This window comes from Ruegeria sp. K5, from assembly GCF_056531805.1.
Window position 1 is genome coordinate 1 of record NZ_JBQFML010000002.1, and the last position, 56989, is coordinate 56989.

Consider the following 56989-nt stretch of genomic DNA (forward strand, 5'->3'; position numbering starts at 1 on the left):
AATCACTCAGCGCTACCGCCCAATCAAAAACCTCCGAATGCCCACCGTCTCTCCGATGCGTCTCCGCCGCTCCCGCCGCGTCCCGAGCGCCTCAGCAGCGCCGGTGAAGGGGTATTTACGGATTGGGCCCGGGACCTGCAACCCCCATTTTGAAAAAACTTCACATTTCTCGGCAGAAACTTACCAATCTTAATGAAAACAACATGTTAGCTTAAAAAATCCCGTCAACAACGGTCTTCTCCATTCCTGGAAACACGGCAAGGAATGGCCATTCAGCGGAATCGTACCCAATGCTTGGTATGCGCCCGAGAGTCGGGCCAACAAAAACGCCGCCCGAGTCTCCTCGGGCGGCGCTATTCCTGCGATCAACGCGGAATTACTTCAGGTCGAAGCGGTCCGCATTCATCACCTTGTTCCAGGCCGAGACAAAGTCGCAGACGAATTTGCCCTCGGCACCGGCCTGACCATAGACCTCGGCCAGCGCCCTCAGTTGCGAGTTCGAGCCGAAGACCAGATCAACGCGGGTGCCGGTCCACTTGACCTCACCGCTGGCACGGTCGCGGCCTTCATAGACGCCTTTGCCCGACGGCTTCCATTCCGTGCTCATATCCAGAATGTTGGTGAAGAAGTCATTGCTGAGCGTTCCCACGCGAGCGGTGAACACACCATGCTTGCTGTCGCCGAAATTGGCACCCAGCACACGCAGCCCCCCGACAAGCACCGTCATCTCGGGCGCGGACAGGTTCAGCAATTGCGCGCGGTCGACCAGCAGTTCTTCGGGCGAGACGGTGTAGTCGGCCTTCTGGTAGTTGCGGAACCCGTCTGCGATGGGCTCCATCACTGAGAAGCTGTCCACATCCGTCTGTTCCTGCGTCGCGTCGGTGCGGCCCGGGGCGAACGGAACCTCGACATCCTGACCGCCAGCTTTTGCCGCCTGTTCGACACCAACAGCACCGGCCAGAACGATGATATCCGCCAGCGAAACTTTCTTGCCACCGGATTGCGCACCGTTGAACGCCGCCTGAACGCCTTCCAGCGCCTCCAGCGCCTTGGACAGTTTCATCGGCTCATTGACGTCCCAGTCTTTCTGCGGCGCAAGGCGGATACGGGCCCCATTGGCACCGCCGCGCTTGTCCGACCCACGGAAGGTCGAGGCCGAGGCCCATGCGGTCGAGACCAGTTCGGACACCGACAGACCAGTTGCCGCAATCTTGGCTTTCAGGTCGGCCACATCCGCATCGTCAATCAGGTCGTGATCCACAGCGGGAACGTTGTCCTGCCACAACAGCTCTTCGGTCGGGGCTTCCGGGCCGATATAGGCAGACCGCGGACCCATATCGCGGTGGGTCAGCTTGAACCAGGCGCGGGCGAAGGCATCGGCGAACTGGTCGGGGTTTTCATGGAAGCGTTTCGAGATCGGGCCATAGATCGGGTCCATGCGCATCGCCATGTCGGCGGTGGTCATCATGGTCTTGACCTTTTTCGACGGATCATGCGCCGCCGGGGCCATGTCTTCCTCTTTCACGCCAACCGGTTCCCAGATCCACGCGCCCGAGGGGCTTTTGGTCAGGTTCCAGTCATAGCCGAACAGCAGGTCGAAATAGCCATTGTCCCATTTGATCGGGTTCGCGGTCCACGCGCCCTCGATACCGCTGGTGGTGGTGTCGTCACCCTTGCCTGAACCGAACTTGTTGATCCAGCCAAAGCCCATGTCCTCGATCGGGGCGGCTTCGGGATCTGGGCCAACCAGATCGGGGTCACCCGCGCCATGCGCCTTACCAAAGGTATGACCACCCGCGACCAGAGCGACGGTTTCCTCGTCATTCATCGCCATCCGGCCAAAGGTGTCGCGGATATCGCGGCCTGATGCCAGAATGTTCGGCTCGCCATCCGGGCCTTCGGGGTTCACGTAGATCAGGCCCATCTGCACAGCGGCCAGCGGGTTTTCCAGATCACGTTCGCCCGAATAACGGCTGTTGGGGTTGTCGGTCGGGGCGAGCCATTCGGTCTCGGACCCCCAATAGATGTCTTCCTCGGGCGCCCAAATGTCTTCGCGGCCACCGGCGAAACCAAAAGTCTTGCCGCCCATCGATTCAATGGCGCAGTTGCCCGCCAGAATCATCAGGTCGGCCCAGGAGATCTGGTTGCCGTATTTCTGCTTGATCGGCCACAGCAGACGGCGCGCCTTGTCCAGGTTGCCGTTATCCGGCCAGCTGTTCAGCGGCGCAAAGCGCTGGTTCCCGGTCGAGGCCCCGCCACGGCCATCCGCCGTGCGGTACGTCCCGGCGCTGTGCCACGCCATACGGATGAACAGACCACCGTAATGGCCATAATCCGCAGGCCACCAATCCTGCGAATCTGTCATCAGCGCATAGAGGTCTTCTTTCAACGCCTTCATATCCAGCTTCTGGAACTCTTCGGCATAGTTGAAATCCGCACCCAACGGGTTTGACGCGGGCGCGTGCTGATGCAGGATCGACAGGTTCAACTGGTTTGGCCACCAGTCCCGGTTCGACCGGGTCCCCGCGCCATGCATCACAGGGCATCCACCTGTTTTGGGGTTATCACTTCCGTCCATATCGATCTCCAATCCTGGCTCAGGTCTTGCGGCTTAGCGCGGTCAAAATTTACGCGACAAGATCACAGTAAGATGTCGCCGATGTCGTTTTCAATTTCCTGTCTTGGAAAACAGAACCTTGCGACACCGTGCACCTCAATCTCTGCCATCTCGCGTCGCGCCCGGTATAGCAAAACCGCGCCATGAGAATAAGTTTTGTTTTTGGATTGTTGTGATAGCTTTTTCCTATGGTGAGCCGCAGCTCGCCAGGGTTCCAACTTGACCTGGTTGTGAGCCAGCCACAGTTACCTAGTGTCAATAGTTGAAATGCTGATTGAATTTTCCCGTAAGTCGGGCACAGTCGGACCCATTCCCTTGCGTCGTTTGCCCGGACCTTCTGGTCCATTTGGCGCAATCAATTGATAAAGGCACATAAATGGAATTTGACTACGTCATTGTAGGCGGCGGATCCGCAGGCTCGGTCTTGGCCAATCGCCTCAGCGAGGATCCCGACACAACGGTCTGCCTGCTTGAGGCCGGGGGAAAAGGGGACCATATCGGCATCCGTATGCCCGCCGCAATTGTCGCGTCTTTGCCGGGGCGTCCAAAGATCAGCAACTGGGCGTTTGAAACAGTTCCGCAACCCGGTCTGAATGGCCGCAAAGGGTACCAGCCGCGCGGCAAGGCCCTGGGCGGATCCAGCGCAATTAACGCGATGCTTTATATCCGGGGCCAAAAGCAGGATTATGACGGCTGGGCCGCGCAAGGCTGCACCGGCTGGGATTGGGACAGCGTCCTGCCCTATTTCAAGCGGGCCGAGAACAACGAACAGGGCGCGGATGAGATGCACGGGGACAGCGGCCCGCTGCAGGTATCACATCAGAAAGAGCCGCGCCCCGTCACACATGCCTTTTTGGAAGCCGCCGAACAACTGCAACATCGACGCATTCAGGACTTCAACCGCGGCGACAATGAAGGCGTCGGACTGTATCAGGTGACGCAGTTTCACGACCCCGCCAGGAATGGCGAGAGGTGTTCCGCCGCAGCCGCCTATGTCCATCCTGTCATGGACCGCGCGAATCTGACCGTGATCACTCACGCTCATGCCAAAGAACTGACCTTACAGAACAAACGCGCGACCGGAGTGATCTACAAGAAAAAAGCCAAGGGCGCTGACCACTCGGTCTCGGCCAAACGCGAGGTCATTCTGTGCGCCGGTGCACTGCAGTCGCCACAGCTGTTGCAACTGTCCGGCATCGGTGCGGCGGACGAGCTGCGCCAGCACGGGATACCTGTCCGGCACGACCTGCCAGGTGTCGGCAAGAACCTGCAGGACCATCTGGATTTCATCCTGACCTATCGCAGCAAGGACACCGACAATTTCGGCATCGGCCTGATCGGCGCCGCCCGCCTTCTGGGTCACATATGGCGCTGGCGCAAAACCGGAGTGTCCATGGCTGCTACCCCTTTTGCCGAAGGCGCGGGTTTCCTGAAAACCTCAGCCGATCTGGACCGCCCCGATATCCAATTGCATTTCGCCATCGCCATGGTCGACGATCACGCCAGAAAGCTGCATTACGGCTATGGCTACAGCTGCCATGTCTGCAAACTGCGCCCCGAAAGCCGCGGCACTGTCGGCCTGCACAGCGCCGAACCCTTTGCCGCCCCCGCCATCGACCCAAACTTTTTGTCTGACGATCGCGATCTTGAGACGCTGATCAAGGGTGCTCGCATGATGCGTCAGATCATGGACGCCCCCGCACTGGCCAAATTCCGGCACTCCGAAATGTTCGGAACCGAAACAGCCAAAACGGATGCGGATTGGGAACGCCATATTCGCGACCGCGCCGATACGATCTACCACCCGGTCGGCACTTGCAAAATGGGCGTGGACGATATGGCCGTGGTCGACCCCCAACTGCGTGTGCACGGGGTTCAAGGGTTGCGCGTTGTCGATGCCTCGATCATGCCGACGCTGGTATCCGGCAACACCAATGCGCCAACCATTATGATTGCCGAAAAAGCGGCCGACATGATCAAGGCCGCTCAGTAAGCGTTCATCAGCGCCTCTAGCCCGACCCGGTAATTGGGGTACAGCAACCGCACCCCAAGTTCATCCTTGATGCGATTGTTCCGCACGCGCTTGTTTTCATTGTAGAAACTGCGGGCCATCGGGGTCAGGTCCGCCTCTTCGTACGGAACCGCAGGCGGCAGGGGCAGACCCTGAAGCTCGGCGGCATAGCCGATCACGTCCTGAGGGGGCACCGGCTCGTCATCGCAGACATTGTAGACCGCGCCGGGATTGGGCGCGGCGATCGACGCCGCCAGAACCTGCGCGATGTCATCCACATGGATCCGCGAAAACACCTGCCCCGGTTTGATGATCCGCCGCAACCCGCCGCGTTTGAGCTTGGAAAACGGTCCGCGTCCGGGGCCGTAGATTCCGGCCAGGCGAAAGATGTGAACGGGCATGCCGGGAATGGCCGACCACTGCTGCTCAGCCTGCAATCGCCACCGGCCCCGTTTTGCAGTTGGGGCAGGCGGCGTGGCTTCGTCCACCCAATCGCCCTGATGATCCCCATAGATTGCGGTGGTCGACAGATAACCGACCCATTCGAACTGTCCCGCCCGCGCTGCGATCTCGTCGCCCAGCGCCTGCAGAACCGGATCGCCCTCCTCGCTTGGCGCGGTCGAGATCAACATATGCGTGACCCCATCCAGATCCGGCACCTCACCGGGCCAGACCATCGGTTCTGCGCCCGACGCCCGAATTGCATCGGCACCGGCCTCATCCCGTGTCGTGCCGATCACGCGCCACCCGTCCGCCGCCAGCCTGCGCGACAGCGCCTGCGCCGAATACCCATGTCCAAAGGAAAAAAGCGTCTGTGTCATACCCCCTAGATGATCCGAGCCGGTCCGGGATGCAAGCGCCGCATAGACGCACTTGATTCGAATCCCCTCATGCGCCTTTCTTTTGGGTATGAGCCAGAAAACACCCGACCTGCACACCGCCTATGCGCTGACCTCGCCCGAGGACAACAAGCGCCTTTATGCCGAATGGGCGGGCGATTATGATGATAGCTTCGCCGCGCGTGAGGATTATCAACTTCACATCCACACCGCCCGCGCTTTTGTCAGTGCCTTCGGACAAGGCCCGGTGCTGGATGTGGGCGCAGGAACAGGCCTCTGCGGTGCGATTCTGGCCGGGTTGGGCGTCGGCCCCATCGATGCCACGGATATCAGCGCCGAAATGCTGGACCAGGCCATGCGTAAGGACATTTATCGCGACGCCATCGAAGCCGACCTGAACCACGGTATCCCGGTGCCGCGCCACAGCTATTCCGGCATCGTATCCTCAGGCACCTTCACCCACGGCCACCTTGGCCCCGAGGTACTGCCCGCCCTATTGCGCGTCGCCCGCCCGGGTGCCCAGTTTGCGCTCTCGATCAATGCCAGACATTTCGAAAAACTGGGGTTCGCCGACGCGCTGCACCAGCTCGCACACGACCGCATCCGCAACCTGACCCTGCCCGAGGTCCGCATCTACGGCGACCTCGCCGCCGGCCCCAACAAAGACGACACCGCGTTCATCGCGTTGTTCGAGCGCAGCTGATCCGCCCTTCATCTGGCCAAAAATATCCCGGGGGAGTCGCGGCGTGCCGCGACGGGGGCAGAGCCCCCTATCGCCCTTTCCAAACCGGATCGCGCTTTTCGGCAAAGGCGCGCGCGCCTTCCAGATTGTCCTCGGATCCATACAGCACATCCACGCTGGCCAATTGCCGCCTGGTGATCCGATTCATCACGTCCTGAAACTTGGCATCCTCGGCTTCGCGCACAATCTCCTTGATCGCCGCATAAACAAGGGGTGGGCCGCTGGCCAGCAACCGGGCAAGTTCCCACGCGCGGTCCATCAACTGATCTGCGGGCACGACCTCATTGACCAGCCCCCAACGATGGGCCTCTTCCGGGTCGAACCAACGCCCTGTCAGCAGCAGTTCCATCGCGATGTGATAGGGAATGCGTTTGGGCAGCTTGACACTGGCCGCATCAGCCACAGTGCCCGAGCGGATCTCGGGCAGGGCAAAGCTGGCGTTTTCCGAGGCGATGATCATGTCGGCGCTCAGCGCCAGTTCCAGACCGCCGCCGCAGGCAATGCCATTGACTGCCGCAATCACCGGCTTGTTCATATCGCGCAGTTCCTGCAACCCGCCGAAACCGCCAACGCCGTAATCGCCATCCACCGCATCACCGTCGGCTGCGGCCTTCAGATCCCAGCCAGGGCAAAAGAACTTCTCGCCGCCCCCGGTCAGGATCGCAACACGCAGTTCCGGATCGTCCCGAAAGTCGCGAAACACCTCGCCCATGATGCGGCTGGTGGCCAGATCGATCGCGTTGGCCTTGGGCCGGTCCAGAATGACTTCGAGAATGGCACCGTCGCGACGGGTTTTGATCGGACTCATGAACTTGCCTTTCGGATCAGCGCATCGACTGCAACCGCGCCCTCGGCGGTGCAGATCAGCGGGTTAATCTCAACTTCTTCAACTGTCGCGGCATTGGCAATGACATAGTTCTGAACGGCCTCGACCGCGTCCAGAATCGCGTCCATATTGGCAGGCGGTTTGCCCCGGTACCCGGCCAGCAGCGGCGCGCAGGCCAGTTTGCCCAGCGCCTGCTCAACCGTCGCGCGCGGGGACGGGATCAAAACCGAAACCGTATCGCGCAGAATCTCGGTCAGCACCCCTCCGGCTCCCATGGTCAGCACATAGCCATGCGCCGGGTCTCGTGTGACCCCGATCAATAGCTCGGCTACCCCGCCTGTCGCCATTTCCTCGATCAACACCGTCTGGGTGCCAATCGACTTCGCGGTCTTGGCTAGATCGCAGGACAAAACCCCAAGACGCACCGCGTCATGTTCCGACTTATGCGCCAGCCCGACGCCCTTCACTGCAAAGGGGCCAACCAGTTCACCGGCCACGCACCCCACGTCCTCAACTGCAACCACCCGGTTGCGAGGGATGGGCAAGCCAAACGCGGCCAAAGCCGACTTGGCCTCAGCCTCGGTCAGCACATAATCAGCAGCTGCATCCGCAGGCAACAGCACCGGCTCTGACAGTTCCGGCAACGGTCGCGCCGCCGCTTCGACAGAGGACAGCGCCTCATGAAGGCCCGAGAACGGAACAACCCCACCTTCCAACAGACGCTGCGCAACATGTTCGGGCATCAACTCGGGCAGGGTCGCGGTCACTGCAAAAGGTCGCCCGGTCTGCGCCACACAGTTCAGCGCTGCCTGTGTCGCGCACGCCCAATCCGTCGGATCCGTATGCGGATAATCGACAATCGCCATGGTCAGCGCCTTATCCGGCCCGGTCATCCCGGACCACGCACGCGTCATCGCATCCGTGTCCCGCCAGATATAAGTGTGGTAATCCAACGGGTTGGCCAGCGCCACCATCGGGCCAAGTGCGGCGCGCAGATCCGTGCGCTGCTGGTCCGTCAACGGTGGGAAATGCAGGTCACGCCCTTCGGCCATATCTGCCGCCAAACTCGCCTCGCCGCCTGAACAACTGATCGAGGCCAGCCCGTTGCCGTCCAAACGCCCGGTAACATGCAGCAGTTTGAGGCATTCCAGAAAGCTCGGGATATCGTCCAGCCGGGCAATCCCCAGACGATCCAGGAAAGCCTGCGCCCCGGCATCCCCACCCGCCAGCGACGCCGTATGCGAAATCGTGGCCGCCTGCGCGTGGTCCGAGCGGCCCATTTTCAGCGCGACAACAGGAACATCCCGGTCGCGCGCTTTTCGCGCCAAGGCTTCCCATTTCCGCAAATCGCCGAAGCCCTCGATATGAACGCCAATCGCGGTGATCCGGTCATCGTCCAAAAGGGCCGAGGCCACATCCGCCTGATGCGTCTGCGCCTGATTCCCGCAGGTCAGCATGAACGCCAAAGGCAGGGCCCGGCGCTGCATCGTCATGTTGATCGAAATGTTCGAGCTTTGGGTCAGGATCGCCACCCCACGATCCACAGGGCGCATTCCGTGCTGATCCGGCCAGACTGCCGCGCGCTCCAACCCGTTGACGAACCCATAGCAGTTGGGTCCGAGGATCGGCATGTCCCCCGCTGCCGCAACCAGCTGCGCCTGCAAATCAGCGCCCTGATCATCCTCGGCCCGCGCCTCGGTAAAGCCGGACGCAAAGCACACAGCGCCACCTGCCCCCGCCGAGGACAAAGCCGCAACGGCCGAAATCGTCGCGTGCCGGTTGATACCGATAAAGGCCACATCCGGCGAGTTGGGCAGGTCTTCGATGGTGGCAAAGGCGGGCAAACCCGCCACTTGCTGCGCCTTGGGGTGAACCGGCCAGATATCCCCTGAGAACCCGAACTTTCGGGCCTGATTGATCACTTCCGCGCACCAGGCCCCGCCGCCGATCACGGCCATGGATGAGGGGTTTAAGACACGCCCGAGTGGCCTCATGCGCCCAGCGCCCTCAGCAGGTCCCGGCTGATGATATGGCGCTGGATCTCGCTGGTGCCGTCCCAGATGCGCTCGACCCGTGCATCGCGCCAGAACCGTTCCAGCGGATAGTCATCCATCAGACCCATACCGCCGTGTACCTGTATTGCGGCGTCCGTTACCCGCGCCAGCATCTCGGATGCGTAAAGCTTGGCCGACGCAATCTCGCGATTCGCGGGCAGCCCTTTATCCAGCCGATCCGCCGCCGCCAGCGTCAGCAGGTCCGCCGCATCGATTTCGGTGATCATGTCGGCGATCTGGAAGGACACGCCCTGAAACTTGCCGATCTTCTGGCCGAACTGTTCGCGCGTCGCCGCGTAATCCAGCGCATAGTCAAAGGCCCGGCGCGCGCGTCCAACGGACATGGCGGCCACGGTAATGCGCGTGGCGTAGAGCCAGGTGTTCATCACCTCGAACCCGCCATCGACCTCGCCCAGAACCTGTGCGTCGGGCAGACGGCAATCGTCGAAATCCAGAACCATGTTCTTGTAGCCGCGATGGCTGACCGACTTGTATCCATCCCTGATCGTGAACCCCGGCGTGCCGCGATCCACCAGAAACGCGGTGATCCGCTTTTTCGGCCCTTTGGGCGTCTGATCCTCACCCGTCGCGATGAAGACGATGATGAAATCCGCGTGTTCGGCCCCCGAGATGAAGTGTTTGGCGCCATTGACCACCCAGTCCCCGCCATCGCGCACGGCGGCGCATTTCATGCCCCGCACATCCGAGCCTGCACCGGGTTCGGTCATCGCCAGCGCATCCATCCGCTCACCGCGAACGGCGGGCATCAGGTAACGCTCGACCTGCTCGCCTTCGCAGGCCATCAGGATGTTCTGCGGACGTCCGAAGAAATGGTTCAACGCCATCGAACCGCGCCCCAGTTCACGTTCAACAAGCGCAAATTCCAGATGGTTCAGACCGGCGCATCCGACGCTTTCGGGAAAGTTGCAGGCGTAAAAGCCCAACTCGATGGTCTTGCGCTTGATTTCTTCTGCAATCTCATGCGGGACTTCGCCGGTGCGTTCGACCAGCTCTTCATGCGGGTAAATCTCGTTCTCGACAAAGCTGCGCACGGTCGAGGCGATCATCTCCTGTTCGTCGGACAGGCCATATTGCATCTGAATTCTCCACATCTGGTCGTGCGCGTATCGTGACCGGGGTTGAGAAACACCTCGTGCGGGAATAGACGTTTATCATGCAGAAATGGACTAAATCCCCCTCTGCACCGCAGCAAATCGGTGTGCTTCTGTTCGAGGGATTCTCGAACCATTGTCTGGCCAACACGGTCGAGCCGTTGCGGGCCGCCAATACGCTGTCGGGGCGCAATCTGTATCAGTGGCGGTTTCTGTCGCTGACCTCGGGGCCAGTAACCTCATCCTCGGGCCTGCAGGTGGCACCTCATGGCCCGTTGCAAACCGCCAACGGCGACACCCTGATGGTGATGCCGTCTTATGGGTTTCGCACCCATGGCAACTGGCAGACGCAGGCTGGGCTGCGATCTGCGGCCGAACGCTATGGCACGCTGGCCGGGCTGGACACCGGAAGCTGGCTGTTGGCCTTGGCGGGCCTGCTGGACGGTCACCGCGCGACGATTCATTGGGAGGAGCTGACAGGCTTCACCGAACGGTTTCCCGACATCGACACTGTGCGCGAGCGATACGTGATCGACCGCAACCGCATCACCTGTTCCGGCGCGATGGCCGCCTTTGATCTGGTTCTGCACCTGATCGGCCGGGATCAGGGGCAGGCACTGGCGCTGGAAGTGGCGCAATTGTTCATGACCCGCGATTCCGCCCGGTCGCATGAGGGCGGCGCGGGTGCGACCAGCGGCTATGTCAACAAGGCTTTGGCGCTGATGCAGGAACATCTGGAACGCCCGATGCCGATCTCCGAAATTGCCAGCCGGGTGGGTCGGTCGCAAAAGGCGCTTTCGGTGCGGATGCAGGCCGAGTTGGGGGCCGGGCCCGCGCAGGTCTATCGGCGTCTGCGGCTGAACCTTGCCCGCAAGCTGGTGGCCGAGACGGATTTGACCATAGGTGAGATCGCCCTGCGCGCCGGGTATGACGACCCCAGCGCGCTGACACGGGCATTCAAGGCCGAGTTCACCATCACCCCCCGCGCGCTGCGTCTGTCGCAGACACGGGGGTAAGTTCGGTTATCCAAACATCCGCTTTTTCCGGGCCCGCGTGTCGGCGGTTGCTTCGGGGGATCCGTCATGGAACGTCCCGAACCAACGATCCCACGGCATTTCCTGATTGCCATAGTTACATTCGTAGTAGCGGTGGTGCAGCTGGTGATAAAACGTGCCCAGCGCCAGACGTTTTTTGTCTTTGATCAGCAACTCTTCATAGCCCGTATGGCTCATCGCGGCTCCGGCGCCCTGAAACACGATGTGGAAATACAGATGAATGGGGTGCGAGGGCACGATCCAGTGGATGCAGAGCGTCGTCAGGTAAAAGAAATGCTCGACCGGGTGCATCGACAGGCCGGACCATGGGCCGATATTGACGTTCCGGTGATGCAGGCTGTGGACCTTCTTATACAGAAACGGCTGATGCAACAGCCGGTGCACCCAATAGAAATGAAAGGCCGACCACATGGGGATCAGGATCAGCCACAGCACAAACCAGACCGGGTTTTGGGCGAAGGTGATGACCGGCACATATCCGTTGGCCATCAGCCACATCGTCACCACCTGAAACCCGGTCAATTGCAATACGCCTGACCCCAGAGACCAGAACATGTTGTCCTTGACCTGATCGCTGAAGCTCCACAGCGCGTTGTTTCTGCCCTGCTCCCGACGTTCGAACTTCAGCTTTTTGCCCTGCGACTTGCGGATATAGAAATACCAGTGCAGCCCGCCAGCCACCGCAAAGATCATCGCGAAGTTCACCAGCCAGATCTGAATTATCCAACCAAAGGCAAATGTTTGCGCGGTCTCAAGCGACGGATAAAAGAACGCCCACAGCGCGACCGCGAGGGCCAGCATCAATACCCGCTCGCTGAGCGTCAGCCAGTTTCTGGCCACCCAGCCCAGCAGGAAGGCCGGGCGCGGCGGCCACTGGAAAATGGATGGGTTCCGAAGCGGCAAATCCGGGTGATAGTTCCACTCCTTGCTCATGTCCTGCATCGGTGCGTTGTCCGACATGTCAGCTTTCCTTTGTCGCGCTGGTTTTCACACCCGGTCCTGCCGCCAGCGGGGATCGGGTTGGGCGGGCTGACGCCTTGATCAGGTTGCGTAGTCCGAGCCTTCGGCGTCCAGAACCGCTTTGATCTCGCGCAGATGCGCCTCGGCCTGACCGGGATAGTCATCCAGTTCCTGCGCGGTCTTTTCGGCGATCTCATCGGACAGTACGCGCAACGGCTGGCCGGTTTGCAGCGCGCGGATATAGGTTTCGGCAGCGCGTTCGAAATAAAACAGCCGGTTGAACGTGTCCGCAGGGTCGCTGCCGATGATCAGAACACCGTGGTTGCCCATGATCATGACCTTTTTCTTCGGGTCCGACAGCATCGAGGCGCAGCGTTCCCCTTCGCTGTCAAACGCCAGCCCGCCGAATTCCTCGTCAATGACATAGCGGTTGTAGAACGTGGCGGTGTTCTGATCGATCGGTGGCAGATTGCTGTCGGCCAGCGAGGCCAGAACCGTGGCAAAGATCGAATGCACATGCATCACGCAGCGGGCATGGGCGCAATGGCGGTGGATCGAGCCGTGCAGGCCCCAGGCGGTCGGGTCCGGCGCGCCGGGCAGGCTCATCACCTTGGGGTCATTGGCATCCAGCAACAACAGGTCCGAGGCGCGGATTCGGCTGAAATGCATCTGATTGGGGTTCATCAGGAACTGCGTGCCGTCGTCATTCACCGCCAGGCTGAAATGGTTGGCCACGGCCTCGTGCATGTTCAGACGCTCGGTCCAGCGGAAAGTTGCGGCCATATCGACACGCTCGGACCAGTGGTCGATATTGGGGCGAAGATTGGCGACACTCATGGAAACGCTCCTTTGGCGGCTGATCTTGGCAAAGCCTGCCTTGCGCCGGGGTGTTTGACCAACAAATAATTTTCCCCCGTTCCATTAGTAGAACTTATGCCAGAGTTATGTTGGTTCGATTCACCCCTATTGCGTTCAGGTTCGGTTCGCACATCTATTGACGTTTGCGCCAATTGAGGTCGGCGCAAGATCGGGGCGGGGGACCTCCCGCCCATCGTCGCGGCCCCTTGCGGGGCAGCTTCTCTGGTTGGGCCGGGCAGCGCTGGCGCGCTGCGGGCGAGCCATATGATGATTTCATGATACGGGATTACCGGGGTTGCACCTGACCGCGCATTCGGGAAAGTTGAGCCATGGAATACTCACCTTTCCCAAGCTGGCCCGATGTCGCCCCTCGTTTGATTGCCGTAGCAGCCGGTCGCGAGGCGGCAGATACGGTCATTCGTGGTGGCATCTGGGTGAATGTGCACAGCCGCGAGCTGTTGCCGGGACATTCCGTCGCCATTGCCGAGGGGCGGATTGCCTTTGTCGGACCTGACGCCGGGCACTGCATTGGCCCCGACACCCAGATCATCGAGGCGCAGGGGCGCTATATCCTGCCCGGTCTGTGTGACGGTCATATGCATATCGAATCCGGCATGCTGACCCCGGCCGAATTTGCGCGGGCCGTGATCCCGCATGGCACCACCTCGATGTTCACTGATCCGCACGAGATTGCCAATGTGCTGGGTCTGGACGGTGTGCGCATGATGCATGACGAGGCGCTGCTGCAGCCGGTGAATATCTTCACCCAGATGCCCTCTTGCGCGCCCTCGGCCCCCGGATTGGAAACGACCGGCTATGAGATCACGCCCGAGGATGTGTCGGAAGCAATGAACTGGCCGGGAATCATCGGGCTGGGTGAGATGATGAATTTCCCCGGTGTCATCCACGGCGATCCAAAGATGCTGGCCGAAATAGCAGCCACCCAGCGCGCCGGGAAAACGGTGGGCGGGCATTATGCATCGCCTGATTTAGGGCCTGATTTTGCAGCTTACGTCGCAGGTGGGCCTGCGGACGACCACGAAGGCACCTGCGAGGCTGACGCGATTGCGCGTGTGCGGCAGGGGATGCGGTCGATGATGCGGCTGGGCTCGGCCTGGTATGACGTAGAAAGCCAGATCACCGCTATCACTGAAAAGGGACTGGACCCGCGCAATTTCATTCTGTGCACGGATGACTGCCACTCGGGCACGCTGGTCAATGAAGGCCATATGAACCGGGTCGTGCGCCACGCGATTGCCTGCGGCTGCGATCCTCTGGTCGCGTTGCAAATGGCAACGATCAACACCGCCAGCCATTTTGGGCTGGAGCGTGAAATCGGCTCGGTCACGCCCGGGCGGCGGGCCGACATTATCCTCAGTTCCGACCTTAGCACGCTGCCGATTGAGACGGTGATCGCCCGGGGGAACGTTGTGGCCGAGAACGGCGTCATCACCGTGGACTGCCCACATCTGAACTGGCCCGACAAGGCACGCAACACGGTGCATTTGGGGCATAACCTGACCTCAGGCGATTTCGAAATCAAACCGCCTGCGGGCGCGAACAGGGTTCAGGCCAACGTCATCGGCGTTGTCGAGAATCAGGCCCCGACCAAAGCGCTGAAGGCAGAGCTGCCGATCATCGGTGGGCTGGTCGAGGGTGAAGGCGATGTCTGCCAGATTGCATTGGTGGAACGGCACCGCGCCACGGGCGGCGTGACAAACGCCTTTGTCTCGGGCTTTGGCTATCAGGGGAAAATGGCCATGGCCTCGACCGTGGCGCATGACAGCCACCATATGATCGTCGTGGGCACCGACCGCGATCAGATGGCCCTTGCCGCAAACCGTCTGGCCGAAGTTGGCGGCGGGATCACCCTGTTCCGCGACGGGCAAGAGATTGCGCTGGTCGAACTGCCCATTGCCGGTTTGATGTCCGACAGCCCCGCCACGCAGGTCGCGGCGAAGGCGGAACAGATGGTCGAGGCGATGAAGGCCTGCGGATGCCAACTGAACAACGCGTATATGCAGCACTCGCTTCTGGCGCTGGTCGTGATCCCGGAACTCAGGATATCCGACCTGGGGCTGGTGGATGTGCGGACATTTGAAAAGATAGACCTTCTGGAACCACTGGCATGACAACAATAAAAACACCTGACGCACCAAAACCGGAACAATTCACCGACCCGGACGCCGCCGTCGCGCGGCTGGAGCTGCTGTATAAGCAAGCCACAGAGTTTCTGTGCGACAGCTTTGCCTCGGCCCTGCAAAGCGGCGCGCCGTCTGAACGATTCAGAGCATATTACCCGGAAATTCGTATCAAGACGTCCTCTTACGCACAGGTCGACAGCCGGCTGAGCTTTGGTCACGTGTCCGAGCCCGGCATCCACGCAACAACCGTGACGCGGCCTGATCTGTTCCGGTCCTACCTGACGCAACAGATCGCTTTGCTGATCAAGAACCACGACCAGCCGGTGACCATCGGCGCATCGGACACCCCGATCCCGGTGCATTTCGCAGTGGCCAACAACCCCGATCTGGTGGTTCCGCATCAGGGCGCGGCCGGGTTCACCCTGCGCGACGTGTTCGACGTGCCGGATCTTACCACCACCAATGACGACATCGTCAACGGCGTGCATGACCATGATGAGGTCGGCCCGCTGGCCCTGTTCACTGCGCAGCGCGTGGATTATTCGCTGGCGCGCCTGTCGCATTACACAGCCACCGACCCCAGCCATTTCCAGAACCACGTTCTGTTCACCAACTACCAGTTCTACGTTTCGGAGTTCGAGAATTACGCGCGCGAACAACTGGCTGATCCGAACAGCGGCTATACCAGCTTTGTCTCGACCGGGAATGTCGAGATCACGACCGCGGACGCGACGCTGGAGCAGCCTTTGAAACTGCCGCAGATGCCGACCTATCACCTGAAACGGGCTGATGGCTCGGGGATCACGTTGGTCAACATTGGGGTTGGCCCGTCGAATGCCAAAACCGCGACCGATCATATCGCTGTTCTGCGCCCCCATGCCTGGCTGATGGTCGGGCACTGCGCCGGTCTGCGTAACACGCAGGCGCTGGGGGATTTTGTTCTGGCCCATGCCTATCTGCGCGAAGACAAGGTGCTGGACGATGACCTGCCCGTCTGGGTTCCGATCCCGCCATTGGCCGAGATTCAGGTGGCGTTGGAACATGGCGTGGCCGAGGTTACCAAGCTTGAAGGGTATGAGCTGAAGCGGATCATGCGCACCGGCACAGTTGCCTCGGTCGATAACCGCAATTGGGAACTGCGCGATCAATCCGGCCCGGTGCAGCGGCTCAGCCAATCCCGCGCGATTGCGCTGGATATGGAAAGCGCCACAATCGCCGCAAATGGCTATCGATTCCGGGTGCCCTACGGCACTTTGCTATGTGTGTCGGATAAGCCGCTGCATGGGGAATTGAAGCTTCCCGGCATGGCCTCGTCCTTCTATACGACGCAGGTCAGCCGCCATCTGGCGATTGGAATACGAGCGATGGAACACCTGCGCGGTATGCCGCTAGAGCGTTTGCACAGCCGGAAATTGCGGTCTTTCGACGAAACAGCCTTCCTGTGACGCAAAAAAGCAACGAAATCCCCATATTTTTAGGGGTTTCAGCGCTACTATTCGTTGTGTTCGCCCACAATATCCCGTTACAGTTACGCGGTGAGGCCCTATTTATCGGGCACGTTAAGGAGACCAAGAAATGGCAAAGCCTATGACAAAGACTCAGCTGGTTGCTGCTCTCGCTGAGGAAATGGGAACCGACAAGAAATCCGCAAACTCCGCGCTGGAGGCCATCACCGGCCTGATCACCCGCGAAGTTTCGGCTGGCGGTGCCGTCACCCTGCCCGGCGTTGGCAAAATCTACTGCCGCGAACGCCCCGAGCGCATGGTGCGCAACCCCGCCACCGGCGAGCAGTTCAAGAAAGAAGCCGACAAGGTGGTCAAAATGACCATCGCAAAGGCACTGAAAGACAGCGTGAACGGCTGATTTCAGTCTTTACGGACAATGACGAAGGGCCGCCGGTTGGGGGCCCTTTTTCAATGGAGGCTTAGCAAAACCTCCAGGTCGCGACGGCTGAGACGTTCCATCAGGGCACGCTCTTCTGCTGTTAGGCGTGCGTTTTTACGGATGTATTTCTCCAGATAGGCCGCAATGTCACTGGTGGGTCGGTAGTAGAGATCGGGATCAGATGCGCTGAGCACCTCAATCAGACGCAACAGAGTTTTCTTCTGCTTCTCTGCATCCAGATCTTTTCTGTTTTCTTCCAACATTACAAAGCTTTCCCGATTTCCCGGAGAGAAGGATAGCGCGCAGCCGCGGGCTTCCAAGCCCGGGGAAAGAAAACGGGCGCCCATCGAGGCGCCCGCTATTGGCTTCGTGTGGTTTGGATCAGTGAACCGTCTCAACCTTGTGGAAGTCCAGATCGCGGCCTTCGGGCATTGAATCGATGCTCAGCACCTCTTTGCGCTTGGTGATCAGGATATAGACCACGCAAGCCAGATAGAGGCCGACCACAACCGCGCCGATCCACTGGATCTGCAGCCACTGGCTTTGGAACAGCAGGGTCAAGATGAACAGCATGGCAACGTTGCCGGCCACGTAAGGCAGCTTGCCGAACCGTTCGACCGTCATGTTCAGGTTGTCCGTGTACAGGCGGATCAGCGAGTCCAGCGAGTTGATCACGAAGGTCACGCCCACGATCACCATGGCGATATTGGTGATGCCCGCCGTGTCGATGCCGTTCAGGTGGTAGTAGTAGAGAACGGTGAACCAGATCCCCAGCGGGATCGACGGGAAGATCAGCAGCGCCGCCAGCAACTGCCATGTGGTCAGACCACCGACAAAGCGCGAGGTGAACTGGCCGATCATGATTGACCATGCAAACCACCAGAACAGGTAGAAGGCGTGATAGTCGGTCAGCGGCAGAACGAACTTGTGGATGTTGGCAAAATACGCGCCGATATTGCTGCCGGTTTCAAAGAACCCGGTCAGGCCCATGCCGCCTGCAATCCACATGCCGATGATCAGCGACAGGAACAGGAAGGTCGAGCCCACCGACAGGATCCGCACATATTTCAGGTCGGTCGACGAATAGGCCGCCGCCAGAATAACCACGAATACAATGACATAGAAGGTCGTCACCACGGATTGACCATCGCCGATTTCGGGGATGTAGCCGGGCAGATAGATCAGGAACAGGCTGGCGGTGAAGGCACAGGTACCGATGATCACCACGTTGTTGATCAGTTTGACCAGCGGGATCTCAAAGAACTTCACACGTGGTTCGATCACGCAGAAATAGAAAGCCGTCAGGAAGTAGAACGCCCAGATCAGGAAGCCCCAGAACCCGAACTCGATCGCCAACGGGTTGGCGAAGGCGTAGGCCGGCTCTTCAGCATAGCCGCCGAACTCGGTCAGGGGGAACATGATCAGGCCAACGTCCAGCCCGGACGTGAACAGGATCGCGATAAAGGTGAACAGGTGGACGGGGGTGACGCCGACACAGCGCAGGTTCCACCATTTCACCACGAAGAAAGCGACCAGGCCCAGGGCCAGCAGGACGCCGAAAGATAGAATGTACTCCAGTAGCACTGACACACCTCCCTTATTTGGTCAGATCGCACCTTTGTATGTTTAATTGGCTGGTCAATCAACAAAAATGGACGAAATGATCGTTACGGCCAAGTATTAGCCGATCTGATCCCACTTTGGGATCAGAAAACGCAGCTTAAGTCTGGAAGGTTCAGGGCCGAGGCGTTCAGCGCAACATGCCTTCGACCCTGGTCAGCAATTTGCGCGAATCCGGCCTGACATTCGACCCGTAGGTGGCGGCAACTTCGCCCTCTGGATCGACCAGGATCTTGTTGAAGTTCCAATTGGGCACAAAGCCCGTCTGCTGGGCCACAGCCTTGTAAAACGGATGCGCATCCCCACCGGTGACCGGTGTGATATCGGTCATTGGCAGGGTCAGACCATAGTTCATCTCGCAGAACTGTTTGACCTCATCTGCGGAACCCAGCTCCTGATTGAAGGAATCGGACGGAACGGCCAGCACCACCAGACCGCGCGGCGAATACGCCTCGTGCACGTCCTGCAAGGCGGCGTATTGGCCGGTGAATCCGCATTGCGAGGCGGTGTTGACCACCAACACGGGTTGTCCGCGCCAATCCTCGATGGACAAAGTGCCGCCATCAATCGACGCAAACTCGCCCGTTAGCGGGGCCGCCTGAACGGACCGACCCACCAGAATCAATGCGGTCAAAAGCAGTACTCTGAGCATGGGCTGTCCTCCTTTTGTTAATAATACGCCTGAACCCGACCAGCAGATCACTTGCACGAAGCCGAGAGGCGGTTGAAATATGCCTTTGCATTCGCGATCCCGCACCCCAAATATTGGCTCAAAGAAACAAGACCCGGAGACGCCATGACCCGCTATAGCAAAGACCCCGAGGCCATTGCCGCTCTTTCCCCCGAAGAATTCCATGTAACCCAGCGCAACGGCACCGAGCGCCCGGGAACCGGCAAGTATCTGGGAAACAAGGAACCCGGCATCTATGTGGACATCGTATCGGGCGAGCCTTTGTTCGCCTCGACCCATAAATACGAATCCGGTTGTGGCTGGCCCAGCTTCACCAAGCCGATCATCTACGAGCATGTGGAAGAGTTTCGCGACACCACCCACGGCATGATCCGGACCGAGGTCCGCTCGAAACATGGCGACAGCCATTTGGGGCATGTGTTCCCCGATGGCCCTCGTGAACATGGTGGGCTACGATATTGCATCAATTCCGCCTCGCTGCGGTTCGTCCATCGCGATGAGATGGAAGCCGAAGGCTATGGCGAATACCTGATTCATGTGGAGGATATCTGATGACCGAACAACGCGCCGTTCTGGCCGGAGGTTGCTTTTGGGGCATGCAGGACCTGATCCGCAAACTGCCCGGCGTATCCCGCACCCGCGTCGGTTATACCGGCGGCGATGTGCCCAACGCCACCTATCGCAACCACGGCACCCATGCCGAAGGGATCGAGATCTGGTTCGACCCGACGCAAATCACCTATCGTGAGCTTCTGGAGTTTTTCTTTCAGATCCACGACCCGAGCACACCAAACCGACAGGGCAATGACCGCGGGATGAGCTATCGCTCGGCCATCTATTTTGTGGATGATGCCCAGAAACAGGTGGCTCTGGATACGATTGCCGATGTGGACGCCAGCGGCCTGTGGCCCGGCAAGGTCGTGACCGAGGTCGAACCTGTCGGCGAGTTCTGGGAAGCCGAGCCGGAACATCAGGACTATCTGGTCCGCATCCCGCATGGCTACACCTGCCATTTCCCGCGCAAGGACTGGGTCCTGCCCAAGCGCGACGCGGCTGAATAACAATCTCCCCTCAGACTTCTGAGGGGGTCTAACCCGTGGCCACCCGAGGGCGACCGCTGGCTTCAACGGTCAGCATCGCCTCGACAAACACATCCCGTTCTTCCACCCGCGCCGTTCGGATGTCGCGGTCGACGACGACCCGGATGTCCTCGGCCCCGGCATCGCGTACGGCACCCTCAGCCTCGGCGCGCAGGACCCGTTCCAACAGGGCCAGCGCTTCATCCGAGGCGCCGAAATCCTGCGGGCCGTCCTCAAGATGAACGCGGTACCGGCCTTCGGTCGGAGAGGTCACTGTTCCCGACCGCCGCAAAGTCAGCCGCCCGACAACCGCACCGATGGCGTTGGCGACGCCCGCATGGTCCGGCAGCACCATCTGGCAACGCAGCCGATCCCCCACCGCAGGGTAGTAGCTGGGGGCCGAGGCGCCCAGCCCCACCACATCCACGTTCAGCGCTGCATCCAGCGCCAACAAACCCCGGTGCTGCGCCAGCCCGCGTTGGGTCAGAACATGCCGGGCCAGGTCCTTGGGTACGAGGCCGAAATCATCGGCCTCTTCGGCAAAAGCAGCCTCTAACAAGGTCAAACTGGTCTGTTCGGTCAGTTGGTCGATGATCATTTGCGCCAGCTGCTCGGGCGATGTGGCCAGCATGTCGCCCGACCCGACCCGCTTGCGCGCCACCAGTTCCAGCGCCTTGCGCGCAGCACTTGCATCCCACGCATCGACCCGCCCCAGCACATGGCTGGCATCGGATGGTGTCACCCCCGAGACCTGAACAATTCCGCGATCCACCAACCGGGTCAGCGCACCGTTTTCCATCCGCGTCCGCAACAAGGCACCAAGCGGCAGAACCTGATCGCCCAACCTGTCCAACAGCGCCACTTCCCGCGCGCCGACCCCATCGGCATGGACACCCGGCACACGGCGGGCGAACCGCGTGTCATGCTCTCCGACCGTTGTTGCGCGCAGTTGTTCGTCCAGAACGGCGTGAACGACCCCTGGCGCTTCGGATGCAATCAGTGACACAGGCAAAACTCGGCGCGGCCCAAGGAACACACCTCCGCCCAAACCTTCGGTCACCACATGCACCTGACTGTCGCCGCCCAGCCCATGGGTCCGCATGGCGACCGCTTCGACCATGGTGCGAAACCCGCCAACCTGTGCGCCCGCCGGATCAATCGCCGGTTTGCCGTCCCGGATCAGCGCCACGTCAGTGGTCGTCCCGCCAATGTCCGAGACCAAGGCGTTCTCGGCCCCCGTCAGCCACTTCGCCCCTACAATCGACGCGGCGGGGCCGCTGAGGATGGTCTCGATGGGTCGTTCGCGGGCCTGTTCGGCGCTCATCAACGCGCCATCGCCACGCACCACCATCATCGGCGCGGTAATGCCCAAGGCCAGCAACTGATCCTGCGCGCGCCCGATCAAACGGTCGATCATCCCGATCAGCCGGGCATTCAGCACCGCCGTCACAGCGCGTTTAGGCCCGTTCAGCTTGGCCGACAGGTGATGAGAGCACGTGACCGGCGCACCGGTCTTTTCCGCGATGATCCGCGCCGCCTCCAACTCATGCGCCGGGTTGCGGGTCGCGAATTGGGCGGCAACGGCAAAGCCTGAAATCCCTTTGTGAGAGTCTAAGAACGCCTCCAGCGTCTCTGTATCCAGCGGCCTCACTTCACCGCCCGCATGGCTGTGCCCACCGGCAACGACCAACGCCGGATCGCCCTTCAGCGCATCCTTCAACCCGTGCTTTTCAAGATCACTCTCTTTGAATCCAACATAGATCAGGGCCACGCGGCCGCCCTGCCCTTCGACCAGAGCGTTTGTTGCCAATGTGGTCGACAACGACGCCATCGAGATCTGATCGGGCGTGACCTGCGCCTCGTCCAACACGCCCGAAATTGCTTTGCCCACTCCGATCGCCAGATCGGTCCGCGTTGTCAGGGATTTGGCCGAGGCGATCACCTCACGCTCATCCCGGATCAACACTGCATCGGTATAGGTTCCGCCCGTATCCACCCCCAAAGCCAACGCCATCGGGTCCTCCATCTGTTCGCTTCGCATGGGTTTAGAGGTTTGGACCGCGGCGTCCAGCCTGTTTGCGGCATTCAGGGCAGTCGATTCACCGCCCAGCGCGCCGCATCTGCCACCGTTGGATCAGGATCATCGGTCAAACGCAACGCCACGGGGCGCAACGCCGCCTGCCCGGAATTGCCAATCGCATAAAGCACATTGCGCACAAACCGATCCCGCCCGATCCGCTTGATCGGCGAGCCCGAAAACTTCGCCCGGAAGGCGGCATCGTCCAAAACCGCCAGTTCCGCCAGCGCGGGGGCCTTCAGATCATCGCGAGCCGCATATCGGATGTCACTGGCGGCCACGGCAAACTTGTTCCACGGACAGGCCGCCAGACAATCATCGCAGCCATAAATCCGGTTGCCCAACTTCCCGCGCAACTCTTCATCCACCGGGCCTTTGTGTTCGATGGTCAGGTAGGAAATACATCGCCGCGCATCCAACTGATACGGGGCCGGGAATGCATCGGTCGGACAACTGTCCAGACAGGCACGACACGATCCGCAATGATCCGTCTCGGCCATGTCCGATGCAATGTCCAAAGTCGTGAAAACAGACCCTATGAAAGCCCAATTGCCCCAATCCCGGCTGACCAGATTGGTGTGCTTGCCCTGCCATCCCAACCCTGCCGCATGCCCCAAGGCCTTTTCGGGCACCGGAGCAGTATCGACAAACACCTTCACCTCACCCCCGGCTTCGGCAATCAGCCACCGCGCCAACCGCTTAAGGCGCTTCTTGACAAGATCGTGGTAATCCTTGTTCTGCGCATAAACCGAAAGCGCACCGCGCTCGGGATGTGCCAACACCTCAGTCGGGTCATGCTCGGGCGTATAGCTCTCGGCCAACATGATCACCGAACGCGCCTCGGGCCACAGCGTCGCCGGATCACCGCGCCAATGGGTCCGCTCGGCCATCCAACCCATCTGCCCGTGATAACCGGCGTCCAGAAATGCCGCCAACCGGTCCGGCACTTGCGGCACATCCCAAGGCCGACAGACCCGACAGGACACAAAGCCCTCGGCCAAAGCCTGCTCTACCAGCTTGTCCTTTAAACCCGATCCGCTCTTCATCTGGCCATAAATATCCTCGGGGGTGAATTGGCCTGCAAGGCCAAGAGGGGGCAGACAGCCCCCTACCCACCCTATCAGAAATCCAGATCGGCGTAATGGGGCGGGGGCCGGAATCCCGGCACCTGATCCGCCAGGATCGAGCGGAACGCCGGGCGCGACTTGATCTTGGCGTACCAGTCCTTCACCGCCGCACTGCGATTCCAATCCACATCCGAGATGTAATCCAGCGCCGACAGATGCGCCGCCGCCGCGAAATCGGCCAGGGTCATCTGATCCCCGGCCAGCCAGCGCCGATGATCCAGCAGCCAGGCCATGTAATCCAGATGATACTTGATCGCCCGCGCACCTTCCTTGACGTTCTTGCTGTCGGGATAGCCCTGCCCGGTCATCTTCTTGTTGACCCGCTCATACAGAAGCTTCGAGGTCACCTCGTTATGAAACTTGTCATCGAACCAGCCAACCAGCCGACGCACTTCAAACCGGGCTTCGGGCGATTTTGGCATCAGCGGCGGTTCGGGTCGGGTTTCTTCGATATATTCACAGATCGCAGCGCTTTCCGACATGATCTGCCCATCCAGCCGCAACACAGGCACTTTGCCTGCCGGGTTGCGACGCAGGAAATCCGGGTCTTGCTCCCAGTATCTTTCTTCGACCAGTTCGACCTCGATCTTCTTTTCTGCCAAGGACAGCCGAACCTTGCGGCAGTAGGGGGACAGGGGAACGTGAAACAGACGCGCCATGGACTTCCAATCGAACCAGTGAATACTCTTCTGCTTTAGCCCCGAGAGGCGTCAGGTTTCAATCCTCGAAACAATCCGCGCGACCATCTGCGCGGATGGTGGCCGCCCCCTCGAGAATCGCCGCGGCCCGTCTGCGGGTGAAAACCGACGGGTCCGTGACCGAGCGATTGCGCGGCGAGGGCAGGATGGCCGCAATCCGCCCCGCCTGCGTCGGGGTCATATTCGCCGCGCTGACACCGAAATTGCGCTGCGCCGCAGCCTCGACCCCGAAGATACCGGTCCCGGTTTCGGCAACGTTCAGATAGACCTCAAGTATACGCTGCTTGCTCCAGAATATTTCGACCACCGGCGTGATCGAGGTTTCCATCGCCTTGCGCACCCAACTGCGGCCCTGCCACAGGAACACATTCTTCACCACCTGCTGCGTGATGGTCGAGGCCCCTCGACTGCCGCCATCCTCCAACGCATCCCGGATCGCTTCGACGTCAAACCCCCAATGCAGGCAGAAATTCGCGTCCTCGGCCGCGACAACCGACCGGGCCATGACCGGATTGATCTGTTCGATCGGCACCCAGTCGCGCTCGACCTTGCCCAACCGCCGCCATTCTGACCAGATCGTGTGGGTGATCGGCGGGTTCACGACCGAATAGAGCAAAATCAGCCCTAGCACAAAACACACAACGCCCAACGCCGCGCGCGTTACCCAACGGCGCAGTTTCTGACCCAATGGCATTGTCTTTTTGCGTGCCTTGCTTTTCTTGCCGCTCGATTTGCGGGCTGCTTTCTTTGCCATATCTCAGCTATACGACGCACGAGGCCGCTTTGAAACGGCCTAAATCGCGATTGCCCGTGCTTCGCGCGCAGGCACGACCGGGCGGGCGGTGTCGGGCATCCTGGCCCCACGCGCCTTCAATTCCGGAAACAGATGCAGGATTTCGGCCTGTGTTTCCCGTTCAGGCGTTGTCAAGGCGTGACCGGGGTAATAGCTTTCGCTTTTTGCGCCATTGGCAAAGATGATCTCGTGCCGTTCGAACAACAGGTGGATATAGTCGACCTGTCCGCCTTCGACCCGCCTCACCGTGTCGCCGTTCACCAGACAATGGGCGGCAATCAACGCCTCGGGGTGGCCAAACAACAGCGGCGCGCGCCAGTCTTCGATCAGCATGCGGTGTTGTGGTGAGACCAGCAGCGGTTGGTCCAGCCCCAGCACGCCCGCCTGGAACTGAACGGGTGCCAATTTGCCTTCGGCCTCAACAGTGGTGCGCCCGACCCAGATCAGCGGTTGCGGGCCGTGATCCACAGTGGTGACAAGGTCGCCTGCAATCAGCGTTTCCACTGCCCGCGGGCCTTGCGGCGTGGCGATCATGGTGCCCGGTGTAAAGCATGGCGGGCCCAGATCGGTGGTCACGTCCAGCGGGCCTTGCGTGGTCACAAAGGTTGTGGACGCCAGCGTGCCGGGCTGCAGAACCGACCCGTCCGTGGGCGTGAACACACGTGTGCCATCCGCCAGATAAAAGGTCGTGCCGGTGTAGGTCGCAGTGCCACCGCCCGTCAGGTTGATGGTCACCGTGTCCCCCGGCCAGGACGAGGTCACCAACTGACCGTTCACGGTATCGCCAGTGCCGGCTTCGATGTCGAAATCGTCATCATCATCGACCAGATTGTACTTTTCGACCGATATGGCCGTCCCGGCCGGAGGCGGGTTGGCCGGATCGAACGCGTAGAACTGGTCAAGGTAAGTGGTCGGCATTCGGCACCTCCTGTTCGACACCGCAGCGCGGCCACAGCATTATGGCAATTCATCACTAAAGCGTGAACAAAAGGCTAGGCGGGATGGTTGCGATCCAGCAAGACGCGCAGACGATCCACGCCAATAAGAAAGGCCCCGCGTGATTCAAAAGTCACGCGGGGCCCTGTTTTTGACTGTATTGGCGGCTATTCCGCCGGAACAGCGGCAACTTCGCTTGTCAGCGGATGGCTGAGCTTGTTCAGCATCTCTTTCGGGCAGACCTGCAGGAAGTTGGCTTTTTCCACATCCCAGTGTTGCAGAATGTCGGCGGCCTTGCGGCTGTAGGTCTCGGCCGCGTGACGCTCGATCAGTGATTTCAGCTGATCCACCCAATGATCCACGGTCACCGGACAGGTCACCAGAGTCTCTTTGTTCATCAGCAATTCGGCCTTGCCTTCGGGATCGTACAGATAGGCCATGCCGCCGGTCATGCCGGCCCCGAAATTGGCCCCGATATCGCCAAGGATAACGGCCACGCCACCGGTCATGTATTCACACCCGTTCGAACCACAGCCCTCGATCACCACTTTGGCACCCGAGTTGCGCACGGCAAACCGCTCACCTGCGCGGCCCGCTGCGAACAGATGGCCATCGGTGGCCCCATACAGAACGGTGTTGCCGATGATGGTGTTGTCATCTGCCTTCAACGGGCTGACCTGCGGGGGGCGCACAACAATGGTGCCACCTGACAGGCCCTTGCCGACATAGTCATTTGCGTCGCCCGACACTTCCAGCTTCAGCCCCGGGGCGGCAAAGGCCCCCAGCGATTGCCCCGCCGAGCCCTGCAGTTTCACATGCAGATGGTCGTCCTGGAACGTGTTCCGCATGCCGAAATTCTGCACGATATGGCTGGACACCCGCGTGCCCACCGTCCGGTGCGTGTTCTGGATCGCGTAGGACAGTTGCATCTTTTCACCGTCTTTCAGGAACCGTGCCGCATCGCGCACGATTTCAGCGTCCAGAGTATCCGGCACCGCGTTCCGATCCTTGTCACGGTCATAGACGATGTCATGTGCGCCATCGACGGTGATCAGCAGCGGGTTGAGGTCCAGATCGTCCAGATGGGCCGAGCCCCGGCTGACCTGAGCCAGCAGATCGGCACGCCCGATGATCTCATCCACGGACCGGGCACCGAGGCTGGCCAGCACCTCGCGCACTTCCTGCGCGTAGAAGGTGATCAGGTTGACGACCTTGTCCGCGTTGCCGGTGAACTTGGCGCGCAAGCTCTCGTCCTGCGTACACACACCAACCGGGCAGGTGTTCGACTGGCACTGACGCACCATGATACAGCCCATCGCGATCAGGGCGGCGGTGCCGATGCCGTATTCCTCGGCCCCCATCATCGCGGCCATGACGATGTCGCGCCCCGTGCGCAAGCCACCATCGGTGCGCAGAGTCACCCGGTCGCGCAAGTTGTTCATCGCCAGAACCTGATGCGCCTCGGTCAGGCCCATCTCCCACGGCAGACCGGCGTATTTGATCGACGTCGCCGGAGAAGCCCCGGTGCCACCATTATGGCCCGAAATCAGGATCACATCCGCCTTGGCCTTGGCCACACCGGCAGCAATCGTGCCAACGCCCGAAGACGCCACCAGCTTCACCGTCACCTTGCAGCGCGGGTTGATCTGTTTCAGGTCATAGATCAGCTGCGCCAGATCCTCGATCGAGTAGATGTCGTGATGCGGCGGCGGCGAGATCAGCGTCACGCCCTTGGTTGAATGGCGCAGACGCGCGATCAGATCGGTGACCTTCATGCCGGGCAATTGCCCACCCTCACCGGGTTTCGCACCCTGGGCGACCTTGATCTCAAGCTCTTCGCACTGGTTCAGGTATTCGGCAGTCACACCGAAGCGACCAGAAGCCACCTGTTTGATCTTGGCCGAGGGGTTGTCGCCATTGGGTTCCGGCACAAAATGCGCCGGGTCTTCGCCACCCTCGCCCGAGTCGGATTTCGCACCGATCCGGTTCATCGCCACGTTCAGCGTCTTATGCGCTTCGGGCGACAGCGCGCCCAGCGACATGCCCGGCGTGACAAAGCGCTTACGGATCGAGGTGATCGATTCCACCTCTTCAATCGGCACCGGCTTGCCCAGCGGTTTGAAATCCATCAGGTCGCGCAGGTGGATCGGCGGGTTCGACTGCATCTTGGCCGAATACTGTTTCCACAGCTCATATGAGGCGCGGTTGCAGGCCATTTGCATCATATGCATCGAGGTCGCTTCCCACGCGTGGGTCTCACCCGATTTGCGCGCTTTGTAGAAACCACCGATGGGCAGCACGTCCAGACCGCTGTCCCAGCCTTTGGCGTGGATTTCCTCGACCTTGGCCTGAATACCGGTGACGCCGATACCCGAGATCCGGCTGGTCATGCCCGGGAAATACTCGGCCACCATGGCGCGGCTGAGGCCCACGGCCTCAAAGTTCAGACCGCCACGATAGGACGAGATCACCGAAATCCCCATCTTGGCCATGATTTTCAACAGGCCCTGATCGATGGCTTCGCGATACCGCGCCACGTTTTCGGTCAGCGTCCCGTCCAGCAACCCGCGGTCAATGCGGTCGGCCAGCGAATCCTCGGCCAGATAGGCGTTCACCACGGTCGCGCCGCAACCGATCAGAACCGCAAAGTAATGCGGATCGACGCATTCGGCCGACCGCACGTTCAGCGAACAGAACGTCCGCAGCCCCTGCCGCGTCAGATGCGAATGCACCGCGCTGGTCGCCAGAATCATCGGCATCGCCACACGACCCTGACCCGAGTTCAGATCGGACAGGACCAGATGACCCGCGCCCGAGCGCACGGCCTCTTCCGCTTCGGCTCTGATACGGGCCAAAGCGGCGCTGAGCGCGCCCCGGCCGGGTTCAAAGCTACAGTCGATCTCGGCCAGAGGAGAGTTGAAGTTTTCAACCAGCTTGTCCCACTGCGCGTTACCGACAAAGGGGCTTTCCAGCACGATGATCTCGGTCTGGCTGCTGTCTTCATCCAGCACGTTCTTCAGGTTGCCGAACCGCGTCTTCAGCGACATCACACGGTATTCGCGCAAGCTGTCGATGGGCGGGTTGGTCACCTGGCTGAAGTTCTGGCGGAAGAAATGGCTGAGCGGACGGTATTTCTTGGACAGAACCGCCGAGGGCGTATCGTCACCCATCGAGGCCAAAGCCTCTTTCCCATCTTCGGCCATGGGCGCGAGGATTTGCTCCAGTTCCTCGACCGAGTATCCTGCCGCGATCTGACGTTTGCGCAGTTCATCGCCCGAGAAGATCGGAGCCTCGGACACACCTGCCAGCGTATCGTCCACATCGTTGATTTTGCTCACCCAGTCGCCAAACGGCAGCGCGCGGGACAGTTTGTCCTTGATCTGCTTGTCGCGGAACAGTTTGCCCTTCTTCATGTCCACTGCCAGCATCTGACCCGGACCAAGCGCGCCTTTTTCGGTCACGGTGGCCTCATCGATTGGCACCATACCGGTTTCAGACCCCGCGATGACCAGCCCGTCACCCGTCACAACGTAACGCATCGGGCGCAACCCGTTGCGGTCCAGACCGGCACAGACCCAGCGGCCGTCGGTCATCGCCAAAGCGGCGGGGCCGTCCCACGGCTCCATCACCGAGTTGCAATAGGAATACATATCGCGCCACGCCTGCGGCAGTTCCACCGCCTGCTTGGACCAGCTTTCCGGCACCAACATGGTTTTCGCCATCGGGGCCGAGCGGCCCGCGCGCACCAGAACCTCAAAAACCGAGTCTAATGCAGCCGAATCCGACGATCCCCCCGCGATGATCGGCTTGATGTCTTCGGCATAGTCGCCAAAGCTGTCCGAGGTCATCCGGATTTCATGGCTTTTCATCCAGTTGACGTTGCCCTTCAGCGTGTTGATCTCGCCGTTATGGGCCAGCATGCGGAAAGGTTGCGCCAGCCACCATTGCGGGAAGGTGTTGGTCGAATAGCGCTGGTGATAAATCGCGAATGCGGATTCGAAGCGTTCATCCATCAGGTCCGGGTAGAACACGGCCACCTGCTCGGCCAGCATCATGCCTTTGTAGATGATCGAGCGGCAGGACAGCGACGCCAGATACAGCCCGGAAATCCCAGCGGCCAGGGCAGCCTTTTCGATCCGGCGACGGATCACGTACAGCTCGCGCTCGAACGTCTCTTCGTCCACGCCTTTTGAATTCGAGATCAGGATCTGCTCGATCTCGGGCCGGGTAGCGTTGGCCTTGTCGCCCAGACAGGTCACATCGACCGGTACGTGACGCCAGCCATAGATGTAATAGCCCATGCGCAGAACTTCGGTTTCCACGATGGTCCGGCAGCTTTCCTGCGCCCCGAAATCGGTACGCGGCAAGAACACCTGACCGACGGCGATCAACTGATCCAGATTGGGCTCGTGCCCGGTGCGGCGGATCTGGTCATAGAAGAATGGAACCGGAATTTGCACGTGGATCCCCGCGCCATCGCCGGTCTTGCCATCGGCATCCACCGCGCCCCGGTGCCAGATCGCCTTGAGCGCATCGATCCCTGCATCCACAACCTTGCGGCTTTTCTTACCATCGACCGAGACAACAAGACCCACACCGCAGGACGAATGCTCCTCATCCTCGGAATAAAGACCGTTTTCCGCCATCCACTGGCGTTTGGCTTCTTCGGCCCGCACCCAATCGGCATCATATTTGGTCATTGGCTGTCTCCTTCTTCCGAGGGGGCTTAATTCGCTTTGGTATCTGGCTTATTCGGCTGCGACAGCAGCTTTGGCGTTGAACCGGTCGATGATCGCGTCGGCACAATCGCGCCCGTCACGGATGGCCCAGACCACCAGAGAGGCCCCGCGCACGATGTCACCGATGGCATAAACGCCGTCCATCTCGGTCTCACCGGTCTGGAAGGCGGCCTTGACGGTACCCCAACGGGTCACGGGCAGATCGGGCTGGCCGAACAGGGTGGGCAGGTCTTCGGGCTCGAAGCCCAGCGCCTTGATGACCAGATCGGCCTCTTCCACATAATCCGCGCCTTCGATCACCTCGGGGGCCTGACGGCCCGTGGCGTCGGGCTGACCCAGACGCATTTTCTGCACCATCACGCCCGAGACGGTATCGTCGCCGGTAAAGCCCTTGGGCGCGCTGAGCCATTCGAAGATCACGCCTTCTTCCTCGGCATTCTGGGTTTCGCGCTGCGAGCCGGGCATGTTCGCGCGGTCGCGGCGGTACAGGCATTTGACCGAAGTGGCCCCTTGCCGGATCGAGGTGCGCACACAGTCCATCGCGGTATCGCCACCGCCGATCACGACGACTTTCTTGCCATCGGCGTTCAGGCGGCCATTGTCGAAATCTTCGACCGCGTCACCAAAGCTTTTGCGGTTCGAGGCGGTCAGGAAGTCGATGGCCTTTTCGATGCCGTTCAGCCCGCTGCCCGGCATCGACAGGTCGCGCGATTTGTAAACGCCGGTCGCGATGATCACGGCGTCATGCTTGGCGCGAATCTCGTCGAATTTGGCAGCGTCCACGTCGCAGTTCAGCACGAACTCAACCCCGCCATCGGCCAGCAGGTCGTTGCGGCGCTGCACGATGTCCTTTTCCAGCTTGAAGCCCGGAATTCCGTACATCAGCAACCCGCCGGCGCGGTCATAGCGGTCATAGACGGTCACCTGAATACCGGCGCGACGCAGCATGTCGGCTGCCGCCAGACCGCCGGGGCCACCACCGATGATGCCAACGCTTTCGCTGCGCTCGGCCCCCGGAACCACGGGCTTGACCCAGCCTTTGTCCCATGCCGTGTCGGTGATGTATTTCTCGATCGTCCCGATGGTGACGGTGCCATGGCCGGACTGTTCGATCACGCAATTGCCTTCGCACAGGCGATCCTGCGGGCAAATGCGGCCACAAATCTCAGGGAAGGTGTTGGTGGCCTGACTGGTCTGATACGCCTCTTCCAGACGACCCGTCGCGGTCAGGTTCAGCCAATCGGGGATATTGTTGTGCAGCGGGCAGTGCGACTGGCAATAGGGCACACCACACTGGCTGCACCGGCTGGCCTGCTCTGCCGCCTTGTCCGCCGCAAACTCGGCATAGATTTCGTCAAAGTCTTCCTTGCGGTCATCAGCGGCACGCTTTTCCGGCATGACGCGGTCGATCTGCACAAATTTCAGCATCGGTTGCTTGGCCACGGGTCAGACTCCATGAATTGGCTTGGTCGGGCCTGTTTAAGAGATGCAGTTTGGGATGAAAAGTAAAAAGTGCTGACCTAAATTGGAAAAGTTTGCGGTATCTTGCTAATCTCGGGAAATTGCTGCTTGATTTTAGTTCCGATTCGGACCTATCAACGCGCTTTCCTTTTGAGAGCCACCGGAATACCCATAAAAAGTAAAACAATTTGGTAGCAGTGCAGCAGGTTAAATGAGTCTTTTTCACTTGATTCTCGTAGCGATAATTCAGGGGATAACTGAATTTCTGCCGGTGTCTTCATCGGGCCATCTGATCCTGCTGCCCAGCCTGACAGGGATGGAGGATCAGGGCCAAACCATAGACGTCGCGGTTCATGTGGGCACGCTGGGCGCGGTTGTGCTGTATTTCTGGGCGGACGTGAAATCTGCCCTCTCCGGCGTGCCCCGCGCCCTAAGAGGCCAAACCGATACCCCACAGGCCAGGCTGGCCCTGGGGCTGATCATCGCGACGATCCCCACCGTTCTTGCCGGGCTTGTCCTGTTTCTGACCGGGCTGAGCGATGCGATGCGTTCGATCGCTGTGATCGGCTGGACAATGCTGCTGTTTGGCGTGTTGCTGTATTGGATGGATCAAAAGGGTCCGCAAACCAAGGTGGCAAAGGATTGGGGCCTGCGGGACGCGGCGATCATGGGCCTGTGGCAGGCCATCGCCCTGATCCCCGGTACATCGCGGTCCGGCATTACCATCACCGGCGCCCGGCATCTGGGATACACGCGCGAGGACGGGGCCCGCATTGCCATGCTGATGTCGATCCCGACAATCATCGCCTCGGGCGTCTTGCTGTCAGCGGATGTGATCCATCAGGCCGATGCCAGCCTTGCCAAAGACGGGGCGATTGCCGCTGCCTTCGCCTTTGTCTCGGCGCTTTTGGCGCTTAGCCTGATGATGCGCCTGCTGCGCAGCGTCAGCTTCACCCCATACGTGATTTACCGCGTGATTCTGGGCATCGTCCTGCTGGTGATTGCCTACAGCTGATCAGGTCCGCAGGTTATCCGCCGAATTCTGGATGTCGTCATACTGGCCCGAGGGGCGGAATTTCCACAGGTACTCGGGCAGAACCGACGCAAGCGTCGTGGCTTCGATCCCAAGATCATCCAGCGTTTTTGCACCCTCTGACACAACATTGTCCCGGCGCAGGTTTTTCAGCTGATCGCGGGTCAGGATGTTATTGGGGAACAGCTGGAAGCTGACGAATTTGGCAATATCCAGAACACCGGCCATGATCTTGGCCACAAAGAACGGTACACCCAGAATGATCCGCCGACGGTGAATGACCTCCAGCATCTGCTGCATCAGGGTGCGAAAGGTTTTGACCTCGGGCCCGCCCAATTCGTAGACCCCGGCCTGCGCCTGACCCAGAACCCCTTTGACCGCCGCCCGCGCGACATCGTCCACATAGACCGGCTGGAATTTCGTATCGGCACCGACCAGAGGCAAAAACGGACCCAGACGCGCCATACCTGCAAAGCGGTTGAAGAACTGATCTTCCGTGCCAAAGACAAGCGACGGGCGCAGGATCACGGCGTCGGGCATATGCTGCAGCACGCCCGCCTCCCCCTGCGCTTTGGTCTGCGAGTATGTGCTGGCCGCTTCTGCATCCGCACCAATTGCCGAGATATGAACCATACGCGCGACACCCTGCTGCGCCGCCAACCGCGCGATCCGCTCGGCCCCTTCGGCCTGCACGGCGGCAAAATCATTGTTGCCAAGCTCGTTCAGGACGCCCACGCAGTTCACGACCGCATCCGCACCCTGCATAGCCTGCGCAACCGACGCATCATCGCGGATATTGCACAAGACCGGTTCGACCTGACCAACCACGCCGTAGGGTTTGACAAACATGGCTTCGTTCGGTCGGCGCACCGCCACACGCACGCGCCACCCTTCACCCGCCATCCGTCGCGCGATGTAGCGCCCGACAAAACCCGATCCGCCGTAAATCGTGACCAGTTTGGACATGGGTGACCTCCTGCTGACTTTATGAGGAAAAGACGTAGCGCCCAGATCGCTTCGAAACAAGGCGCTAATTCGCCACGTGGCAACATCGGCACAATGCCTGATTGGGGGCGTAATCGGCCTTGTTCAAAAAACTTTCAAAAATCTCCCCGAATCCGGTTGACGCCCCCCGCCACTGGGCTTAAACGCCCCCTCACGACACCTGCCCAGGTGGCGGAATTGGTAGACGCGCTAGCTTCAGGTGCTAGTGTCCGTATGGACGTGGAGGTTCGAGTCCTCTCCTGGGCACCAAATCCCCCAAAGATGCTATTTGAAACCACCCGTGCGCGGGCGATGTTTGCTGTCATTTACAATCTCACGACACCGATTGCTCGGACACGATTTCACCGAAGCGGGTGAAGAACTTGCCGGACAGTTTCTTGGCTGTTCCCGCGATCAAGCGGCTGCCCAATTGTGCGATCTTGCCGCCGATATCGACCTTGGCGGTGTAAGCCAGCACCGTCTCATCGCCATCTTCGGTCAGTGTTACCTCGGCTCCGCCCTTGGCGAACCCGGCGGCCCCGCCTTTGCCTTCGCCATTCAGGGAAAACCCATCCGGTGCGTTAGAGGTGTCCAGCGTCACCTGACCGGCGAACTTGGCCTTGACCGGGCCGATTTTCAGCACAACCTTGGCTTCCAGATCCTCGGGCGAGTTCTGAACCAGTTCCTCGCAACCCGGAATACACTCTTTCAGAATCTCTGCATCATTCAGGGCGCGGTACACCACGTCACGGGGTGCGGTGATACGGATTTCGTCGCTCAGTTCCATTCAGGCACTTCCTTTATTCAACAACATCTTGGGAAGACGATCAGCGCCATTTCGGCCGCGTCTTCCTGGTTGGGATTGGGGCGGGCGGGCCAGAGTGCGGCGCACCATCTACGCAAGCTTTTCGTCATGAGAGACCTCCTTAGTCGTATCACTGTTCCGCCAAAGCACAATCTCGGCCAGGATCGACAAGGCGATTTCGTGCGGATCGATGGCGTGAATGTCCAACCCGGCAGGCGATTTCAGACGCGCAACGCACAACGGGTCCATGCCCTGCGCGATCAGTTTCGCCACCAGCGTATCGGCCTTGCGGCGGCTGGCCACCATCGAGACGCGCGCGGCCGGTGTCTCCAACGCAGCCTTTAGCGCCGCGCCATCGTTTTGGCCCTGAGACGCGACCACCACGAAATCCCGCGCCTCGACCCCAAGTTCGGACACCTGATCCAACGAGAACCGGGTGCACTCAGCCGATGCCTCTGCGCCGTCGTCAAGACAGACGCGCAGCCCGGCCAAGTTGCCGTGTTCGGCCAATGCCGAAGCGATGGGCGAGGCACCAAAGATCACCAGCCGGGGCGCCTGTTGATACGGCTCGACCAGCAGATCAACCGTGCCGCCCGACGGGCATCCGCTTTTGAAGGTTTGCACGCCATCCGGGTCCGTCATCGTCACCACCTTTTCCGAAGGTTTCACGCGGATCATCTGCGGCGTCCCACTGGACAACGCCTGCTGTGCCGAGGTTCGAACCGCCCGCTGTACGCACGCTCCACCCAGATGGCCCAGAATCTCTCCACCCCGCGTCACAGCCGCCTTTCCACCCGCCTTGGCCGAGGTCGCATCCGCCGTCCGCAGAACAGTCGCGATACAGAATGGCTGACCGGTTTGCCGAAGCTGCTCAATGGTGTCGAATATGTCAAAATTTCCCATGTTAGACCCTTTTCAGAACTTGCGGAATTCAGGTTCAAGGGCCGCGAGCGCGTCCAGCGTGTTGGCGGGCAAATGGGCGTCCAGATAAGGTTCCGCAGCTTGCATGGCCGCCGCGATAGGCTGGTAGCCCTTCCACCCTTTCAGCGGATTGAGCCAGACAATCCGCCGCGCTTTGCGCCGCATCCGTGCCAAAGCGTCTGCCAACCGATCCGGGGTCTGAGTGCAGTACCCGTCCGACAGGATCAGAACGACCGTCCGGCCATTCAGCGCGCGCGCGCCGTAGCCATCCAGAAACCGCTCCAGACTGCCCGAAATATCCGTACCGCCACCGAACCCCTCGGCCATCAGCGACAACCGACCAGCCGCGCGCAGCGTATCATGGTCCTGCAAAGCGTCGGTGACCCGCAGCAGGCGGGTGTGAAACAGATAGGCATCCGCATCAGTGTCGCTGCCGATCAGACCTTTGAGGAAGGCCAGAAAGACCCGCGAATACACGGTCATCGATCCGCTGACATCGCACAAGGCAACGATCCGCATCGGACGAGGGGGCCGCGCGCGGCGAAACAGATCGATGGGCTCACCACCCCGAGCCAGACTGGCCCGTTGAATGCGCCGCATATCCAGCGTTGGTCCCCGCAAAGCCCGTTTGCGCCTGCGCGAACGCCGGTCGCGTATGGCGCGCGCCAATTTCAACGCCGCCTCTTCCGCTTGTTTCAACGAGTGTTCATCCATCAACTCACGCAAATCCCGGCGCGACAGGTTGGCCGTGCGGGTTGCAATCAGCTTCCCGTCCTTCCCCTCGGCCTCCCTGTCGCTCGGGTCCGGAGTGGTGTCCCCTGAACTGGCCTCAGCACTGTCCGCACCCGGTTCATGGCTTTGCCAGATCATCGGCTTTGCCGACTGAACCCGAACATGCGTGTTCTGCGCGACGCCGGACCGTTGCTTGCCCGCATTGAACCAATAGGCGTCAAACAGGCCGTCGAACCGCCGCCAATCTTCGGCATCCCCAGCCAAAACCGCGCATAATGCCTGACGGGCCTGATCGGTGTCCGTAGCCTCGACCTTGGATAAAGCCACCAACGCGTCGCAAGTCTCTTTCGGGCCAACCCGCAAGCCATTCAGGCGCAGATGGGCAATGAACCCCGATATGCGATCCGCCAACCCATCAGCCCGAGAGGGAAAGCGCGTCACCTGCATCACGCCACCTTCCCGATCAGCCGATCCATCAATTCCGCAGGGGTCGCATCGTAATCCGCAGCGGTTTTCAACAGACACACCAAAGTCGCCTGCACCTCGTCCCGCGACTTGGCCAGATCGTTGACCCCCAGGCCCGACAGGGCGGCGGCCCAATCCAACATCTCTGCCACACCCGGCTTCTTTTCCAGATCTTCCTGCCGCAGCGCCTGCACGACCCCGATGATCTGCCGCGCCAGCGCCCCTTCAACTTCGGGCATCCGCGCCTGCAGGATCGCCAGTTCCGTTTCTTTCGTTGGGTAGTCCAGGAAACTGTAAAGACACCGCCGCCGCAAAGCATCCGACAGATCCCGCGTCCCGTTTGCGGTCAGGATAACAATGGGCCGAACCCGCGCCTTGATCGTCCCAAGCTCGGGGATCGTGATCTGATAGTCCGACAGGATTTCCAACAGATAGGCTTCGAATTCTTCATCCGCCCGATCAATCTCATCGATCAACAAAACCGGAGGTTCTTCTTCTGATATAGCCTCTAACAAAGGTCTTTTTAGCAAATACGCATCGGAAAACAGTTGCGCCTCGCTGGTGCCACCCTGCGCTTCGCTCGCCCGGATCGCCAGTAACTGACGCTGATAATTCCACTCATAAATTGCGTGGTTTGCGTCCAGCCCCTCATAACACTGCAACCGGATCAACCGCGTCGCTTGCCAAGCCGCCACCGCCTTGGCGACCTCGGTCTTGCCAACCCCGGCCGGACCTTCCAGCAACAAGGGCCGCCCCAACGCCTGCGCCAAATGCAACGCCATCGCCAACCGATCATCGGCAACATAGCCCTGCGCGGCCATTCCGTTTTGCACGTCACTCAAAGTCAAAACCAGGATCCAATCTTCATCTGGCCAAAAATATCCCGGGGGAGGTTCGGGGGGGGCTGGCCCCCTCCGTTAGGTCGGACCGGCCACAGCCGGTCCGAACCCAATTACCCGTGCATCCCCAGCCCATTGGCAATCTTCCAGATCCGCCAATGGTCATGCGGCATATGGCTTTGCACCAGCCCAAAGGGCCGGAACGCATCATGCACCGCGTTCGAAAACGCAGGCACGCCACCCACATTCGGGCTTTCCCCGACGCCTTTCGCCCCAATCGGATGATGCGGAGACGGAGTTACCGTATAGTCGGTGATATAGTTCGGCGTCTCCCACGCGGTCGGCAGGAAGAAATCCATCAGCGTGCCGGTCTTCACGTTGCCCATCTCATCATAAGCAATTTCCTGACCCATCGCGATGGCCAACGCTTCGGTCACGCCGCCATGAACCTGCCCGTCGATAATCATCGGGTTGATCCGCGTACCGCAATCATCCAGAGCGTAGAACTGCCGGACCTCCCACTCGCCGGTATCCACGTCGATCTCCATGACGCAGATATAAGCCCCGAACGGGTAGGTCATGTTCGGCGGGTCATAATAGCTGACGGCTTCCAAACCCGGCTCCAACCCCGGAATGGCCTGATTATAGGCGGCGAAGGCGATTTCCTTCATGGTCTTGAACCGCTCGGGCGCGCCTTTGACGGCGAACCGGTCCACGTCCCATTCGACATCGTTGTCGTGAACCTCCAACAGATAGGCCGCGATCATCTGCGCCTTGGCGCGGATTTTGCGCGCAGCCATGGCCGTTGCCGCACCCGCGACCGGCGTGGATCGAGACCCGTAGGTCCCAAGCCCATAAGGCGCGGTGTCGGTGTCGCCTTCCTCCAGCGTGATGTTATCGGCGGGCAGACCGATCTCACTGGCGATGATCTGAGCAAAGGTCGTGGCGTGACCCTGCCCCTGCGAGATTGTCCCCAGTCGCGCGATTGCCGAGCCAGTTGGATGGATGCGGATTTCGCAGCTGTCAAACATCCCCAGCCCGAGGATATCGCAGTTCTTGACCGGCCCCGCGCCCACGATTTCAGTGAAATGCGTAAGGCCAATGCCCAGCAGTTTGCGGGTCTTTCCCGCCTTGAATTCCTCGACCCGCTGCGCCTGTTCGGCTCGAAGACCGTCATACTCCACCGCCTTCAACGCCTTGTCCCAGGCGGTGTGATAATCGCCCGAGTCATATTCCCAGCCCAGCGCTGACTGATAAGGGAACTGATCAGCCTTGATAAAGTTGATCCGCCGCAGCTCGGCCGCGTCCATGTTCAGCTTGATCGCCAGAACCTCGATCATGCGTTCGATGAAATAGGCGGCCTCGGTCACGCGGAAGGAACAGCGATAGGCCACCCCACCCGGAGCCTTGTTGGTATAGACACCATCAACGGCCAGATAGGCGGTTGGAATGTCATAAGACCCGGTGCAGATGTTCATGAACCCCGCCGGGAACTTGGTCGGGTCCGCACAGGCGTCAAAGCCGCCATGGTCCGCCGTGGTATGACACCAGAGCCCGGTGATCTTGCCTTCCTTGGTAGCCGCGATCTTGCCCTGCATCCAGTAGTCGCGGGCAAAGGCGGTGGACATCAGGTTCTCCATCCGGTCTTCCACCCATTTCACCGGCTTGCCGGTGACAATCGAGGCGACAACCGAGCAGACATAGCCCGCATAGGCCCCCACCTTGTTGCCAAACCCGCCGCCAATATCGGGGCTGATCACCCGGATGTTGTGCTCGGCCAGACCCGAGATCAGCGACACAACCGTGCGGATCGCGTGCGGGGCCTGAAACGTGCCATAAAGCGTCAGCTTGCCCGTCACCTTGTCCATCGACGCCACACAGCCGCAGGTTTCCAGCGGGCAGGGGTGGGTGCGGTGGTAATAGACCATTTCTTCGGCCACTACGTCAGCCTCATCCAGAACAGCCTCGGTCGCGTCCTTGTCACCCTGTTCCCAGGTGAAGATATGGTTGTGATGTTTGCGTGGGCCGTGCGCGCCTTCGGTTTGACCTTCAAGGTCCTCACGCAGGACGACGTCGGATTTCAACGACTCGAACGGGTCAGTGATAACAGGCAGCTCTTCATATTCGACCTCGACCAGTTCCACCGCGTCCGCCGCGATATAGCGGTCTTCGGCGACGACATAGGCAACCTCCTGGCCCTGGAACAGAACCTTGCCATCGGCCAGCACCATCTGCTTGTCGCCAGCCAGCGTCGGCATCCAATGCAGACCCAGCGGCGCCAGATCTTCGGCAGTCAAAACCGCGACAACGCCGGGCACGGCCAAAGCCGCCTCTTTGTTCACACTGACGACACGGGCATGGGCGTAGGGCGAGCGTACAAAGTCGCCGAACAGCATCCCGTCCAACTTGATGTCATCGACATAATTGCCTTTGCCTTGGGTGAACCGCACATCCTCGACGCGCTTTCGGGCGCAGCCCATGCCTTTGAGGTTGGCGGCGCGTTCTTCGGGGGTCAGGGTCTGGTCGGTCATTCCGCAGCCTCCACTTTGGTTTGCCCTACCGCTTCGCTACTTGAGGGCTTTTGCGCATTGAGCAAATCAGCCGAGGCCGAGATCGCCTTGACGATATTCTGGTATCCAGTGCAGCGGCACAGGTTCCCCGCCATACCAAAGCGAATTTCATCCTCGGTCGGGTTCGGGTTTTCCTGCAGCAAGCGATGCGCGCGGGTGATCATCCCCGGCGTGCAGAAGCCGCATTGTAGCCCGTGATGTTCGCGGAACATCTCTTGCAACACCCCAAGGCTACCATCGTCATTGGTCAGCCCCTCGACCGTGGTGATATCGGCCCCGTTCACCTGTGCCACAAAGGTGGTGCAGGATTTGACGGATTTCCCATCGATATCGACGGTGCAGGCTCCGCAATGGCTTGTTTCGCAACCGATATGAGGGCCGGTGATTTTCAGATCTTCCCGCAGGAAGTGAATGAGCAACGTGCGCGGCTCGGCCAGACCTTCGACCTGTTTGCCGTTCACGGTGAGTTTGACGTGCATTTTCGACATGTGTTCCCCTCCTCACCCCGCGCGGCGTTGCGCACGGTCGATGGCGCGGCGCAGCATCACGGCGGCCACGTGTTTCTTGAATTCGACAGGGCCGCGGTTGTCGGCCACCGGGTCGATCGCGTCGAGCATCGCCGCCACGCAGCCCTCAACATCGCCGCCTGCCAGAGCGGCGCTCGCGGCCTCGGACCAGACCGGCGTGTCAGCCAGATTGGTCATCGCAACCGAAGCCGTTCCGTTGCCCACCATCACCGCAGCAGCAGCCGTCGCGTAATCGCCGATCTTGCGCTTTTGCTTTTCATAAGCCTGACCAACGCCTGCACCCGGCACCGGGATCGAGATGCGGGTCAGGATTTCTTCGTCTTCACGCGCGGTGAAATACGCGGCCTCGTAGAACTCCCGCGCAGCGACGCTGCGGGCACCATCGGGGCCGGACAGATCGAATGTCGCGTTCAAACACTGCATCAGCCCCGGCATGTCATTGCCCGGATCGCCATTGGCCACGTTGCCGCCAACAGTCCCCATGTAACGCACCTGAGGGTCAGCGATCTGCAGCGCCGCTTCGCGGATCAGCGGAATGGCTGCGGCCAGCCCGTCATGGGTGATCAACTCATGCTGCGTGACCATCGCGCCAAGGGTCACGGTCTCGGCGCCGACCTCAATACCCTTGAGCTCGTCAATGGCCTGAAGGTCGACCAGATGACCCATTTCGGCCATGCGCAGTTTCATCATCGGGATCAGGCTGTGCCCGCCCGCGATCACACGCGCCTCATCTCCGTGTTCCTGCAATATGCCGATGGCCGAGGCGATGTCGCCTGGCCGGTGATACTCAAAACCGGCTGGTATCATGTTTTTCCTCCCTGGGTCCAAGCGGTATGCCGTGGGGGACCTGAGGAAAGAAAAGAGGAGAGGGCGCTAGTGCCGCCAGTCACGTGAAACGGGGCGCGCGGCTTGTTTCACGAGTTGCGAATAGGCTGCACGAGTTGCGATCAAAGGCCCAGCGCGTCGCGGATCGCCGTCAGGCGGGATCGGCTGACCGGCACCTTGCTCAGCGCATCGACCCCGTCGAAGTAGCAGGTGCCATTGTCTTTGTGCCGCTCAAAGCTTGAGACATGTTTGGGGTTCACCAGATAGCTGCGATGCGCGCGCAAGAAGCCATCGGGTTTCAGGCGCGATTCAGCCTCGGTGATCGACCAGGGGCAAAACAGTTTCTCGGCCCCCATGTAGAGCACGGTGTAATGCCCCTCGGCCCGGATCGCGGCCACGCTGGCAGGTTCGGTAAAGAAGGTCTGCCCTTCACGCTCGAACGGAACACCGGCGCGCAAGGCGGTAGGTTGAGGATCTTGCGTGGGTTCTGACGCTGACGGTGCGATTTCTGGCTGCGGTCCAATGAAGGTGATCCCGGTCAGCAGAAAGGCCCCGCAGATCAGAAACACCGAAACCGTGACCCCCATCGCCAGCACCTGATTGTTCAGTGCAGGCCCGGCCCTGCCTGCATTGTCGCTGGCGATGAAATCGGTCAACCCCGCCGCCACGAAATGCATCGTGAAGACGGCCAGACCGAAACACACCGTCCCCAGCAGGATGTTGCGCTGGGTCCGGTTGTCATAGGCCACCCAGATTGCCAGCACCGACAGAACCACCGAGGCCACGGTGGAAATCGCCACGTCCCAGACCGTGTAGACCGGGCGGCACAGTTCCATCCCTGCCATGCCGACATAATGCATCACCACGATGCCAAGGCCGACAATGACCCCGGCTGAAACCATGGTCTGCATCGTTCGAGGCCGGAAATGCAGCAACAGCAACGCAAGTCCCACCATCAGGATCGCCACAAGGGCCGAAATCAGCGTAATGAGCGCGTCATAGTAAAAGAGGATCGGCAGTTGCAGGCCCAGCATGGCGACAAAATGCATCGACCAGATGCCGCCGCCCAAAATGACCGCCGCCAGCGCCACCACGAACTTGCGCCTTTGGTCATCCAGCTTTGAGGCCCCGTGCGTCAGGTAAAGCCCGGTGAACCCGGCCATCAGCGCCACGGCCAGTGACGCCGCTACAAGCCACGGGTTATGCGAGTAGTCCAGCATTTCGGTCAGTACGCCCTCCCCGACGTAAGGGCGACGTTAGCAAACCGAACTGTCCGGGACAATTGCCCAGCAATCGCGGGGATCAGGCCTGTTTTTCGACCTTTTCCTCAACCGGCTCGGCGTCCAGTTCGATGACGTCTGCACCCTCGGGCTCGGTCGCTTCCATCTCATCTGGCTCGTCAGTTTTGTCTTCCAACGCGCCGACGATCAGTGGCAGCATGTGAACGCCTGTGGCGCTGGCGATCTCGGGCGTTTGCGGGGTCTGCCAGCTGAGCGTGTCGAAGCTGCCGCAATTCTGGCAGACCGGTGCCCACTCCGGCTGAATGTCATGGCAGTTGGTGCAGACCCATTGCGGCCCGCGCGGCGCGTTCAGCGCCTTGGCCAGCCAGCCCTGCACCACCGCATCCGTTGCACCCTCGCCCCGCTCAATCGCGGCCATCAGGGTGTACCCACGCGCATCCGCCTGCTTTTCGACCACATCGCCCAGCGCGCGACGCGCTTCGGGGAAGTCTTCGGCCACGATATTCAGCTCGGCCAGGATCAGTCGGGTTTCCATGTTTTCCGGGTGAATCCGTGTCAGGGCGGTAAAGCGCTTGATCCGCTGGTCTGGTGTTTCATCCGGCGCAATTTCGGCAAAGGCATGGGCCAGATCGGGATGCGGCTGCACCTCCCACGCTTTCTTCAGGATCTTGGTCGCGGCTTTGGGTTTGCCCTTTTCGATATAGGCGCGTGCGGCCATTGCCGCTGCAGGGACCAGATCGGGCGACAGGCGGTTGGCCTCAATCGCGCGTTCCTGCTGATCAACTGTCGCGTCCTCGTCCAGAATATCCTTGGCCTCGGACAGGGCCAGAACCGCATCGCGCCGTTTGAACACATCGCGCGGCAGATACCCGGCCTTCAGCTTCGAGGTCAGCGTCGACCGTGCGCCGGCCCAATCCTGTGCCTTGGTTTGCAGGCCCAGCAGAACGTCCTGTGTTTCCTCGTGACGCGGTTTGATCGCCAGCGCCTTTTCCGCCAGCTTGCGCGCGGTTTCATCGTCGCCTTCAGCCAGTTTCTGTTTCATGATCCCCCGCACACCGACAAAACGCGTGGCATTGTTGGTCACCAGCTTCTTGTAGGTCTCGGATGCCTTTTTGGTGTCGCCGGTCATCTCGGCCGCCTGCGCCACCAGCAGGTTGGTCAGTTCAGGCTTGTTCAGCAGTTTCTCGGCCTTGCTTGCCTTGGTCATCGCCGTGCGCCCTTCGCCCGAGGCCAGTGCCATCAGACCATCCGCCAAAGCCTCATAACCACGCTTTTCCCGGCTGCGGTCGAAATAACGCGACAGGGCGGTTTCGTCGCCATTGAGGAATTTCAGCGTCGCGATCAGCAGGCTGAGCAGTTTGAAGAACAGCCAAACCGCAACGACCAGCACACCCAGCGCGATCACGGATTGCAGCGGCCCCAAAGTGTATTCCGTACCCGCAACAGTGATCTGCACCCCGCCGCTGGTTTGCATCAAAGCCTGCGCCCCCAAGGCCAGTAGGCCAATAATCGCAACGAAAACAAGGATTTTAAACAATGACCACAGCATGGCAGGTCCCTCAGTTCGAGTTCAGGCTGGACGCGAGCGTATTCGCGGCATCTACGGCAGAGACACGGGTCTGAGCCGCCTGCTCCCACTCGGCCATCGCGGTCTGCGCCGCTTCGGGCAAAGATTTCAATTCCGACAGTGCGCCGCTCAGATCGCCAGAGGCCAGAGCGGCCTGCGCACGCGACAGAACGGCATCGGGGTCATCCCCGTCCTGAGGGGTCACCGACCGCGCCCCTGTCTGACGCTGCAAAAAGGCGACAAGGCCAGTGCCTTTGTCCGCATCCCGCGCATCGGCCAGTGCCGTGCGCGCCGCGGGCGCGAATGAGGCGCGGAGCGCTGGCAGCGTCTCGACCCCCTTGTCGGCGGGGCCGGACAAAGCATCCGGCACGGTCACACCGCCTGCTTGCAGTTCGGTCACCAGATCAGAATATGGCGCACCCGTATCCAACTGACCATGCAGGCGCGACAGGATCGCGGCATTGGTCGCCGCAAGTGCTTCGGCCGAGGCTTTGGCCTCAAGCGCCTGGGCATCGGCCACCATCTTCTCAACCTCGGCCCGCTGTGCGGCCAGCGAGTCCTGTAGCTTCTTCAACTCAGCCTCAAAAGCGGCATTCGCCTCGGGCGAGGTGTTTTCGGCAATCGGGTTTTTTTCAAGCTCGGTCAATCGATCGGCCAAAGGCGCGATCTGACCGCTCAGCGCCGCGACACTGGACTTCATCGCGGTCAGGTCGGCATCAACCGGGTCCAGCTTTTGCGACAGGGCCTGCACCTGATCTGACAGGCCCGAGACATCGGGCGCATCCGACAGCGATTTTGTCAGGGCTGCGATCTGATCCGATTGATCAGCCAGTTTCGATTCCAGCGCGGCAATTGATTGCGCAGTGTCCGACCCGCCCGACGAGAACAGCCCGCCCTGCCCGGCCACAAAACCAAGTCCGGCAGCAATCACGCCGCCCAGCAGGGCCGGAACAAAACCGCCGCGTTTTTCGGGGGCCGGTTCGGCAGGCTTTTCTTGTGCCTGCGCCGGTTCAGCCGTATCCGCAGAAATCTCGGCTTCGGCTTCGGCTTCGGCTTCGGCTTCGGCTTCGGCTTCGGCTTCGGCTTCGGCTTCGGCTTCGGCTTCGGCTTCGGCTTCGGCTTCGGCTTCGGCTTCGGCTTCGGAAGTCAGGTCTTCGCTGGCGTCGTTCTGGTCAACAGCCGCGTCATCAGATTCGACAGTTGGATCGACAGTTGCGCCTTCGGCTACGTCGTCCGATTTCGGGGTTTCCACCGGTTCCTGATCGGATTTCATTTTGCCCGCCACCGTCACATTCCCCTTATCGATTCTAAAATCACCAGAACTACAGACTGGTCCAAGTTAATCTGCACCCGGCTCGCCCTCAACCCGCATCGCATGTTTCACAAGCTTTTTAACGGCTTTGCGCATTTTTACGGGCGTCGGCTCTTTGGCGATCTTCAGGCGCGTGTAGCCCAAGGATTTAAGGGGTTCCGCCGTTGCCAGGCTGATCGCGGCCAGCCAAAGGGGCGCGGTTCCGGCCCAGATGTCGGCAAATTGTCGCGCGGTCCGGGGTGAGAATATCGGCGCGATGATCGGTTGATCTGCGTTGCAAACCGCCAAAGCCTCGGCGCTCAGCGGTCGCAGATGTTGCTGGTAAACCGCCTGTTCCCGCGTTGTGACACCCAGTTCCGTCAAACGCTCGGCCACGTTTCCACGGCTGTGTTCGCCGCGCAGATGCAACAGCGGGCTGTGCGGCCGGATCTGTAGCAGGGCGGCCACCAGTTCCTCGGCCGTGCCGCCAACCATCTGCGCCGCCCAGCCTGCACCTTTGGCGGTGCCGGTCGTGGTCGGACCCACACAATAAGCGGGCAGATCGCGGCTCACCCCCATCGATGCCGCCGCGTTCACCGCATTGGCTGACGAGAAGATAAGCCCCCGCACGTCGGATGTTGAAACCTGCACCGGCAGCGGTTTGATTTCCAGAATGGAGGAATGGATGACGGTCACCCGTGATCTGGTGCGGGTCGGCAGCTGCGCCACAAACCTCTCCGAGGCAGCGCGCGGGCGTGTCATCAACAAATACAACGATCGGCGCCTTTGGCCTTGGGATTGTTTGCATCCGCGCAGGGTGATACCCCGCTTGCCAATTATGATGCAACGGATCGTGCCAATGGTGCAAACACTTACCGTCCTTGGATTGGAAAGCAGCTGTGACGATACTGCCGCCGCCGTGGTGCGCCAGACAGAGGGCGCACAGGCCGAGATTCTGTCCTCGGTCGTGCATGGCCAGACCGAGCTGCACAGCGCCTATGGAGGCGTCGTGCCCGAGATCGCGGCACGAGCCCATGCCGAGAAGCTGGACACCTGTGTGGTGCAGGCGCTTTCGGCTGCGGGATTGGGTCTGGGCGACATGGACGCCATTGCCGTGACCGCTGGGCCGGGTCTGATCGGCGGGGTCATGTCCGGCGTGATGTGCGCAAAAGGAATCAGTGCGGCCACCGGTCTGCCGCTGATCGGCGTCAATCACCTGGCCGGGCATGCGCTGACCCCGCGCCTGACCGATGGCGTATCATTCCCCTATCTGATGCTGCTGGTCTCGGGCGGTCATTGCCAATACCTGATCGCCCATGGCCCCGAGGCGTTTACCCGCCTTGGCGGCACCATGGACGACGCTCCGGGAGAGGCATTCGACAAAACCGCCCGCTTGCTGGGCCTGCCGCAGCCCGGTGGTCCTTCGGTCGAGGCCGAGGCGCGCTCGGGCGATCCCAAGCGGTTCCGGTTTCCGCGCCCCCTGTTGGATCGGCCCGGATGTGACCTGTCTTTCTCGGGGCTCAAAACGGCGCTGATGCGGATGCGCGATCAGATCGTGGCGGAAAAAGGCGGGCTGACCCGGCAGGACCGCGCTGATCTGTGCGCCGGGTTCCAACAGGCGGTTGTGGATACGCTGGCCGAGAAAACCCGTCGCGCGATCGGTCTGTATTTGGAACAAAACCCTGCCGATCCTGTGATCGCAGTGGCCGGGGGTGTGGCCGCAAATTCCGCCATTCGGGCCGCGTTAGAGACTGTTTCTTCCGAACAAGGCGTTTCGTTCACTGCCCCACCGCTGGCCTTGTGTACCGACAACGCGGCGATGATCGCCTATGCCGGGCTTGAACGCTTTCGCACCGGCGCGCAGGATGGTCTGGACCTGACCGCACGTCCACGCTGGCCCTTGGATCAAACCAGCCCGGCGATGCTGGGCAGCGGCAAGAAAGGGGCCAAGGCATGAGCGTTTCAGTACTGGGCTCTGGCGCATTCGGAACCGCCCTTGCGATTTCTCTGGCAGGCAACGGGCCTGTCACCTTGTGGTCGCGCGACGCAGTGCAAGCCCGCGCCATGCAGGAGACGGCCGAGAACGCACAACGCCTGCCCGGTGTGCCTTTGCCGCCCCAGATCACGGTGACGGCGCAGATCGATCAGGCGTGCCAATCGGATTTGCTGTTGGTCTCGGTGCCTATGCAGCAGTTGCGCGCGGCCTTGACCCAGCACCGAACGGCACTGGCGGGCAAAACCCTGGTCGCCTGCTGCAAGGGGATTGAACTGTCCACTGGTCTTGGCCCGGTGGCGGTGATCCGTGAAACCGTCCCGGATGCCCAACCAGCACTGCTGACCGGGCCCAGTTTTGCCGATGACATCGCGCGCGGCCTGCCTACGGCGCTGACATTGGCCTGCGCAGACGCCTCTACGGGCGAAGACCTGCAAGCCCGGCTGACCACCGCAAACCTGCGCCTTTACCGCACCACCGACACCACCGGGGCCGAGTTGGGCGGCGCGTTGAAAAACGTCATGGCCATCGGCTGCGGCGCTGCTATCGGGGCAGGGTTGGGAGACAGCGCACGGGCTGCCCTGATCACCCGCGGTTTTGCCGAGATGCAGCGCTTTGCCGCCCAGCGCGGGGCGCAACCGGATACGTTGATGGGGCTGTCCGGGTTGGGCGATCTGGTGCTGACCTGTTCATCTGAACTGTCGCGAAACTATCGTTTTGGCCTGTGTTTGGGTCTGGATCAGCCGTTCGACAAGACCACAACCGTCGAAGGTGTCGCCACGGCCCGCGCCATGGCCAAGATCGCCAAGGCCGAGGGGCTGGACATGCCAATCAGCACAACGGTGGCGGAACTCAGCGACGGTGCCTACAGTGTAGCTCAGGCGATTCAGTCCCTGCTGGGTCGGCCGCTTAAGGAGGAATAGAATGCTCATCGCCCTGATCGCCAAAGACAAAGCTGGCGCGCTGCAAACCCGTCTGGACAACCGCGCGGCCCACCTGGCCTATATCGAGGAAACCGGCGTCGTCTCGCAAGCCGGGCCACTGTTGGAGCAAGAGGACATGATCGGATCTCTGGTCATTCTGGATGTCGAGGACATGGCCGAGGCCAAAACCTGGGCTGAAAACGATCCCTATGCTTTGGCGGGGCTGTTCGAGTCGGTCGAGTTGATCCCCTGGAAAAGGGTGATCGGCTGATGGCGTATTGGCTGTTCAAATCCGAACCCTCGACCTGGAGCTGGGATCAGCAGGTCGCCAAGGGCAATGTGGGCGAAGAATGGGATGGCGTACGCAACTATCAGGCACGCAATTTCATGCGGCAGATGGCCGTGGGGGATCGCGGCTTTTTCTATCATTCGCAAAAGGACAAGGCGATTGTCGGTATCGTCGAGGTCTGCGCCGCAGCCCATCCCGACAGCACCACCGATGACGAACGCTGGGAATGCGTTGACATCAAGGCGGTGCGCCCGTTCGCCGAGCCCGTGACGCTGGATCAGATCAAAGCGGATGAGCGGTTGGCCGAGATGGTGCTGGTCAAAAACTCACGCCTGTCCGTGCAGCCTGTCAGCGATGCGGAATGGGTTACAATCTGTGCTCTGGGCGAAACCCAAGCGGATTGAACGTAAAAAAGGGAAGGCCCTGCACGGCGCAGAACCTTCCCTACCCCACGTGCTCCCTACTCACCACACGTGTATCGAAAATCTGGTTCTGACCGTCCTGGTCACTGGATTGACCATAGCCCGATCCGCGACCGCGTTTCAAACGGCAAGTCCTTAGAATCCAATTCAAATGCAAAACGCCCGCCTTGGGGACAGGCGGGCGTTCGTAATCGTATTGTCCGGGGATCAACCGTAAACGGATTCTTTCCCGAAATGCTTGGTCAGCATGTAATAGACGACCGCGCGGTATTTGTTGCGCTCGGACATGCCATAGGTCTCCATGGCCTTGTTGATCGCTTCCATCAGCTCGGGACCGTCGGACAGGCCCAGTTTCTTGATCAGGAAGTTGTTCTTGACGGTCTCAAGTTCACCTTCCTGGCTGGCCGCCACTGTCGACGCATCCGCGTCATAGATCGCCGGACCGCAACCGATGGTGACCTTTGTCAGCAGGTCCATATCGGGGTCCATCCCACATTTGCCTTTCAGATCTTCAGCGTATTTGGCGATCAAATCGTCGCGTTTGCCCATGTCCCATTCTCCTTAATCCGTTGTCACGGCACTTTTCACCGATGCCCGAGAGACTAGCCTTGCAATGAGATTTCCCAAAAGGGAAAAATCACAAGGTTTCCCCCTAGGCCGAACTTTGCGGAACGCCGCGAATTGATTTTCGTGAATTTTTTATTTAACCTTTTTGTTAATTACGAATCCCGGAGGTCCTGATGCCCGTTTCCCTACCCAATGAAACCACCGCATATCGATCCGCTCGTAACGCGCTTCTGTCCGCCGAGCGGGACCTGAGAGCAAAGGTTGAAGAGGTCGCGGCCTTGCGCCGTGCTCTGCCTGTCGGGGGCAAGATCCCAAACGATTACGCGTTCCGAGAACTTACCGGCGAGGCCGCACCGATGTCGTCGCTGTTTAGCGACAAGGATACGCTGATCATCTATTCGCTGATGTACGGACCGGATGCGGAACGCCCTTGCCCGATGTGCTCGGCCTTTCTGGATGGGTTGAACTCTCAGATCCATCATCTGGCGCAAAAGGCATCGGTTGCGGTGGTGGCGCAGAACACGCCCGAAAAACTGTTGTCCCTCAAAGACAAGATGGGTTGGAATGCGCTCCCGTTATATTCCGCGCTTGGGACGCGGTACCAGAGCGACTATCTGGCCGAGACCGACGGGGGTGACCAGCTTCCCATCCTGAATGTCTTTCAGCGCCTTTCGGACGGCATTCACCATTTCTGGAGTTCCGAGCTGTTCTTTGAACCCAGCGATTGGCATCCCCGGCATGTGGATGCGGCATGGCCATTGTGGAATGTTCTGGATTTCACACCGCAGGGCCGCGAAGATTTCATGCCCTCCCTACGCTGAAACGGCGCGCTCGGCTATCGGCAATAGCCCCAGCCGGGCCCCTGAAGGTGAAAATGATCGGCATGCAAGCGGTTGAAATCAGGGCCCAGCACCACGCGAAACCAATCACATGCGCCGCGCCCGATCTGACGCAGAAAATCGGCCTCGGGGCCGGGTTCGGTCCAGTCGTCCAACAGGTTCAGCGCCCGTCCGTCGGCCAGGGTAACGCCTATGATGTCGATCGAATCCGCCGTGGCATGGCTGCTCCACCCGCTGTTTTCACCTTGGGCGGTGCGCATGCGGCGGCAGTTATAGCTGCCCAGATGGCGCAGGGACCGGACTGTGGTGCCCAGAATCTCCTGCGCGGCTGGCTGGACCACGTGATGTTCCCACATCGCCAGACGCAGGGCGGTGGTGCAGCGTGTCTCAACAAGCGCGACCTTGGCTGAGGTCAGTTGCGACAACGCGCCCCGACCGGCAATGCCGCAATTCTGATCAACGACCAGATCCTCCATCGGTTCAAACGCCGCGCCCGCGTCGGACAGGGCCGCCCGGCACTGCGCCTCATCCGCCAGCGCCCGGCTCAATTGGTATCTGGTAACTGGTGTGACCCGGGCTTTCACGGCCAGATCCCGCATCGGATTCCAATGCGATGGAACAGGCGATTGCGGATGGGACAGCAACAGATACCCGCCCGAACCAACAAGAAATAGAAATACGATGATCGAAAAGAAAGACGCCGCCAGATACGAAATCCGGCGGCGTCCTGTGCGTTTGCTCATACCCGATCCGCGATCAGTAGCGGTAATGCTCGGGCTTATAGGGGCCTTCCGGCGCAACACCGATATAGGCCGCTTGTTCATTGTCCATCTTGGTCAGCTTCACACCGATGCGGTCCAGATGCAGGCGCGCGACTTTCTCATCCAGATGCTTGGGCAGGATGTAGACCTTGTTTTCGTACTGGTCGCCTTTGGTGAACAGCTCGATCTGCGCCAGGACCTGGTTGGTGAAGGACGCCGACATCACGAAAGACGGGTGCCCGGTGGCGTTGCCGAGGTTCAGCAGGCGACCTTCGGACAGCAGGATGATACGGTTGCCCGAGGGCATCTCGATCATGTCCACCTGTTCCTTGATGTTGGTCCATTTGTGGTTCTTCAGGCTGGCCACCTGAATTTCATTGTCGAAATGGCCGATATTGCCGACGATGGCCATGTCCTTCATCGCGCGCATATGCTCGATGCGGATCACGTCCTTGTTGCCGGTGGTGGTGATGAAGATATCCGCGCTTTCGACTTCGTCTTCCAGCAGGGTCACTTCGAACCCGTCCATCGCGGCTTGCAGCGCGCAGATCGGATCAACTTCGGTGACTTTCACACGGGCACCTGCGCCACGCAGCGAAGCCGCCGAGCCTTTGCCCACGTCGCCATAGCCGCACACAACAGCAACCTTACCAGCCATCATGGTGTCGGTGGCGCGGCGGATGCCGTCAACCAGCGATTCCTTGCAGCCATATTTGTTGTCGAACTTCGACTTGGTGACACTGTCATTCACGTTGATCGCCGGGAACGGCAGGTGGCCGTCTTTCACCAGCTGGTACAGACGATTCACGCCGGTAGTGGTTTCCTCAGAGACGCCCTGAATCTGGTCGCGCATCTTGGTGAACCAGCCGGGGCTTGCCGCCATACGCTTGGCGATCTGCTTCTTGATCACCTCTTCCTCTTCCGAACCCGGAACGGGGATGATGTCCTCACCCGCTTCGGCGCGGGCGCCCAGCAGGATATAAAGCGTCGCGTCGCCGCCATCGTCCAGGATCATGTTGGGGCCGTCTTCGAACAGGAAGGATTTGTCCAGATAATCCCAGTGTTCTTCCAGCGTTTGACCCTTGATGGCAAAGACCGGAACACCAGCCTCGGCAATCGCTGCCGCCGCATGGTCCTGGGTCGAGAAGATGTTGCACGAGGCCCAGCGCACATCCGCGCCAAGTGCTGTCAGCGTTTCGATCAGAACGGCTGTCTGGATGGTCATGTGCAGCGAACCGACGATGCGCGCGCCCGACAATGGCTTGCTGTCGCCATATTCCGCACGCAAGGACATCAGCCCCGGCATTTCGGTTTCGGCGATATCCAGTTCCTTGCGGCCAAACCCGGCCAGCGAAATGTCTTTAACGATATAGTCCCCGGCCATCTGGCGCTCCATTTTTCCGGTCAATCACACTTGGCTGCCCCTAACATCCCTTGGGGCAGGTGGCAATGTGGATGTCCGAAAACGGAGTGTTACGCCAGTTTTATCAGCTTGGCGTGCCGTCAACTTTGACTTTCGGGATCGCTTCGAAAAAATCGGTGCCAACGGCGACAATACAGGAAATGCCGTTCGCCTGGGTCACCAAAACGGTATAACTGCCCGTTTCTTTTGAGGTCCAAACCTCCATGACCGACTGCGCGCCGCGTGTTTTCTGCAAACCGCCAAAAGCCAACTCTTCCGAGTAACTATCCTGCAGCTTGGCAATCACATGCTCGCGCTCTGCACAGGTGCGGGCAAGGGCGGGCGGGGCCGTGGCGGCCATGCCAAAAGTCAGGGCAATTGCAAATAAACGCTTGAACATAACTTGCTCCTTTCACTTCGCGTTGCATTTGTGAGAGGCGCACACCGGGAGAAGCGTGTGCCCCCCTCGGTTTTTATGTCGGGATCGAGTGGTGATGTTTCAAAGCACGAACGCTCAAGAAAACGTTGGCAGCAAGTGATCCTGACAGGTACATCATAGCAGAAAAATACGATTTTAATGTGTCCCACTTCACAAGGCATGGCAGAATGGCAACACAACCCCGAGCATGGCAGAGGATGCTGTCAGGCCGCAGGCTGGACCTGCTGGACCCGACACCGGTGGATATCGAGATCGAAGATATCGCGCATGGTCTGGCCTTTGTGGCGCGTTGGAACGGGCAGACAAACGGCGATTTCGCCTATTCCGTGGCCGAACATTCCTTGCTGGTCGAAGAGATTTTTGGCCGTATCGCCCCCAAAGCGCCCGCGAAATGGCGACTTGCAGCCCTGTTACACGACGCGCCGGAATATGTGATCGGCGACATGATCTCACCCGTCAAATCCGCCGTCGGCCCGGACTATGGCGCGCTGGATGACCGGTTGGCAGCAGCCATCCACATCCGGTTCGGGTTGCCGGCAGAGGTGCCGAAAACGGTGAAACGGCAGATCAAGAAAGCCGACAAGATCAGCGCCTGGATGGAGGCCACCCAGATCGCGGGGTTTTCCGAGGCTGAGGCGACGAAGTTCTTCGGTCGTCCGGATCGGGCGGTGACGGAGGGGCTGACGATCACGCTAAGACCGCCGGTTGAGGTAAGAGAAGCGTATGTGGCACGGCATAGCGCGTTGCTTGAGAGATAGTAGGAAGTTTCGAGATGAATAGGCTGTGTTTCACAGTGATTTTATTGTGCTGCCTTGCACTTACGGCATCTGCATCTCCAGAAGACGATGCTAAATATATCGCTAGCCAACGGTTTCTAGAAGAAGAACTTCGCACGATGAGAACCAATGCTTCAAAGTATTATGTTAGGTACCTCGATAGTCTGTTGAGAAACCACAACATAAGAGTAAGAGATGCCGAGCGCCTCGAAATCCTTGTTCCTAATGAAATCACAGATGTTGCCATCGACGAGCAGCTTGACGATTTTGCGAAATCATATCTTAAGACATTCGATGCACAGCAATTAACCGAGATCAAATCCTTTTACCAAACCGGTGTCTGGCAAAAACTAAGAAGACTTAGTTACAAGGAGTGTAAGGCAGAGGCGGCAGACAGAATTGTTATTTCTCCTCTGGCTTGGGGATATGAAGAAACTAAAATCCGCCATTTTCTTTCACCTCAAGAGTTCAGGGATTTTCGATACTTCTTCGAAAGCGAAACCGGAAAGGCCTTCGGCGCGAGTTCTGAGCACCAAGTTTCTTGTAGTGATGGACTTATGACGACGGGCGTGTTTTCTCTACGAAGCGGTGAGGCGGCAATAAGAACAGAGTTTGTACTCAGCGCGCTCAAAACAAAGGGGCTTTTCTGGTTCTCCAACCCAATAGCTCGCAAGGATTTTATTGCAAAACTCGAGAGCGAGATAAAACACTAGTTGATCAAAAAGCGCGCTCAAGAGACAATAATCACCTACGACTACACGCCGCCAAATTCCACTACTATGTCCTGCATGCATTCTCAGACGTCGCGCCGTCTCGAACAAGCTGTGCCCATATCAGGTAGTCAAACACTTCGTTATTTTCCCCTTCTGGCCCGGCTATTGTCCTATTTGTGTAACAAAGAACCGGCGAAATCTTGCCACGAGCTGACAGACCTCTTTTCACAACACATCTGATCCCCCTAAAACTCACGTGTCTTCGAATGGACAGTGAAGATTCTTGAGCACCGGCACACGCAAAACAGACACGACTTGGCCGCGCTTGTCCGGCGCAGCCCGAACCGCAATTGCGGTGGGACTTTTGAGTCTGGTCTCTGCCTGCGCCCATGGTCCAAGCGATGAACAGCTCGATCCGGAACGTCAGTCAATGGCGCTGCGCGAGGTCTCGCAAAAGCAGTCTCGGGGGCAGAGGGTGTGGTGCGTGCCCTATGCGCGCGACCTCAGCGGTATCGAAATTCGCGGCAACGCCAAGGACTGGTGGGGCAAGGCGCGCAGTGGTTTCGCGCGGGGCAATGAACCGGTTGTCGGTTCGGTCATGTCGTTTCGGGCAACCCGCGGGATGCCGCTGGGCCACGTGGCAGTTGTGTCCGATGTTGTGACCGAGCGGGAAGTCATCGTGAACCACGCCAACTGGCACCGCAACAAGGTGTCGTTGAAGATGGGCGTGAGGGATGTGTCCAAAAACAACGACTGGACGCTGGTTCGGGTCGAAAGCCTTCCGGGTCAGTATGGCAGTTTGTACCCGGTGAACGGGTTCATCTATCCGAAGTCTGGCGAGTAGTCTTAAAGACTACCCTTTGAACAGACCAGTCAAAGCTCTGCTTTTTACCGAGGGCTACGCTTCGCCAAAATCCGCTGCAACGTCCGGCGGTGCATGTTCAGCCGCCGTGCGGTTTCCGAGACATTCCGGTCGCACAGCTCATAGACCCGCTGGATATGCTCCCACCGCACGCGGTCGGCGCTCATGGGGTTTTCCGGCGGCGGGGGCAGTTCATCACCCTTGGCCAGCAGCGCGTTGGTGATGTCGGTGGCGTCGGCGGGCTTTGACAGGTAATCCGTCGCGCCGATCTTCACAGCCGCCACGGCGGTTGCAATCGCACCATAGCCGGTCAGTACAACAACCCGGCTGTCGGGGCGTTTTTCACGCAGAACCTCGACCACATCCAGACCATTGCCATCCTCGAGCCGCAGATCGACAACTGCATAGGCGGGCGGACGGGCGGTAGAGATCGCGCGACCTGCGGCGACGGAACCGGCAGTTTCAACCTCGAACCCGCGCTTTTCCATGGCCTTGGCCAGACGTCTCAGAAACGGCTCGTCATCATCCACCAGAAGCAGGGATTTGTCAGGGCCGATATCAAGCTGAGAACTGTCTGCCATTCTTAGGTCTTTCCGCTATGTCATGCCGTTGGCTTGAACAAGAGTAATAGCAGCGCGGGAACAAAGGTCAAACAACCTTGTCAGGACGCGCCTTGATCGAGGAAACAGCCAACCTTGTCGGCCATCTGCTGGGCGGTTTCGTCGCGCTTGAAGAACTCCAGAAACCCATCCTCGGGCGTCACCAGATAGGTGAATGTCGAATGATCGACCAGATAGTATTCATCGCTTTTGTCATGGGCCTTGTAATAGGTCTTGTAGGCCTGACTGGCGGCCTTGACCTGTTCGGGCGATCCCGTCAG

52 protein-coding genes and 1 tRNA gene (1 of these 53 cut by a window edge) are annotated in these 56989 nt (G+C 60.1%); 18 read left to right on the forward strand and 35 right to left on the reverse strand.

Features of this window, described 5'->3' with window-relative positions:
• Window positions 1–376 precede the first annotated feature (376 nt).
• Window positions 377–2578, reverse strand: coding sequence for a catalase/peroxidase HPI (gene katG / locus ACR0MO_RS09420; RefSeq protein ID WP_480890912.1), 2202 nt, complete (start codon window positions 2576–2578; stop codon window positions 377–379).
• A 415-nt stretch (window positions 2579–2993) separates the two neighbouring features.
• Here katG and ACR0MO_RS09425 point away from each other — a divergent pair, with 415 nt between their 5' ends.
• On the forward strand, window positions 2994–4610 hold the full coding sequence (locus ACR0MO_RS09425; RefSeq protein ID WP_480890914.1) for a GMC family oxidoreductase: 1617 nt from the start codon (window positions 2994–2996) through the stop codon (window positions 4608–4610).
• Here ACR0MO_RS09425 and ACR0MO_RS09430 read toward each other — a convergent pair.
• Window positions 4604–5449, reverse strand: a complete 846-nt coding sequence (locus tag ACR0MO_RS09430; protein WP_480890917.1) for an SDR family oxidoreductase — start codon at window positions 5447–5449, stop codon at window positions 4604–4606. The two genes, ACR0MO_RS09425 and ACR0MO_RS09430, sit on opposite strands and share 7 nt — an antisense overlap.
• Window positions 5450–5537: 88 nt before the next feature.
• Here ACR0MO_RS09430 and ACR0MO_RS09435 point away from each other — a divergent pair, with 88 nt between their 5' ends.
• Window positions 5538–6170 (forward strand): class I SAM-dependent methyltransferase, encoded by a 633-nt coding sequence (locus tag ACR0MO_RS09435; protein ID WP_170631698.1) that lies wholly within the window; start codon window positions 5538–5540, stop codon window positions 6168–6170.
• A gap of 67 nt (window positions 6171–6237) precedes the next feature.
• On the opposite strand, the gene ACR0MO_RS09440 is transcribed toward ACR0MO_RS09435, so the two are convergent.
• Genes ACR0MO_RS09440 through ACR0MO_RS09450 form a run of 3 tightly spaced genes read right to left on the reverse strand, consistent with a single transcriptional unit; the run spans window position 6238 to window position 10186 of the window.
• Window positions 6238–7017, reverse strand: coding sequence for a carnitinyl-CoA dehydratase (locus tag ACR0MO_RS09440; protein WP_170453271.1), 780 nt, complete (start codon window positions 7015–7017; stop codon window positions 6238–6240).
• Window positions 7014–9029: an acetate--CoA ligase family protein gene (locus tag ACR0MO_RS09445; RefSeq protein WP_170453272.1), complete on the reverse strand. Its 2016-nt coding sequence runs from the start codon at window positions 9027–9029 to the stop codon at window positions 7014–7016. The genes ACR0MO_RS09440 and ACR0MO_RS09445 overlap by 4 nt, the downstream gene beginning before the upstream one ends.
• Window positions 9026–10186, reverse strand: coding sequence for an acyl-CoA dehydrogenase family protein (locus ACR0MO_RS09450; RefSeq protein ID WP_170453682.1), 1161 nt, complete (start codon window positions 10184–10186; stop codon window positions 9026–9028). The genes ACR0MO_RS09445 and ACR0MO_RS09450 overlap by 4 nt, the downstream gene beginning before the upstream one ends.
• A 77-nt stretch (window positions 10187–10263) precedes the next feature.
• Here ACR0MO_RS09450 and ACR0MO_RS09455 point away from each other — a divergent pair, with 77 nt between their 5' ends.
• Window positions 10264–11217 carry a GlxA family transcriptional regulator gene (locus ACR0MO_RS09455; protein ID WP_170520774.1) on the forward strand — a complete coding sequence of 318 codons (954 nt, stop codon included), beginning with the start codon at window positions 10264–10266 and terminating at the stop codon, window positions 11215–11217.
• Between the two features lie 6 nt (window positions 11218–11223).
• On the opposite strand, the gene ACR0MO_RS09460 is transcribed toward ACR0MO_RS09455, so the two are convergent.
• Complete coding sequence (locus ACR0MO_RS09460; RefSeq protein WP_170520776.1) at window positions 11224–12216, reverse strand: sterol desaturase family protein; 993 nt, start codon at window positions 12214–12216, stop codon at window positions 11224–11226.
• A gap of 81 nt (window positions 12217–12297) precedes the next feature.
• Window positions 12298–13053, reverse strand: a complete 756-nt coding sequence (locus ACR0MO_RS09465) for a class II aldolase and adducin N-terminal domain-containing protein (protein WP_170453275.1) — start codon at window positions 13051–13053, stop codon at window positions 12298–12300.
• A gap of 350 nt (window positions 13054–13403) precedes the next feature.
• Between ACR0MO_RS09465 and ade the strand changes: the two genes are divergently transcribed.
• From ade to ACR0MO_RS09480, 3 genes are all read left to right on the forward strand, one after another.
• Complete coding sequence (ade, locus tag ACR0MO_RS09470; RefSeq protein WP_480890923.1) at window positions 13404–15206, forward strand: adenine deaminase; 1803 nt, start codon at window positions 13404–13406, stop codon at window positions 15204–15206.
• Window positions 15203–16663: an AMP nucleosidase gene (locus ACR0MO_RS09475; protein WP_170453277.1), complete on the forward strand. Its 1461-nt coding sequence runs from the start codon at window positions 15203–15205 to the stop codon at window positions 16661–16663. The genes ade and ACR0MO_RS09475 overlap by 4 nt, the downstream gene beginning before the upstream one ends.
• Before the next feature lie 130 nt (window positions 16664–16793).
• Window positions 16794–17081, forward strand: coding sequence for an HU family DNA-binding protein (locus ACR0MO_RS09480; protein ID WP_170453278.1), 288 nt, complete (start codon window positions 16794–16796; stop codon window positions 17079–17081).
• Window positions 17082–17131: 50 nt separating this feature from the next.
• On the opposite strand, the gene ACR0MO_RS09485 is transcribed toward ACR0MO_RS09480, so the two are convergent.
• The 3 genes from ACR0MO_RS09485 to ACR0MO_RS09495 form a co-directional block, all read right to left on the reverse strand.
• Window positions 17132–17449 carry a hypothetical protein gene (locus ACR0MO_RS09485; protein WP_480586661.1) on the reverse strand — a complete coding sequence of 106 codons (318 nt, stop codon included), beginning with the start codon at window positions 17447–17449 and terminating at the stop codon, window positions 17132–17134.
• A 34-nt stretch (window positions 17450–17483) separates the two neighbouring features.
• The gene (locus tag ACR0MO_RS09490) at window positions 17484–18680 is read right to left on the reverse strand and encodes a BCCT family transporter (protein WP_170521370.1); all 1197 of its coding nucleotides are present in this window, start codon (window positions 18678–18680) and stop codon (window positions 17484–17486) included.
• A 172-nt stretch (window positions 18681–18852) separates the two neighbouring features.
• Window positions 18853–19374 carry a glutathione peroxidase gene (locus ACR0MO_RS09495; protein WP_480780853.1) on the reverse strand — a complete coding sequence of 174 codons (522 nt, stop codon included), beginning with the start codon at window positions 19372–19374 and terminating at the stop codon, window positions 18853–18855.
• A gap of 144 nt (window positions 19375–19518) precedes the next feature.
• On the opposite strand from ACR0MO_RS09495, the gene msrB reads away from it, so the two are divergent.
• Both msrB and msrA read left to right on the forward strand, forming a co-directional pair.
• Window positions 19519–19965, forward strand: coding sequence for a peptide-methionine (R)-S-oxide reductase MsrB (gene msrB, locus ACR0MO_RS09500; RefSeq protein WP_480780852.1), 447 nt, complete (start codon window positions 19519–19521; stop codon window positions 19963–19965).
• Complete coding sequence (gene msrA / locus ACR0MO_RS09505; protein WP_170735397.1) at window positions 19965–20474, forward strand: peptide-methionine (S)-S-oxide reductase MsrA; 510 nt, start codon at window positions 19965–19967, stop codon at window positions 20472–20474. The genes msrB and msrA overlap by 1 nt, the downstream gene beginning before the upstream one ends.
• A 28-nt stretch (window positions 20475–20502) precedes the next feature.
• On the opposite strand, the gene ACR0MO_RS09510 is transcribed toward msrA, so the two are convergent.
• The 7 genes from ACR0MO_RS09510 to ACR0MO_RS09540 form a co-directional block, all read right to left on the reverse strand.
• Complete coding sequence (locus tag ACR0MO_RS09510; protein WP_480891257.1) at window positions 20503–22506, reverse strand: hydantoinase/oxoprolinase N-terminal domain-containing protein; 2004 nt, start codon at window positions 22504–22506, stop codon at window positions 20503–20505.
• A 71-nt stretch (window positions 22507–22577) separates the two neighbouring features.
• Window positions 22578–23615: a tRNA epoxyqueuosine(34) reductase QueG gene (gene queG, locus ACR0MO_RS09515; protein WP_480890926.1), complete on the reverse strand. Its 1038-nt coding sequence runs from the start codon at window positions 23613–23615 to the stop codon at window positions 22578–22580.
• 74 nt (window positions 23616–23689) lie between these two features.
• On the reverse strand, window positions 23690–24355 hold the full coding sequence (gene fzlA / locus ACR0MO_RS09520) for an FtsZ-binding protein FzlA (RefSeq protein ID WP_480890929.1): 666 nt from the start codon (window positions 24353–24355) through the stop codon (window positions 23690–23692).
• Window positions 24356–24413: 58 nt separating this feature from the next.
• The gene (gene mtgA / locus ACR0MO_RS09525) at window positions 24414–25148 is read right to left on the reverse strand and encodes a monofunctional biosynthetic peptidoglycan transglycosylase (RefSeq protein WP_480890932.1); all 735 of its coding nucleotides are present in this window, start codon (window positions 25146–25148) and stop codon (window positions 24414–24416) included.
• A 39-nt stretch (window positions 25149–25187) separates the two neighbouring features.
• A complete protein-coding gene (locus tag ACR0MO_RS09530; protein ID WP_480890934.1) occupies window positions 25188–26105 on the reverse strand; it encodes a Hint domain-containing protein in 918 nt (305 codons plus the stop codon).
• 185 nt (window positions 26106–26290) lie between these two features.
• Window positions 26291–30823 carry a glutamate synthase large subunit gene (gene gltB / locus ACR0MO_RS09535; RefSeq protein WP_170453285.1) on the reverse strand — a complete coding sequence of 1511 codons (4533 nt, stop codon included), beginning with the start codon at window positions 30821–30823 and terminating at the stop codon, window positions 26291–26293.
• Between the two features lie 48 nt (window positions 30824–30871).
• Complete coding sequence (locus ACR0MO_RS09540; protein WP_170520799.1) at window positions 30872–32305, reverse strand: NAD(P)-dependent oxidoreductase; 1434 nt, start codon at window positions 32303–32305, stop codon at window positions 30872–30874.
• Between the two features lie 229 nt (window positions 32306–32534).
• Between ACR0MO_RS09540 and ACR0MO_RS09545 the strand changes: the two genes are divergently transcribed.
• Complete coding sequence (locus ACR0MO_RS09545) at window positions 32535–33338, forward strand: undecaprenyl-diphosphate phosphatase (protein ID WP_480890937.1); 804 nt, start codon at window positions 32535–32537, stop codon at window positions 33336–33338.
• On the opposite strand, the gene ACR0MO_RS09550 is transcribed toward ACR0MO_RS09545, so the two are convergent.
• The gene (locus ACR0MO_RS09550) at window positions 33339–34322 is read right to left on the reverse strand and encodes a complex I NDUFA9 subunit family protein (protein WP_480890939.1); all 984 of its coding nucleotides are present in this window, start codon (window positions 34320–34322) and stop codon (window positions 33339–33341) included.
• 201 nt (window positions 34323–34523) lie between these two features.
• Between ACR0MO_RS09550 and ACR0MO_RS09555 the strand changes: the two genes are divergently transcribed.
• Window positions 34524–34610, forward strand: a tRNA-Leu gene (locus ACR0MO_RS09555).
• A gap of 64 nt (window positions 34611–34674) precedes the next feature.
• On the opposite strand, the gene ACR0MO_RS09560 is transcribed toward ACR0MO_RS09555, so the two are convergent.
• From ACR0MO_RS09560 to ACR0MO_RS09610, 11 genes are all read right to left on the reverse strand, one after another.
• Window positions 34675–35127 (reverse strand): SRPBCC family protein, encoded by a 453-nt coding sequence (locus ACR0MO_RS09560; RefSeq protein WP_170453301.1) that lies wholly within the window; start codon window positions 35125–35127, stop codon window positions 34675–34677.
• Between the two features lie 108 nt (window positions 35128–35235).
• Complete coding sequence (locus ACR0MO_RS09565; protein ID WP_170735476.1) at window positions 35236–36048, reverse strand: XdhC family protein; 813 nt, start codon at window positions 36046–36048, stop codon at window positions 35236–35238.
• Window positions 36049–36060: 12 nt separating this feature from the next.
• Complete coding sequence (locus ACR0MO_RS09570; RefSeq protein WP_480890942.1) at window positions 36061–37245, reverse strand: vWA domain-containing protein; 1185 nt, start codon at window positions 37243–37245, stop codon at window positions 36061–36063.
• Window positions 37245–38084 (reverse strand): AAA family ATPase, encoded by an 840-nt coding sequence (locus tag ACR0MO_RS09575; protein ID WP_480891259.1) that lies wholly within the window; start codon window positions 38082–38084, stop codon window positions 37245–37247. The genes ACR0MO_RS09570 and ACR0MO_RS09575 overlap by 1 nt, the downstream gene beginning before the upstream one ends.
• A 131-nt stretch (window positions 38085–38215) precedes the next feature.
• On the reverse strand, window positions 38216–40633 hold the full coding sequence (locus ACR0MO_RS09580; RefSeq protein WP_480890944.1) for an aerobic carbon-monoxide dehydrogenase large subunit: 2418 nt from the start codon (window positions 40631–40633) through the stop codon (window positions 38216–38218).
• Entirely contained in the window at window positions 40630–41160 is a 531-nt protein-coding gene (locus ACR0MO_RS09585; protein ID WP_170453306.1) for a (2Fe-2S)-binding protein, read from the reverse strand. Before ACR0MO_RS09585 ends, ACR0MO_RS09580 begins: the two co-directional genes overlap by 4 nt.
• 12 nt (window positions 41161–41172) lie before the next feature.
• Window positions 41173–42006, reverse strand: coding sequence for an FAD binding domain-containing protein (locus ACR0MO_RS09590; RefSeq protein WP_170453307.1), 834 nt, complete (start codon window positions 42004–42006; stop codon window positions 41173–41175).
• Window positions 42007–42146: 140 nt separating this feature from the next.
• Window positions 42147–43244, reverse strand: a complete 1098-nt coding sequence (locus ACR0MO_RS09595) for an MHYT domain-containing protein (RefSeq protein WP_170453308.1) — start codon at window positions 43242–43244, stop codon at window positions 42147–42149.
• Window positions 43245–43326: 82 nt separating this feature from the next.
• Complete coding sequence (locus ACR0MO_RS09600) at window positions 43327–44814, reverse strand: heme biosynthesis HemY N-terminal domain-containing protein (RefSeq protein WP_480872862.1); 1488 nt, start codon at window positions 44812–44814, stop codon at window positions 43327–43329.
• Between the two features lie 10 nt (window positions 44815–44824).
• A complete protein-coding gene (locus ACR0MO_RS09605) occupies window positions 44825–46105 on the reverse strand; it encodes a COG4223 family protein (protein ID WP_480890946.1) in 1281 nt (426 codons plus the stop codon).
• A gap of 66 nt (window positions 46106–46171) precedes the next feature.
• Window positions 46172–46852, reverse strand: a complete 681-nt coding sequence (locus ACR0MO_RS09610; RefSeq protein WP_480890949.1) for a uroporphyrinogen-III synthase — start codon at window positions 46850–46852, stop codon at window positions 46172–46174.
• A gap of 130 nt (window positions 46853–46982) precedes the next feature.
• On the opposite strand from ACR0MO_RS09610, the gene tsaD reads away from it, so the two are divergent.
• Genes tsaD through ACR0MO_RS09630 form a run of 4 tightly spaced genes read left to right on the forward strand, consistent with a single transcriptional unit; the run spans window position 46983 to window position 49732 of the window.
• Window positions 46983–48080, forward strand: a complete 1098-nt coding sequence (tsaD, locus tag ACR0MO_RS09615) for a tRNA (adenosine(37)-N6)-threonylcarbamoyltransferase complex transferase subunit TsaD (RefSeq protein WP_480890951.1) — start codon at window positions 46983–46985, stop codon at window positions 48078–48080.
• Window positions 48077–49039: an NAD(P)H-dependent glycerol-3-phosphate dehydrogenase gene (locus tag ACR0MO_RS09620; protein WP_170623562.1), complete on the forward strand. Its 963-nt coding sequence runs from the start codon at window positions 48077–48079 to the stop codon at window positions 49037–49039. The genes tsaD and ACR0MO_RS09620 overlap by 4 nt, the downstream gene beginning before the upstream one ends.
• Before the next feature lies 1 nt (window position 49040).
• Window positions 49041–49310: a YciI family protein gene (locus ACR0MO_RS09625; RefSeq protein ID WP_170453314.1), complete on the forward strand. Its 270-nt coding sequence runs from the start codon at window positions 49041–49043 to the stop codon at window positions 49308–49310.
• Window positions 49310–49732 (forward strand): EVE domain-containing protein, encoded by a 423-nt coding sequence (locus ACR0MO_RS09630; protein WP_170453315.1) that lies wholly within the window; start codon window positions 49310–49312, stop codon window positions 49730–49732. The genes ACR0MO_RS09625 and ACR0MO_RS09630 overlap by 1 nt, the downstream gene beginning before the upstream one ends.
• 225 nt (window positions 49733–49957) lie before the next feature.
• Here ACR0MO_RS09630 and ACR0MO_RS09635 read toward each other — a convergent pair whose 3' ends face one another.
• Window positions 49958–50299 (reverse strand): DUF2853 family protein, encoded by a 342-nt coding sequence (locus ACR0MO_RS09635; protein ID WP_170453316.1) that lies wholly within the window; start codon window positions 50297–50299, stop codon window positions 49958–49960.
• 191 nt (window positions 50300–50490) lie between these two features.
• On the opposite strand from ACR0MO_RS09635, the gene ACR0MO_RS09640 reads away from it, so the two are divergent.
• On the forward strand, window positions 50491–51138 hold the full coding sequence (locus ACR0MO_RS09640; protein ID WP_170453317.1) for a DUF899 family protein: 648 nt from the start codon (window positions 50491–50493) through the stop codon (window positions 51136–51138).
• Between the two features lie 14 nt (window positions 51139–51152).
• Here ACR0MO_RS09640 and ACR0MO_RS09645 read toward each other — a convergent pair whose 3' ends face one another.
• The 3 genes from ACR0MO_RS09645 to ACR0MO_RS09655 form a co-directional block, all read right to left on the reverse strand.
• Entirely contained in the window at window positions 51153–51899 is a 747-nt protein-coding gene (locus ACR0MO_RS09645) for an extensin family protein (RefSeq protein ID WP_170623559.1), read from the reverse strand.
• Between the two features lie 13 nt (window positions 51900–51912).
• Window positions 51913–53301, reverse strand: a complete 1389-nt coding sequence (gene ahcY, locus ACR0MO_RS09650) for an adenosylhomocysteinase (protein ID WP_170623557.1) — start codon at window positions 53299–53301, stop codon at window positions 51913–51915.
• A 103-nt stretch (window positions 53302–53404) separates the two neighbouring features.
• Complete coding sequence (locus ACR0MO_RS09655; RefSeq protein WP_170623556.1) at window positions 53405–53719, reverse strand: hypothetical protein; 315 nt, start codon at window positions 53717–53719, stop codon at window positions 53405–53407.
• Between the two features lie 206 nt (window positions 53720–53925).
• On the opposite strand from ACR0MO_RS09655, the gene ACR0MO_RS09660 reads away from it, so the two are divergent.
• The 3 genes from ACR0MO_RS09660 to ACR0MO_RS09670 all read left to right on the forward strand — a co-directional run bounded on the left by ACR0MO_RS09660 (window position 53926) and on the right by ACR0MO_RS09670 (window position 56091).
• Complete coding sequence (locus ACR0MO_RS09660; protein ID WP_170623554.1) at window positions 53926–54516, forward strand: HD domain-containing protein; 591 nt, start codon at window positions 53926–53928, stop codon at window positions 54514–54516.
• A gap of 14 nt (window positions 54517–54530) precedes the next feature.
• Complete coding sequence (locus ACR0MO_RS09665; protein WP_170453321.1) at window positions 54531–55247, forward strand: hypothetical protein; 717 nt, start codon at window positions 54531–54533, stop codon at window positions 55245–55247.
• A gap of 355 nt (window positions 55248–55602) precedes the next feature.
• The gene (locus tag ACR0MO_RS09670; protein ID WP_480708456.1) at window positions 55603–56091 is read left to right on the forward strand and encodes a CHAP domain-containing protein; all 489 of its coding nucleotides are present in this window, start codon (window positions 55603–55605) and stop codon (window positions 56089–56091) included.
• 44 nt (window positions 56092–56135) lie between these two features.
• Here ACR0MO_RS09670 and ACR0MO_RS09675 read toward each other — a convergent pair whose 3' ends face one another.
• Together ACR0MO_RS09675 and ACR0MO_RS09680 are read right to left on the reverse strand one after the other, a co-directional pair.
• Window positions 56136–56690: an ActR/PrrA/RegA family redox response regulator transcription factor gene (locus ACR0MO_RS09675; RefSeq protein WP_050604676.1), complete on the reverse strand. Its 555-nt coding sequence runs from the start codon at window positions 56688–56690 to the stop codon at window positions 56136–56138.
• 80 nt (window positions 56691–56770) lie between these two features.
• Window positions 56771–56989: the 3' portion of an SCO family protein gene (locus tag ACR0MO_RS09680; protein WP_480890956.1), read on the reverse strand. 408 nt of this gene lie beyond the right edge of the window; the window shows 219 of its 627 coding nt (coding positions 409–627); its start codon lies off the right edge, out of view; the stop codon is at window positions 56771–56773.

Bases quoted from the DNA above. Each gene is read 5' to 3' on its own strand.
- katG (WP_480890912.1), bottom strand. From the start codon at position 2,578: ATGGACGGAAGTGATAACCCCAAAACAGGTGGATGCCCTGTGATGCAT.
- ACR0MO_RS09425 (WP_480890914.1), top strand. From the start codon at position 2,994: ATGGAATTTGACTACGTCATTGTAGGCGGCGGATCCGCAGGCTCGGTC.
- ACR0MO_RS09430 (WP_480890917.1), bottom strand. From the start codon at position 5,449: ATGACACAGACGCTTTTTTCCTTTGGACATGGGTATTCGGCGCAGGCG.
- ACR0MO_RS09435 (WP_170631698.1), top strand. From the start codon at position 5,538: ATGAGCCAGAAAACACCCGACCTGCACACCGCCTATGCGCTGACCTCG.
- ACR0MO_RS09440 (WP_170453271.1), bottom strand. From the start codon at position 7,017: ATGAGTCCGATCAAAACCCGTCGCGACGGTGCCATTCTCGAAGTCATT.
- ACR0MO_RS09445 (WP_170453272.1), bottom strand. From the start codon at position 9,029: ATGAGGCCACTCGGGCGTGTCTTAAACCCCTCATCCATGGCCGTGATC.
- ACR0MO_RS09450 (WP_170453682.1), bottom strand. From the start codon at position 10,186: ATGCAATATGGCCTGTCCGACGAACAGGAGATGATCGCCTCGACCGTG.
- ACR0MO_RS09455 (WP_170520774.1), top strand. From the start codon at position 10,264: ATGCAGAAATGGACTAAATCCCCCTCTGCACCGCAGCAAATCGGTGTG.
- ACR0MO_RS09460 (WP_170520776.1), bottom strand. From the start codon at position 12,216: ATGTCGGACAACGCACCGATGCAGGACATGAGCAAGGAGTGGAACTAT.
- ACR0MO_RS09465 (WP_170453275.1), bottom strand. From the start codon at position 13,053: ATGAGTGTCGCCAATCTTCGCCCCAATATCGACCACTGGTCCGAGCGT.
- ade (WP_480890923.1), top strand. From the start codon at position 13,404: ATGGAATACTCACCTTTCCCAAGCTGGCCCGATGTCGCCCCTCGTTTG.
- ACR0MO_RS09475 (WP_170453277.1), top strand. From the start codon at position 15,203: ATGACAACAATAAAAACACCTGACGCACCAAAACCGGAACAATTCACC.
- ACR0MO_RS09480 (WP_170453278.1), top strand. From the start codon at position 16,794: ATGGCAAAGCCTATGACAAAGACTCAGCTGGTTGCTGCTCTCGCTGAG.
- ACR0MO_RS09485 (WP_480586661.1), bottom strand. From the start codon at position 17,449: ATGGGCGCCCGTTTTCTTTCCCCGGGCTTGGAAGCCCGCGGCTGCGCG.
- ACR0MO_RS09495 (WP_480780853.1), bottom strand. From the start codon at position 19,374: ATGCTCAGAGTACTGCTTTTGACCGCATTGATTCTGGTGGGTCGGTCC.
- msrB (WP_480780852.1), top strand. From the start codon at position 19,519: ATGACCCGCTATAGCAAAGACCCCGAGGCCATTGCCGCTCTTTCCCCC.
- msrA (WP_170735397.1), top strand. From the start codon at position 19,965: ATGACCGAACAACGCGCCGTTCTGGCCGGAGGTTGCTTTTGGGGCATG.
- ACR0MO_RS09510 (WP_480891257.1), bottom strand. From the start codon at position 22,506: ATGGCGTTGGCTTTGGGGGTGGATACGGGCGGAACCTATACCGATGCA.
- queG (WP_480890926.1), bottom strand. From the start codon at position 23,615: ATGAAGAGCGGATCGGGTTTAAAGGACAAGCTGGTAGAGCAGGCTTTG.
- fzlA (WP_480890929.1), bottom strand. From the start codon at position 24,355: ATGGCGCGTCTGTTTCACGTTCCCCTGTCCCCCTACTGCCGCAAGGTT.
- mtgA (WP_480890932.1), bottom strand. From the start codon at position 25,148: ATGGCAAAGAAAGCAGCCCGCAAATCGAGCGGCAAGAAAAGCAAGGCA.
- ACR0MO_RS09530 (WP_480890934.1), bottom strand. From the start codon at position 26,105: ATGCCGACCACTTACCTTGACCAGTTCTACGCGTTCGATCCGGCCAAC.
- gltB (WP_170453285.1), bottom strand. From the start codon at position 30,823: ATGACCAAATATGATGCCGATTGGGTGCGGGCCGAAGAAGCCAAACGC.
- ACR0MO_RS09545 (WP_480890937.1), top strand. From the start codon at position 32,535: ATGAGTCTTTTTCACTTGATTCTCGTAGCGATAATTCAGGGGATAACT.
- ACR0MO_RS09550 (WP_480890939.1), bottom strand. From the start codon at position 34,322: ATGTCCAAACTGGTCACGATTTACGGCGGATCGGGTTTTGTCGGGCGC.
- ACR0MO_RS09560 (WP_170453301.1), bottom strand. From the start codon at position 35,127: ATGGAACTGAGCGACGAAATCCGTATCACCGCACCCCGTGACGTGGTG.
- ACR0MO_RS09565 (WP_170735476.1), bottom strand. From the start codon at position 36,048: ATGGGAAATTTTGACATATTCGACACCATTGAGCAGCTTCGGCAAACC.
- ACR0MO_RS09570 (WP_480890942.1), bottom strand. From the start codon at position 37,245: ATGCAGGTGACGCGCTTTCCCTCTCGGGCTGATGGGTTGGCGGATCGC.
- ACR0MO_RS09575 (WP_480891259.1), bottom strand. From the start codon at position 38,084: ATGGCCGCGCAGGGCTATGTTGCCGATGATCGGTTGGCGATGGCGTTG.
- ACR0MO_RS09580 (WP_480890944.1), bottom strand. From the start codon at position 40,633: ATGACCGACCAGACCCTGACCCCCGAAGAACGCGCCGCCAACCTCAAA.
- ACR0MO_RS09585 (WP_170453306.1), bottom strand. From the start codon at position 41,160: ATGTCGAAAATGCACGTCAAACTCACCGTGAACGGCAAACAGGTCGAA.
- ACR0MO_RS09590 (WP_170453307.1), bottom strand. From the start codon at position 42,006: ATGATACCAGCCGGTTTTGAGTATCACCGGCCAGGCGACATCGCCTCG.
- ACR0MO_RS09595 (WP_170453308.1), bottom strand. From the start codon at position 43,244: ATGCTGGACTACTCGCATAACCCGTGGCTTGTAGCGGCGTCACTGGCC.
- ACR0MO_RS09600 (WP_480872862.1), bottom strand. From the start codon at position 44,814: ATGCTGTGGTCATTGTTTAAAATCCTTGTTTTCGTTGCGATTATTGGC.
- ACR0MO_RS09605 (WP_480890946.1), bottom strand. From the start codon at position 46,105: ATGAAATCCGATCAGGAACCGGTGGAAACCCCGAAATCGGACGACGTA.
- tsaD (WP_480890951.1), top strand. From the start codon at position 46,983: ATGGTGCAAACACTTACCGTCCTTGGATTGGAAAGCAGCTGTGACGAT.
- ACR0MO_RS09620 (WP_170623562.1), top strand. From the start codon at position 48,077: ATGAGCGTTTCAGTACTGGGCTCTGGCGCATTCGGAACCGCCCTTGCG.
- ACR0MO_RS09625 (WP_170453314.1), top strand. From the start codon at position 49,041: ATGCTCATCGCCCTGATCGCCAAAGACAAAGCTGGCGCGCTGCAAACC.
- ACR0MO_RS09630 (WP_170453315.1), top strand. From the start codon at position 49,310: ATGGCGTATTGGCTGTTCAAATCCGAACCCTCGACCTGGAGCTGGGAT.
- ACR0MO_RS09635 (WP_170453316.1), bottom strand. From the start codon at position 50,299: ATGGGCAAACGCGACGATTTGATCGCCAAATACGCTGAAGATCTGAAA.
- ACR0MO_RS09640 (WP_170453317.1), top strand. From the start codon at position 50,491: ATGCCCGTTTCCCTACCCAATGAAACCACCGCATATCGATCCGCTCGT.
- ACR0MO_RS09645 (WP_170623559.1), bottom strand. From the start codon at position 51,899: ATGAGCAAACGCACAGGACGCCGCCGGATTTCGTATCTGGCGGCGTCT.
- ahcY (WP_170623557.1), bottom strand. From the start codon at position 53,301: ATGGCCGGGGACTATATCGTTAAAGACATTTCGCTGGCCGGGTTTGGC.
- ACR0MO_RS09655 (WP_170623556.1), bottom strand. From the start codon at position 53,719: ATGTTCAAGCGTTTATTTGCAATTGCCCTGACTTTTGGCATGGCCGCC.
- ACR0MO_RS09660 (WP_170623554.1), top strand. From the start codon at position 53,926: ATGGCAACACAACCCCGAGCATGGCAGAGGATGCTGTCAGGCCGCAGG.
- ACR0MO_RS09665 (WP_170453321.1), top strand. From the start codon at position 54,531: ATGAATAGGCTGTGTTTCACAGTGATTTTATTGTGCTGCCTTGCACTT.
- ACR0MO_RS09675 (WP_050604676.1), bottom strand. From the start codon at position 56,690: ATGGCAGACAGTTCTCAGCTTGATATCGGCCCTGACAAATCCCTGCTT.